Source organism: Rhodohalobacter mucosus (assembly GCF_003150675.1).
GTDB lineage: Bacteria > Bacteroidota > Rhodothermia > Balneolales > Balneolaceae > Rhodohalobacter > Rhodohalobacter mucosus.
The window spans coordinates 1-57,671 of the sequence record NZ_QGGB01000010.1 but is presented as its reverse complement, the minus strand read 5'-3'; the positions used below and the strand labels follow the sequence as shown (position 1 = coordinate 57,671).

Genomic DNA, 57,671 nt, shown 5'->3' with positions numbered 1-57,671 from the left:
TTTTTGTGCTATCTCTGAAAATGCAAAATCATCAGGCGCCAACCACATTCCAGTAACCATTTCCTTCACAGCTCGTCTTACATTCTCCAAATAATGAACGAGAGGAGAGATGTTTTTTATAACAAAAAGAATTAGAAAATCGGGTTCGGTGCTGTTTTATCATCTTTCCGCTTTACTGATGATGGTGATTATAGCCCCGATGAGCACGAAAGCACAGGTCAATTCAGATGCGTCTGAACACGCATTGGAAGCGGGCGTTGATCCTGTTCGTCTGGATCAGCTTGGTGAGCGTGCCGTCCAGAGCGGCATAAGCAGCGAGGAGCTGTTGCGGATTCTGGAACCGGCTACAGCCATGGCGGGTGAGAATCTGCCCTACGAACTCATTTTTGAAAAGGCATTTGAGGGCATGTCCAAAGGTGTACCTGTCTCAAGAATGCAGCCTGTGCTGGCCTCTATTGCCTCCAGTTCTTCGCAGGCGGCCGGGATTACCGACAACTGGGTGCAGAGGCCAGGGGTGCAGCGGATGCTCTCACGCGATGGGAGGATGAGTCAGCAGCGGTTTCGCAATGAAATGATCCGCGCCGGTTCAAAAGGGCTGATGCAGAGCATGGACCGAGAGGTGTTGGTACAAACCCTGGAGGAGGTAGCAGGGGGGCCCGCCCTTGAGCGATCGAGTGCCTCAGGTATTGTAACGGCGATCAGCATTTTGAGTGATCTGCCTACCGCAGCGAGCGAACCTGCAGCGACGGCCCGGATGGTTGTGAGTGCGCTGGAGGGAGGGTTTGAGTCGGAGGATCTGCTGAAACTTCCCGGAGCGATGAACATGGCGCAGCGCCGCAGCAGGTTGCCTGCACAGGCAGTGGCCGAGGGTCTGCGAAGACAGCTGCAGGGAGGCTCCCCTGCGTCTGATATCCTTCAGAATTTGTTTAACGGGGGGCAGTCAACGGGCCCTCAGGGGAATATCCCTGCAGGTTTGAAGGCGTCAAAACCTTTTAAGACGGGTAGTGGAATATTTTGAAAAAATAATTGTAACCCATTTCAGCATCGGTCGTCATACGGCCATAGATAAAGAGAACTGCGCAGTTGTATGGAACCATACAATTACATTTGCGCAGAAAACAATAGAACAAAAAAGTAACGTAACAATGAAAAAAGTCATTTCAGCACTTATTGCCCTGAGCGCCATTCTTTTTGCCGGCTGCTCCATGGATGTGGAAACAGGAACAGGAAGTCTAAAAGTGCTTCTGCATGATGCGCCGGCCGACTATGAAGCCGTAAACATCTTTGTAGAACGTGTAGAGATTAATAATACTGAGGGAGACGAAGGTTGGCAGGTGATCAGTGAACCGAACCAGTCTTATGATATCCTGCAGTTGACCAATGGAAACTTTGAGCTGCTGGCTGATGTAGAACTTGAGCCAGGCTTTTATCCCCAGATCAGGCTTATTGTCAGCCGCGATGAAAATTCTGTTGTGGTAGACGGTGAAACCCGCAGCCTGTTCATCCCAAGCGGAGCACAGACGGGAGTCAAGATCAATGTGGATGCGGAAATCAGGGAAGGTATTGAATACACCATACTGCTCGATTTTGATGCGGAGAGAAGTGTTGTAAAAACCGGTCAGGCCCCGTTTCCCGGATTTCTACTTAAACCGGTAATCAGAGCGTCAAATAGAGCTGAAACCGGAAATATTGCAGGAATAGTGACTCCCTTTGAGGCAAGAGCCGCTGTATTTGCCATCGCTGGCGACGATACGCTCTCTACAACCTATGCCGACGAAGCGAATGGCGAATTTATGCTGGTAGGCTTGGAGGAAGGCTCCTACAAAGTTTCAATAGAGGCTCGCGAGGAAGGATATGAGCCAAAAATATTGGATGATGTAACTGTTGAAGTAGACGAAACTACAGATGTTGACACCGTTGAACTGGATACAACGCCCACTGAGTAGTGGTTGACTGTTTTAATTCGATGTTGAGAGAGAAGTAGAAAAACCTGCCGGTGATTAAATGGCAGGTTTTTTTATACTTTTTCGAACGCAAAAGTATAAGTGTGAAAATAGTTTGCCAATCTATAAAAAAAATGTGCCTTACGCGGGCACGGCTTGCCCGGCATGAAATTCGGCAATGGAGCTTTTCCTGACGGGTTTTGCGAATAGTGTAGCAGAGGTGCTTCCCGTGATTTCAACTTCTACGTAGTCTCCTTTTCCAAAATCGAGACGATCAAAAACCACCATTTTATTGGTATCGGTTCGGCCTGATAGCTGCTGGTCCGATCGCTTGCTTTCACCTTCAACCAGCACCAGATGCCGCCGGCCGGCCTCGGCCTCATTGCTTTTCTGCTGTATATTCATCTGCTGTTTGATGATCTCTGATAATCGCCGTTTTTTCACTTCCTCCGGAACATTGTCCTCATATTTACGGTGAGCGAGGGTCCGTTCGCGTTCGGAATAGGCGAACATGTAGGCCAGATCGTACTCCACAATCTTCATCAGACTCATGGTTGCCTGGTGCTCCTCTTCGGTTTCATCACAAAAGCCGGCGATAATATCCGTTGAGAGTGATACACCCGGAATAATCTCTCTCATGCGATCAATAAGCTTCAAATACTGTTCTCGGGTATAGGGGCGGCGCATTCTCTCAAGCATGGTATCGCTGCCGGCCTGCGCCGGTATATGGATATAATTGCACAGGTTCGGGCGTTCCGCAATGAGATGAAGAAGTGGTTCCGGAAAATCCTTGGGGTGGGGAGATGAGAACCGGAAACGGATTTCGGGATTGGCCCTGCTGGCCTCATCCATCAGCCTTGTAAAATCAATGCCCTCGTAATTGTATGAGTTTACATTCTGGCCAAGAAGGGTTACTTCCTTGTATCCCTGTTCGCGAAGCTGTTCAACTTCCCTGAGTATGCTGCTCATCGGCCGGCTTCGTTCGCGTCCGCGCGTAAAGGGCACCACGCAAAATGCACACATATTGTCGCATCCGCGCATGATAGATACAAACGCCGTAACACCGTTGCCGCTGGTTCGAACCGGAGTGATATCCGCATAGGTTTCTTCAAGTGAGAGCAGCACATTGACCGCCTTCCGGCCGTCGTGTACTTCTTTGAGCAGATTGGGAATGTCACGGTAGGCATCAGGTCCCACGACAATATCCACCAGCTGCTCCTGTTCAATAATTTGTTCCTTGATCCTCTCCGCCATGCAACCCATCACGCCGACCGTCAGCTCACCCTTTTCTTTTTTAAGTGATCTAAACTCCTTCAGCCGGTTCCAGACACGGGTTTCAGCGTTTTCCCGGATAGAACAGGTGTTCACAAAGATGATATCCGCTTCTTCGGCAGACTGAACCGGATCCATGCCATTGTCCATCAGAATGGAGTTTACAACTTCGGTATCGGCGAAGTTCATCTGGCAGCCGTAGGTCTCTATGTAAAATCGTTTGTTATCCATCTATCCGGTTTGCACATCATTTTGGAAGTTCTCGGAATTCAGCGAGCGAAAAGATACAAAATATCACAGCGGTTGTCACCATTCTCCCGGTTAATCGCGATCCCATCAGTCTCCAATCCTCAGTACAGTCGGGCGCGGCTCATCACTCATTCTGAGCCAAAGGCTGTTCAACCGGATAAATCGCGTCGAAGAGGCAAGCTACTCACCGGATTCAGGATCGGGATTGCCAAAAATAAACAGAGCATCGTTATCGGATCCGCTGCGGGAGCTGAAATCCCCGTCTGAGGAGCGGGTAAAGCCTGAAAGTGCAAAGTCACCATTGTCGAGCTCAATCAGTTCAGTAGCTCGTTCATCATTGCTGCCGCCCAGTCGGACACTAAAAAGTGAGGTTCCGTCACCGTCTGCTGTCAGCAGAAAAAGGTCGAAGCCGCCCTTGTTCAGGCCGGCAATATCGCCGTCAGGTGAGGTCGTTTCACCCGCAATCCTGTAGAATCCGTCTGCAGTTTCGGTCAGGCCGGAAGCCCTGTCAATGCCCGATCCTCCATAGGTGCTTACCCACTCAATGGCCCGCGCCGTGTTCAGTTTCATAATGAATGCGTCAAAACCGCCGCGGTTGATTGAGTCGAAATGAAATGTATTGGAGCTGCTGGTACCTGCAATTGCAAATCCGCCGTCTGTGGTGGAAATGATGGAATTGCCTATATCGACACCCGACCCGCCATAGGTCGTAACAGCAAAGAGGGCACCGTTCAGTTCCGACTCAAGTATGAAAAAGCTGGTCTGGCCGGGCTGTACATTACCGAATGTACCGTCTGTTGAGCTGAAGGAGCCGGTAACCGCGATTCTGTTTTGAATGCTGATGGTCAGGTCTGTTCCTTCGTCGTCGGACGTTCCACCATAGGATCTGAACCAGGCCGGCTGCCCGTTGAAATCGGTTAGGATTAAAAAAATATCGGAGCTGGTATTGTTTCGAAATGAAAAGTTACCGTCAATCGACCGGGTATACCCTGTAATGACATACCCTCCCTCAGGACCCTCTGCAACAGCCGTTGCCTCCTCGTCATTGAATCCGCCATATGTTCGGGCCCAGATAAACGTGCCATCTGCTGAAATTTTGACCAGGGCAATATCCCGGTTTCCCCTGCTCAGTCCGCTGAATGTGCCAGTATTGCTGGCCGAATAACCTGCAATTACAAAATTTCCTTCCGTATCCTCAAGCACATCGGTGGCACCGTCCATGTTGTTGCCGCCAAAAGACCTGATCCAGGCTACCTCTCCGTCAGCATTCAGTTTTGCGGCGTACATATCTTGTGACCCGACAGACAACCCCCCAAAATCACCATTTACAGAAGTAAATGATCCTACAACCAGAAAGCCTTCATCAGAGGTTCTGATGACGGAAGCGGCTGTATCGTCAGCCGATCCGCCAATAATTGTTGATGCGACCAGGGTATCCTCATCGTCATCGTCGCCCGGATTGGTGACAGATACTGCATCGCAGCCCCAAAAGAGGATGGCAGCGACAAGAAGAAGGATGAAATTTTTCAGAAAAAGATTCATCTGTAAATATTGTTTGGTTTGTCGCCGGAGTCAGTGTTTGTTATGGCTCCACGATTTCAACAAGTTCAATCTCAAATACAAGAACGGCTCCCGGCAGTATTCCCTGAGGGGGATTTGTACCGTAACCGATATCGGACGGTATAAAAATTTCATAGACTGAACCCGGAGCCATCAGCTGCAGACCCTCTCTGAATCCGGGTATAACGGATGATACGGAGAATTGAACCGGACCATCCTGTGACTCGTCAAATACAAAACCGTTCGTATAACTGCCGGTGTAATTCACGCTAACTGCGTCATCTTCCTGAGGTGCCTCTCCCTGTCCCTCCGTAATAATCCGGTACTGAAGGCCGCTGTTTGTTTCCGTGATGTCCTGATTTTGCGCATTCTGGCTGAGAAACTCATCCGGTTCAATCAGGAAAGAGTCGAGTTCCATATTAAAAGAAAATACCCTGCCGTCGCCCGTGGCAAGGTTGGATGGCAGAACAAATTCGTACTCTGCACCGGCAGACATCAGCTGAATGCCTTCTGCAAGGCCTCTGAATGTGGTCATCTCTTCGGGCAGGAAAATATCAAGTTCTTCGTTAGTGGAAAATGCGACCTCGCCATCTACGGAACTGCCTTCATAACGAACAAAGCTGAACAGGTTCTCATCGGGTGAATCTCCCTCACCCGGCTCAATAATACGGTAAAGCAGGCCGCTGTTGGTTTGCTCTACATCGTCCCGCTGACTGAACTCCTCATAGAAGGCGAGATCAGCCGTATCATCGTACTCCTCAACGGAAGAGTTCAGGCAGCCGGTGGTTATCAAAAGAATCAGTGGGAATAAAAGCTTTTTCATCAGGTTGAATTGAGTCAGATTAAACGGTTTACTTTAAAATTGGTTTTTGTGCCAAATCATTGCGCGCCGGAGCTGCATGCACCTGTCCAAAAGCCTGGGATCATGCAAAATTGAAGACCGGCACTCCTTTTACAGGATTACATAACGGGGTAATTGTTTCAGCAGTACCTCAATTTTTAACATGGCTTCCGGTACATCATTTTCAAGCCGGTCAATCAGGCCGTTTTCATAAAAAAGCTCATCGTCGCATCTTTTCCAGAAAGTACGCTGCCGGTCAATAATCTCTATAGCGTCTGTTATGGAACCGGGTTCAAAAAACAGAAGTTTCCGGTGCAGCTCTTCGAGCCTGTCGCTGATCCGGCCTGCAAGGGCTACAAAAAATGACGGCTTCTTGTCGGCGCTGCACATCATATTGTGAAGGCTGAAGGCGTCCTTACGGATGGAAATACACAGAGAAATCAGGTTATCCCTGCGAATAATGTCGGGTTCAGAAGATCGGTAATAGCGGAAGTTCCTGGCCAGTTTATGCCCGGTAATCAGCGCCAGTGCAGAAGCCGCAGCTGTGAATTCGTAAATCTCGGATTTGTTCAATTCGGCCATTCAGAAGGGTTTTCTCTCCAGGCATTCAGCAGATCAAGATCATTTTCCTCGATTCTGCCCTCATCGACGGCCACTTCAATCAGCGTCTGATAGTCTGTGAGGCAATAAACGGGGATGTTGAGGTTGTTGAACTTTTCCGTGGCTTTTTCAAATCCATACGTAAAGATACTTAGTACACCGCGAACTTCAGCGCCGATAAACTGCAGGGCTTCGATTACGGATACTGCCGAGCCGCCGGTTGAGATAAGGTCTTCGATAACAAGCGTTGACTGTCCCTTGTCTACCCCGCCCTCTATTTGATTGCCGAGTCCGTAGGATTTGGCTTTGGCCCTTACATAGGCCAGAGGTTTATTCAGTGAACCTGCAACCCAGGCGGCATGCGGAATACCCGCTGTGGCTGTGCCGGTTATCACATCCACATCGGAAAAATGCTTTTCGATAATGCGGATGAGTCCTTGTGAAATTTCTTTTCTTATTTCCGGGTAGCGGAGCGTTAACCGGTTATCGCAGTAAATGGGTGAGTTCCATCCGGATGCCCATGTAAACGGTTCGTTGGGACGCAAAACCACTGCATTGATGTCGAGCAGGTGTTTGGCAATTTTTCTTGCAAAGTCCGGGTCGAGAATTATATAGTTTTCTGTTGTATCTGTCATGCCTTGTCTTCTTTATCAGTAAAAAGGGAAACGGCCTTATTTTCTTTTTTTCCGTTATCCGGTATAAGTTACAAAACTGAAATTAAGCGTCTGTTATGGATATATTTATTTAGAAAAGGGTAGCCTTTAGCGTAAGGATCAGTTCCGTACAGATCGTAGCATATAAACCCGCCAAAAGATCATCACCCAATATACCAAATTTTCCCGGTAATTTCTGAAGACGGTCAACTCCGAACGGTTTCAGGATATCAAATACCCTGAAAAAGAAGAAACCTGTAAATAAGTGGAAGAGATCCGGAAAAGATGAGTGAAGAAGCGCAACTGGTACAAATACGAGTGCCTGGCCTGCACATTCATCCATAACAAACTCTGGAGGATCATCCCCAAATTCATGAATATTGTGATCGGCAGCCCATAGCGAAAGAATGATGGCGATGAATGCAAATGCAGGAATTCCCCACATGGGAGATAAAAGCCAGGAAAAATAGAGCAACGGTAGCGTTGCCGCGCTTGCCCAGGTTCCGGGAGCTTTTGGTAGAAATCCAATACCCAATAAGGTACCGGTCAGTATTTTGGGACTGCTAAGCATTCTTTCCCGCAGTAGTAACAAACATTTTTCTGTTAACAGCCAGGTATTCAATGCCGGAATAGACGGTGATTGCTGTAACTGCGATCATACCCCAGTAAAACAGATCCAGTTCGTAAACAGACCGAACCATCTCTCCAAAACCTCCCCCGAAAAGCACAAGAAAACCAAAGAGCAGTGCTGTATATAAATAAATCATCTGTATGGCTGTTTTGACTTTTGCAGAGGAACGGGTCTGCATGGTCAGGTTCCGTCTGTCAGCAAAAATGCGAAGCCCGGTGATGCCCAGATCTCGTATAACAATAAGCACAATAGCCCACCAGGGAAACTGCTCCGGGCTCAGAAAAGGAAGGCAAACAAACCCGGCTATCGTCAGAAATTTGTCTGCGAGAGGATCCAGAAAAATCCCGAACTTGCTTTCAACCCGGTACTTCCGGGCAATATAACCGTCAAAAAAATCGGTGAGTGCGGCAACGGCAAAAATAACCAGACTAATTCCCCTCAGCCAGATGTCATCCTGGATGTAGAGTAGCAAAAAGACAGGGGCCATCGCCATCCGAAAACTGCTCAATATGTTCGGTAAACGTTTCACGCTGAAAGGTAAACATTCTTAACAAACAATTTGAAAGTGAACCCGTTGATTTTCTATCTGGGTCGTTCGCTCTAAAAATTTCATACAAGCATCCGAAACTCCTATTTTCATCTCTTATGAGAAAAGCGTGCATTATTTCTATCGGCAATGAATTATTGATAGGTGATACGGTGAACACAAACGCATCGCGCATTGGGGCGATGCTCACCGAATGGGGTTTTCGCGTGGAACAGGTATTTACGATACCGGACGATTATGAGCTGATCAAGTCAAAGCTGGAAGAAGCGACGTCATATGCAGATCTTACCATCGCCACGGGTGGCCTGGGGCCTACGCATGACGATATCACAAAAAAAGTGGTTGCTGATCTTTTGGGTTCGGATATGGTTGAAGACGACCGGGTTATCAAGCATATCAGGGATATTTTCAAGCGCCGCAACTTCACATTCAGCCGGTCGAACGCAGAACAGGCTATGATACCTGAGGGGTGTGAGGTTCTCTTTAACAATAAGGGTACGGCACCGGGGCTTTGGTTTAAGCATAATGGAAATGCGGCAGCAGTTCTGCCCGGTGTACCGCATGAGATGACTTTTCTGATGGAAAAGCGGGTGCTGGAAAAAGCAGAGGCTGAATTTCCGGGACAGGATGTTTGGGTTACCCGGTATTTTAAAACGTCCGGGGTTCCGGAAAGCAGCCTGAGTGAACAGATCGGCGACCTGGGAAGTTATCTGAATAATGGGGTCAGTGCCGCTTTTTTGCCCGGTGCCGCAGGAGTTACCATCCGGATCAGTGCAAGCGCAGAGGATGAGCTATCGGCGAAAAGGAAGCTGGACAAGCTTGAGTCAAAATTGTACGAGCAGGTTGGTGATCTTATCTGGGGCGAAGGCCGTGACCTTGAACTGGCAGATGTTCTCGGTGAAATGCTTGCCGAACAAAACCTGACCCTCGCGGCGGCTGAAAGCTGTACGGGTGGATTATTGTCAAACAGAATCACCGATATTCCGGGAAGCAGCCGGTATATGAAAGGCGGCATCGTGGCCTACGCAAACGATATCAAAGTAAATCAGCTTGGGGTTAATGAGACGCACCTGGACAATTTCGGAGCTGTAAGTGCACAGGTGGCAATACAGATGGCGGCCGGCGTTTCACGGCATTTCAATGCGGATATCGGGGTCTCAACCACGGGAATTGCAGGCCCGGGCGGCGGTACGCCGGAGAAGCCGGTCGGAACTGTATGGATGGGTTTTCGGATCGGGGATGAACGGTTTGCGCTGAAGGCGGTACTGACCAGCGACCGACTGCTCAACAAAGAGAGAACGGTCACCATTGTTCTTGAAACGGTTCGCCGCAGGCTGCTTGGACTGGATGGTTATCCCTATAATCTGAAACCGGTGACTCTTTGAACCTGATTGCCGTACTCATATCGGTCTTTTTAATCCAGCCGCAGGATACCATACCGCCCGTTCAGCCGGATACCCTGAGCCGGTCGATGCCTGATACCGTTCAGCAGGTACAACCGGCTTTTCCCGATACACTCAATGCGGCTTTTCCTGACACGTTAAACCCTGCCTTTGCAGATACACTGAATGCCGATTCGGAACCCGAGGAAGAGCCGCTGGAGCCCATCATATTCTGGACCTATACGTCACCTCCGGCGTTTCGTACGGCCGAGACCGACAGCACTATCCGCTGGATAAATATGGTCAACTTCTTCGAACGGTATCATGATGAAAAGGGGGTGATAACCTACAGGATGGGAACCACCGGCAGGCTTGATGCGCTTGAACTTCACGCGTTCGAAACACGCCATATGCAGCTGGAAATGGAAGGACTGAGGCTGAACGATCCGCTTACGGGAAACATGAACTGGAACAGGCTGCCCACACAAAAAATTTACATGTTCCGGGAAGATGCCTACGGTACGGCGTACCGATCACGAGTCAGGCTTAAAGACTACTACCTCACAAAGCCCCGCACCTACCTTAATTTCGATGAATCAAAATATAATTACAGAAACCTGGACTTTGTTTTCACACAGAATGTGAGACAGCATACGAACCTGGAGCTCTCTTTTTGGGACAGGCGTGATGGAATTGGTTACCCGCGGTCGGACCTTGAGGGCCGGCAGGCTGCAGCATTGCTTTACCATCAGATCAATCCCTTATGGATGGTTAAAGCAGGTTATCTGAACAATGCAATCGACCGGAGGGAGTCGTTTGGTTATTCGGTTAGTGATCCTGCCTTTTTTGCATTCAACCGCTTTACGGAGACACCCAATCAGCCCGGTGCAGAATCCAATAGTACATCGAGTGATATCTGGTTGCAGGTTCATCACAGGGGCAGGCCCGATGAGGAAGTGTCAACGGAACTGGGTTTGCATTATCAGACGGACAAATGGTCTCTCAGCTATACGGCCGATACAGTTTCCACTGTCTTCAACCGGGCAGAAATTTATGCCCGGAAGCAACTCCGTACGGGTGATTTTCAGCTTGAAGGCACAGGACGGGCTTACTACCTATTTGAAACCGAAAAACAGAATCTTTCAGATAGCTCGTGGCTCGGCTGGCGATTTGACATGGACGCGTCTCAGCGAATTTTCAGCCGGCTGGCACTTTACCTGAATGGAAGCCTGGAGACCCTGGGAGAAGCCGGAAATACGGGGGAATTATCAGGCAGGCTGACACTGACCCCCTTTCGCGGTACCGAACTATCTGTCTACGGCGGTCTGCTGAGCAAAGCACCGGACCTGCAGGCACTCTATTGGCAAGCGGACGATTTTTCAGGTAACTCCGGGCTGAACGATGAAGAATCGATCAGCATTGGAGGTGAGCTTAAAACAGGATTGTTGGGCCGGTTTTCATTTGGACTGCGCGGGGACTGGAGAGAAACAAATTCAGCGGTTTTTGTGGATCCATCAGGACAATTTGTAAATGCGGATCTGTACAGGATGCTGAGTGCAACCGTGTGGGCCGGATTGAATACCCGAATATTTGAGGGTGAAGTCTCTGCCACCCTGAAGCAGTATCTGTCAGACTCGCAGAGCCCCGTGAATACGCTGATTGGCAGTGCGGGTGAAAGATCGTTGCTTAAAGGGCACCTGTACTGGAAGAATTATGTGTTCAACCGGGCCGCATTTGTTACTGCCGGAATTTCAGGCCTGTTTTCACCGAATGCTTATCGCACAGCAGAGTATCTGGTGCCCCTTAACAGGTGGCAGCATGCAACCCATATCAACCGGTTTCAGGGAGGGGGAACAAATACGTTTTTCAACCCTTCCTATTATCGGGCCGACCTGGATGTATCGGCACGTATCCGGTGGTTTATGCTGCTGCTGAAATGGGAAAATATATTTGACCGGATGAATCAGGCAGGCTACTTTGAAACCACCGGTTACCCGATGCCGGAAAGACGGTTTATGCTGGGTTTGCGAATATTATTCACCAATTAATTAATGTTAGAGTAGGAGCCTTAGAGAATGAGCCTTGGATATGTTATCAGGGAAGGTGTTGCAGGCCTTAGCAGGGCAAGGCTGGCAGCTTTCACGTCTGTGTTTTCTCTTTTTGTAGCCGTTTTGCTGATCGGTGTATTAAGCCGTATCGGATTTAATGCATATGAAGTGTCTCAGCTTCTGAGGCAGCAAATTGAGGTGGAAGTATTTCTGGAAGATATTGATGACCAAACGACCCGGGAGCTTCGAAGCCGTATTGAAGGCCGGCCGTTCGTGGAAGAAGTATCCTACATTTCGCGCGACAGCGCCTCAGCGATATTTCAGCAGGATTTTGGGTTGGGTGCTGAGACGCTGGCAGAACTCGACTTCCTGCCCGCAAGCTTCAGAATTCAGGTTAACAGTGATTCGGATGCCGGCCAGGTGTCAGAGCTTGCCGATGAAATAGCAGGCTACAGTGGTGTGGATGAGGTACGGTTTAACCGTGCACTGCTGGAGCTGTTGGAGTCCAGAACCGAGGTGATCCTTTTGACGGGCTCCGTAATCGGTATCTTTGTTCTGTTTGTAGCGATGATCCTGGTATTCAACACCATTCGGCTTACAATTTACGCCAAGAGAGACCTGATTCGGGCTATGAAACTGGTGGGAGCCACAAACGGATTCATCCGCCGCCCTTTCCTGGTGGAAGGCATGTTTCAGGGGCTTATTGCAGGATCGCTTGCGGGATTATTGATCGTTCTCATCTTCAGCCTGGCAGTTCCTGCCTTTGTTCCTCAGCTTGGTGTGCTTTCATGGCCGTTTGGGCGGTGGTATTATCTTGTGGCCGGTGTTGTGCTTTTGGCTGTTCTCATGGGATGGCTTGGAAGCCGCTGGGCTGCACGGCGGTTTATCAGGGAAACCCGGGTCTATACCTGACCGATGAGAGCGGGGTACAGGCCGCAGGCTACAGGGTGCGAGAGGCCTGTCAGCATTTCCTGTGCCTTTCAGGAATTCTGACAGCGCCGGCTACAAGGTATAGGGTACAGTACAGGCCTGCTGCCAGAAGTTTTGGCACAGGACGGGCTCAGGGCACGAGATGCGGATATCGTTTGGCAGTAAATGGATTTCTAACCCTGGCACTGCAGCCGATAATGCTGAATCAGTTACTGCTGCTCAGTGACTTGATTTTATCCCCGGTTTTCTGGCGTTCTTCACAAGCTTTTCTGTCACGGCATTTCCCGAATAGGTGGAGGGAGTGCGCTTCCACATCAAAATCATAGATTTGCTCCATAAGCTTTTGGATTTCGAGGATACGGGGATCACAAAATTCGATGACCACTCCGCAGTCGGTGCAAATCAGATGGTCGTGCTGCTGGTAGGCATAGGAGCGTTCGTAGTAATATTGATTTTTTCCGAACTGCTGCCGCTGTACAAGGCCGCACTCAATCAGCAGGTCGAGGGTGTTGTAAACCGTGGCGCGCGAAACGCGGGTGCCTGCATTTTTCATGTTGAAGAAAATATCATCCGCGTCAAAATGGCCCTCAGCGCGGTAAATTTCCTCAAGAACCATAAATCTTTCCGGGGTCTGCCGTTGATTTCTCTCCTTCAGATAGCTGCGAAATATCTCTTTTACGAGCTGAATTGTATCTTCATGGGCCGGATGTGCCATAAGCTGATTGAACTGTTTATGTCAAAAATTGATTATTGGGTCGATCCTGATTCATTCACGTGTACTGAAAAAACATTAAAATACCGGAAAGGTTTGGGTCATTAAAAGCTATTAAAAATGCGGTAAACTTTTATCTTAAACGATATCTACCATTAACAAATTATATCGATATGCCTACGCTTGTTGCATTTGAAACCCTGACAGAGCTGTATCAAAATCTTGCTGAAAAGTACAAAAATTCTGATAAAACGGCTTTTGCATTTAAGCCGAACCCCAAAGCGGAATATAAAACCGTTACGTGGGATGAGGTAAGGGATGACGTCACTGCAGTTGCATCCTATCTTCTGCAATTTGGCATAGAAAAAGACGACAGGGTAGCCATACTTAGTGAAAACAGGTATGAGTGGGCGGTGGTGGATCTTGCCATTCAGATGGTTGGCGGCATCAATGTATCATTGTACACCACGCTCCCGCCCAAGCAGTGTGAGTATATTCTGAAGGACTCTGAATCAAAGCTCTTTTTTGTGTCCACAGGGATTCAGCTTAAAAAAGCGATTGAGGTGTTTGGAAATTGTCCTGACCTGAAGCATGTGGTTGCTTTTGATGAAGCGAAAGTGAGCTCTTACATGGAACATGATTTTGTCTCTCTTTATGAATCGGCGTGCGAACAGGGTAAAAAGGTTGAAGAGAAAATGGCAGAAACCCTGAAAAAGCGTTCCTCACAAACGGCTCCGGCAGACGTCTCCACGCTTATCTACACCTCCGGCACCACAGGAAGCCCCAAAGGAGCAATGCTTACCCATCACAATATCGTGAGTAATGTAAAAGCTGCACATGATGCGATCGATATCGGAGAGGAAGACCGTTGCCTGTCCTTTTTACCGCTTTGCCATTCATTCGAGAGAACGGGCGGATACTATGCAATGATGGCAGGAGGGGCAGAAATTTACTATGCGGAAAGCGTGGATACCGTAGCAAAAAATATGCTTGAAGTTCATCCTTCAATCGTGGTAAGCGTCCCCCGTCTGTTTGAAAAAATTTACAACCTGATCAACAAAAGCGTTCAGGACGGGAGTGCCATTCAGCAATCCATTTTCAACTGGGCACTTGGTGTAGGCCGCAGGTACTGGCAGGGTGAGCGAGGCCTGATCAGCGTTCAGAAAAAACTGGCCGACAAACTAGTATTCGATAAGCTTAAACAGCGAACCGGCGGTAACATACGCTTTTTTGTTTCAGGTGGTGCTGCCCTGCCGGCCGATATCGGTGCATTCTTTATGGCGGCCGGACTCAATATCCTGGAAGGATACGGCCTTACGGAAACGTCACCGGTAATGTGCTGCAACCGATATGGTGAAGAGGAGATGGGTACGGTCGGAAAAGTGATCAACGGTGTGACGGTCGGTATTCAGAGGCTCAGCGACAGTAAAATTATTGCACAGATAAGCGGTGAGGACTATCCGACGGACCTTACCTCTGAAGAGGGGGAGATCCTGAATCGGGGGCCCAATACCATGAAGGGCTACTGGAAAAATGAGAAAGCCACCAAAGAGATGATTGATGATGATGGATGGCTTCACACGGGAGATGTGGGCAAATTTGAAAACGGCAGGCTGAAAATTACGGATCGCATCAAGCATATGATCGTAAATGCCGGCGGTAAGAACATCTATCCGGGCCCCATAGAAGATCTCTTTAAAACCAGTCCGTGGATCGATCAGCTTGTTGTGGTTGGTGAAAAACAGAGTTTCATGGCAGCACTTATCGTACCCGACTTTGAAGCTATTGAAAAGCATGCCAAAGAGAACAATATTGAATACGGCAGCATGGAGGATCTCATTCAGAATGAAGCGATAAAAAATCTTTATAAAAAAGAGATTCGATCATTTTCGAATGAACTCGCATCCCACGAAAAAATTCGTGATTTCAGGCTTTTAGCTAAAGAGTTTTCTGTTGAAACCGGAGAGCTGACGCCTACTCTGAAGGTGAAGCGCAGGGTGATCCGGGATAAATACGGCCACCTGATCGAAGATATCTTTTCCGGGGATAGCAAATAGAGATGATAGGTGCCGGCATCCGGGCCCTGCCATATGTCCCATGCCTGCGGCATTTGGTATACCTCGCCTAAGAAATGCATGAAGCGAAAATGTCACTGAGTAGGGGAGATATGCTGGCCATGGATCTGCTATGGCATCAGATCTTGTCAAATAACCCGTCTCAAGTGCCGTGAGGCACGGTTCATGTTTTTACCCCGAAATTTCCCGATGGGCATTCCGGGGTAAAACCACTCCTTTATGCTGTCAGGCCGCTTCTCTGCTCTTCCTGGCCGCAATAAAGGACCGAACCCCCGCAATTAAAAAGATAATGCAGATTACAGCCATAACTGCCTGTGCAACGGATGCCTCAAGGCGCTCGGGCATCGTACCGCCAATGGCGCCAATGATGTTGATCAGTCCCCCGAAAGAGCCGCCGAGTCCAAGCAAGGCAAGCAGCAGGGCGCCGTGCATTGAATGTTTGCGCATCGATTCGCTTCTCTTGCCCAGAAGTCCCAGTCCGATAAAGGCAAAACCAAAAAATGAGGGAATCAAAGCGGTAAAGCTGGCTGAGCCGGTGATGAAATAGGATGCGAAACCGAGGATGACAAGCAATATGCCTGTGTTAATAGTGAGCTTTGGCACGATAGTATAATTAATTTAGGGTTTGTTAGAATATGAATTAAGGTGGCTGAGACGCTTGATCAGTTTTTTTACCCTTCTCCTGTTCACGCCCAGATCGGAATATCCTTCCCGGCTTGAACTACGGATAAAAAGTATGCTCAGATCACCTTTTTTACTGATTACTGCTTTCAAATCATCCTTGAATCCAAATAATCTGATCCGAAATACGGAATTTATTTGAAAGCTTTGTGAATCTTTTTCCAGGTCTTCCGGGTTCATCGATTCAAGCGCCGTAAGTGTCTCCTTAAATAGCTTTTCGGGAGTAGTGCGATATTCTACGGCGTGATGTATGCAGTTGGGGGAGTCAGGGCAGGGTTTAAGGGGACTGCTGTATTTATGTTCAGACCCTTTTTTCAGATCCGAAGGTCTGGAGCCCTGAAGAAAAAAATATACACTCATGGTGGATTCATCATCACTGTTTCAGTTTCAATCTTCAGAAGCCTTTTTAACTTATGGCGCCTGTCATAATTGGTCCTGAGGGTTGCATGTGGTTAAATAGCAAACGAATTGAGGCTATCGTTCACAGAACTGAAGGCACTGTTCCAGCGTTTCAGCAACCTGAAGAATGTCCCTGTTTTTTTCTTTAATGAAGCCGGATGTTGCAGCGTGGTCGATCATCCGGATCAGATTATCATAAAACCCATCGATGTTCATGATCGTTACGGGCTTTTTGAGCAGTCCGATCTGGTTCCAGGTGATGATCTCGAATAACTCTTCCATGGTTCCGAAGCCCCCCGGAAAGGCGACAAACGCATCGGCCAGCTCGGCCATGTGAGATTTGCGCTGGTGCATGTCTTTCACCGTGATCAGACGCGTTATTCCGGTATGGGCCACCTCCTTGCTGAACAGGTTTTCGGGAATCACCCCGATCACTTCACCGCCATGAAGCATTACCGAATCGGCAATAACACCCATAATCCCGAGAGAAGACCCTCCATAGACCAGATTGTGACCCTTCTCAGCCATCAACCGTCCGAATTTTTGTGCCTGTTCGGGGATATTCCGGTTTTTACCGGATGAAGAGCCGCAGTAAACGCAAATATTCATGAAACGGTGGTCATCATTCGTTCCAGGATGCCATCCAGTTTTTCGATAAAGTAATTGACCTCTTCAACGGTATTCTGCTTTCCAAAACTAACGCGGATGCTGGCATTGCCAATAGCGTCGGTTTGTCCGATTCCTTTCAGTACATGCGAGGGTTCCATGGCGCCTGAAGTACAGGCGGAACCGTTTGACACGCAGATGCCCTCGATATCCAGGTTCAGCAGCAGCATCTCACCGTCAAGCGGGTCCGATCCGGACGTTACAAAGCCTATATTGAGAATATGCGGCACGCCGTCGTTTTCAGGACCGTTAATTACAAATCTTCCGCCAAATTTTTTGTTGAGCCCGTTCATCACAGCTTTACGAAGCACGTTGAAGTGCCGGGTCATATCGTCCATGTGCGCCATGCTCAGCTCCATTGCTTTTGCAAGGCCCACAACTCCGGGTACATTTGATGTTCCGCCACGCCGTCTGCGTTCCTGAGAACCGCCCTGCAGCCAGGGGATCCACGGCGTGCCGTTCTTTACGTAGAGTACACCGATTCCTTTAGGCCCGTACAACTTATGCGCACTGATGCTGAGGGCGCTCAATCCAAGGTCTTTCACATTCACCGGAATCTTGCCGATGCTCTGAACCGTGTCGGAATGGAAGGGTACCTTATGCTCACTGCAAACAGCAGCAATCTCGCCGATCGGGTTGATGGAACCAATCTCGTTGTTCACATGCATCAGGCTAACTACGGCGGTCTTATCCGAGATCGCATTCTGTACCTGGTCGGCCGAAATCACGCCGTTTGAATCGGGTTGAAGATAAGTAACGGTTGCACCCTGCCGCTTCAGAGCTTCAGCGGGGTGCATTACTGCGTGATGCTCGATGGGTGACGTTATGATTTCCGTTTTTCCGGCCCGGCTAAGCGCTTCAAACACGCCTTTGATAATGGCGTTGTCACTTTCCGTTCCACCGCTTGTGAAGATGATTTCAGAAGGTTCAGCGCCAATCAGCGCAGCAATTTGCTCGCGTGAATCTTCAATGGCCACCTTGCAATCCCTGCCGAACTGATGCGCTGAATTGGCATTTCCGTAATGCTCAGAAAAGTAAGGCATCATTGCGTCCAGAACTTCCTGATCAACAGGTGTTGTGGCAGCATGGTCAAAATAAACTGGATTCATGGGCCGAATGGGTATAGTTATTGATTGACAGAGGACAAAATATTTAAAACCATTCAGAAAAACAGGAGAGATTAAGGTTGCAGGGGATGATGTTGCCCGGGAATGTTTAATAAAAAAGAGAAAGAACAAAGTCAGGATTTAGTACCAAAAAACCGACAGGTTTTCGTACTTTATAAACTTGTCAGAATCGCAAAAATGTTTATCAATTCCATGTCGAAAACCATACTGCAGGAACCTGAAGTAACCCTCGAACTGGCCCTTGATCACGGACTCACCGCAGAAGAGTACGATATGATCAAAAACTATCTTGGACGCACTCCCACGTTTACTGAACTGGGCGTCTACTCGGTGATGTGGAGCGAGCACTGCTCCTACAAAAACTCCATTCTGGAGATCAAAAAGCTGCCCAGAGAGGGGGCACAGCTGTTAGTTGAGGCCGGCGAAGAGAATGCAGGCCTGGTGGATATCGGTGACGGGCTTGCCTGCGCGTTTAAGGTGGAGAGCCACAATCACCCCTCGGCCGTGGAACCCTACCAGGGAGCCGCAACGGGAGTGGGCGGCATTCACCGCGACATTTTCACAATGGGGGCCCGGCCCGTGGCGTCCCTCAATTCGCTCCGGTTCGGATCGATGGATACACCCCGGGTTCGGTATTTGCTGGACGGCGTGGTGCGCGGTATTTCTGACTATGGAAATTCTTTCGGTATCCCGATGATAGGCGGTGATATCTATTTTGATGAAGCATACAAAGGCAACCCGCTTGTAAACGCCATGAGCGTGGGAATCGTGAAAGTGGGCGAAACGGCATCGGCCATTGCAAAGGGGATCGGCAACCCGGTTCTGATTGTGGGTGCCAGCACGGGACGCGACGGTATTCACGGAGCTACATTTGCATCCGAGGAGATCAGTGAAGAGAGCGAGGCGAAGAGGCCCAGCGTGCAGGTGGGAGATCCCTTTACCGAAAAGCTGTTGCTTGAAGCCAGCCTCGAAGCGCTGAAAACCGGCGCAGTTGTCGGTATGCAGGATATGGGGGCTGCCGGGATTGCTTGCTCCACGTCCGAAATGACGGCCAAGGGAGGGCAGGGGATGAAAGTTGATCTCGACAAGGTGCCGGCGCGTGAGGACGGGATGACAGCCTATGAATTGCTTCTGAGCGAGAGTCAGGAGCGTATGCTGGTGGTGGCCGAAAAAGGCCGCGAACAGGAAATTATCGATGTGTATGACAAGTGGGATCTCCATGCCGTAGTCATAGGCGAAGTGGTGGAAGGCGACCGCTGCACGTACTGGAAGGAGGGTGAGGTGAAGGCCGATATACCCGCTGACTCCCTGGTGCTCGGCGGAGGCGCTCCGCAATATGTCCGTGAGGCCATAAGGCCGGCCTATCTCGACGATGTTCAGGGATTTGATGCGCGATCGCTCAAACATCCGGATGACCACAATCAAATTTTATTGAAGCTGATGGGCTCACCGAATATCGCATCCAAACGGTGGGTTCATGAACAGTATGACACCATGGTACGTACCAATACCGTGAACGCTCCGGGCAATTCCGATTCCGGCGTTATTCGAATTAAAGGATCCAAAAAGGGATTGGCCGCTAAAACCGACTGCAACGGCCGCTATGTATATCTGAATCCCAGGAAGGGCGGACAAATTGCAGTGGCTGAATCGGCACGGAACGTAGTGTGCAGCGGTGCGAAACCGGTCGCCGTCACCAACTGTCTCAATTTCGGCAATCCCTATAAGCCCGAAGTGTACTGGACATTCAAAGAGGCTCTCGGGGGCATGGGAGATGCCTGCAGGGCACTCAATACACCGGTTACCGGCGGCAATGTGAGTTTTTATAACGAGAACCCGAACGGAGCCATTTTTCCGACGCCTACAATTGGCATGCTTGGAATCGTGGAAGATGTAGAGAAGCACCGGATGACTCCTGATTTTAAAAAGGAGGGGGATATCATCTACTATCTTGGAGCCGATCGCAAGGGTTTGGGAGGAAGCGAATACCTGAAAACGATTCACGGCCTCACCATCGGCGACGCTCCGGATATCGATCTGGACCTGGAAGTGACGCTACAGGAGCTGGTGCTCACGCTTATTCAGTCAGAGCGTGTGAATGCAGCCCACGATCTGTCCGACGGCGGGCTTGCAGCGGCTCTGGCAGAGATGGCTATACATGCCGGTAAAGGAGCCTCAGTATCTGTTAAGGAACTTGGGAGTGATACCCATGAAGTGCTCTATAGCGAAGCTCAATCGGGAGTACTGGTCACTGTTCCTCCATCCGGACTTCAGAAGTTTGAACAGACCGTGTCCGAATCGGCCGTAAATGCGGTGAAAATTGGCCTTGTAAACGGATCAGAGCTGGTTATTGATACGGCTGTAAAGGTGAAGGTCAGTGACCTGGCTGATGTTTACGAATCGGCCATCCCTAAAGCAATGGGAAGCTGATTTGGCGTTTGTACCAAATTGACGCAATTATTTTCAAATCCATTTCCATTCAGGGAGCTGAGTCCCCAATGCTGTAGGCATGACTCATATCCTAACCGCGGAATTTCCCATTGGGATACCTACGGCGCACTCCGCGGAGAAAGAGCACAAAAATCGGCTGAGTACCATCGGCACGGATCATAAGGTGCCGGGATAGGTTCTGCTTTCTTACTGCCAGGTTGCAACCAGACATGGACCGTGCCTACGGCACTTTCCAGTGGGAGGGTGGGACTCGGTAACCCCGGAATAAATTCCGGGGCAAGGATATATGCCGTGCCAGACGGCACTTGAGATAGGGTTAGATTATGAGTTTTTGTCACTTTCTTATGACTTAACCAACTACCTGCTGCACATGGATATTGATAAGTTTCGCCACCCCCCCAATGCCGTAGGCATGACGCATATTCTAACCGCGGAATTTATTCCGCGGATTGATGGCAGCTAACCACCATGAGTGCCATAGGCACGGTTCATATGAAACCGGGTCGAAATTGATCTTATTAGACTGACGGGAAATAGGGGACATGGACGGTTCTTTGGCAGATTCCGCCAGCCGATCACGCTATAGCAGATGCATTTACGGGCAGCGCGGAGTAGTTTGGCAGTTTAAACCCGCTGCGCAGAAACTCTCCCGGTGTGATGCCGATCACGCTCTTGAAATCCCGGATCATATGGCTTTGGTCATGGTAATCCAGTTCATAAGCCACACTGCTGAACAGTCCGGTTCCGCTTAACAGCTCACGAATAACGAACTGAATTCGTATCAGCCGCGCACAGGTTTTGGGAGTAAGGCCAGTCATTTCACGAACATTCTTTTCGAGCGTGGATTTACACAAGCCCGCCCGGTCGCAAAAATCGGAGATGCGTATGGATCCGCGGTTTTTGATAGCCTCTTCTATAAATCGGCTGGAAAGATTGGAACCGTATATTCTCTCCTGTTCTCCTGAGAGAAATGTATTGATCTCCTTGAGTATCTGTTCAACCTGGGTATTTTTGGATATAGAGTTCATTACAAGGTCTGCCAGGTCGGGCATCACCTCTTCCAGGGGATAAACGGGCTGGCTCAATTCACGTATTGAAATACCTGTAAGCCCCTGAAATCCACCGGGTCGAAAGCGGATGGCAAGACAGCTGGTCCAGGGTTCCTGTGCAACTCGCACAGCTTTATCGAAACCTGGAACCAGGCTGCAGGAATCAATCAGCTGACTCTTTTCCCCAACTCCTCTTTCATAAACTCCGTTTAGCATAAAAATCGCATCTGTGACGCCATCGGGAATGATGTAGTCATAATCGCAGCCAACATCGCCGGGATGAAGCGTGTTGACCCAATAGCACTCGATATGCTCTGAAAGTTCAGCCGGTGGAGGAATCGTGATACATTTCATTTGAGCCGGTTTATTGATTTCCTTTATGAATTGTACTTTAAAAAAACGGATTTTTTACAATCATATGGCCAAAGAATACCGCAACATGGTTATATGAAGCTACATCTGAAAAGTTGTGGTTCAGTTTCTAACGGAAAAATACCGGCCCGGTTTCACCCGGCAGGTGCATAGTGCTAACATGTACGATGTGTAGTCACTGTTTCAATAAAGAGAAAAGACTATGATTATGATGATTGAAAAACGGATTGATTTTACGATGGTTCTGGCTCAATGCTTCATTCTACTTGTACTTAGTTCGCCCGTTCTTTTCGCACAGGTATCAGAAGAATCACCTGAACCGGAAGAGCTTTTTGATTTCTGGGTCGGGGAGTGGAATGTGAGCTGGGATGAAGGGGATGGCAGTAAAGGACGCGGCATCAATATTGTAGAAAAGACGCTGGATGGAACCGTTATACAGGAGAATTTCAGTATAACCGAAGGGCAGCAAAGCGGGTTCAAAGGTACAAGCATATCGGTTTACCAACAGAGATTTGAAAGATGGAAACAGGCGTGGGCCGATAATAACGGAGGCTACTATGATTTTACCGGCGACCTGGATGGCGAAAAGAGAATCTTCCGCACTGAGATGCGTGAACTGCCGGATGGGCGAAGGCTTATGCAGCGGATGGTATTTTATGACATAGCCGAGGATTCTCTGATGTGGGATTGGGAAGCTTCATATGACGGTGGTGAGACCTGGACTCTGAATTGGCGAATCAGGTACAACAGAATAACGGAAACGGATGGCAACTAGAGTCAGAGAGAGTCAAAATGATCAAAATTCAATCCAGTATTATAATAATTGATGACATAAATTAATTGAACCGATCGCGATACTCCGCGTTTATTACCACCAGTGGTACAAGCTATGATTTCACCCTTAATAAATTTTAGCATGATCATGCGATACTAAAAAGGAGTTGAGCCGGTTAAGTTGTTGTAAAGCATTCTCTCGAAATAAGTTAGAGTATGATTATAGATTCATCGGGATTTGGCTGGCTATGTCTTCTCTCATTCATTATTCTCATCTGCCTGGGCAGCTGTGATAGTACGGTGGAACCCGTATCTGATCATGTTGCAAGCTATTCATTATACGGAGTGCTGGATCTTGAGGACTCGCCCAATTATATACGTGTATACGATAATTCATCGCTCCTTACTCCCGAATCGACACAAGGTTTGGATGTACATATTCTGATTACCGATCTGACTACTGATATTACTACTCATCTGCGTGACAGCGTAGTCGTTTTCGACAGTATTTATACCCACAATTTTGTTTACGAATCTCCTGTAACGTTTCAAAACAGATACAAAATCGTTTTGGAAAATAACGATGGCTACCGCGACAGCCTGATATCGGTGACACCCTCTGAAACTGAGCTTACGTTAAGTAGAGCTGCAGTGGAGTGTGATCAAAGGTTTACAGTGGAACTAAAAAATATTGATCTGACTGCTGGAGAACAACTGATTGCAGAAGCCGGCATTGAGTTGTCGAATACATGGTACTGGACCAGCAGGGAGAAAATAAGATCGTATGATGAAGAGAGTAATACCCTGATCGTTGGCTGGAGTCCCGACGATATATCATTCGACATTTTTGCGGGAGGTTTTGAAGGCCGCCCATATCCCGGATGCAATGAATTTACAAGCAACAAAGTCAGATTCCGGTTTACACACATAGGATATATGGAAGGAGGAAAAACCAACGATGAACCGCTCTACGATCCGGAAGAAGGCATTCAATTGCAGCGGAAAATTGTAGTGGGCAAGTATGAAGGCGGAGTTGAAGTAGAGATTGTGCCGGATTCCCCTCTAACCGTCAGAGAGCCTTAAACTCAAAAAAAGACATTCTAACCGTTTAAATGATAAAGCACTTTTCCGGCATCATATTGATTTGCCTTCTCCTTTTTCAGGGTATTGTTTATGCTCAAAATTCATCTGTATTAAGACTGATAGTATTGGAATCAGGCGGACAGCCCGTTGTTGGGGCCAATGTATTGTTGTATGAAAACGGGCAGGACCAATACACCGGATATGGGGTTACAAACCGGGATGGATTTGTTGAATTCAGGAACCTGGAGGCCGGTGAATACCAGATCAGGACCACGTATATCGGGTTTGAGCCGTTTGAAAGGAGTTATGAACTTTCCGGTGAAGAAATCAGGGTAGAGCGCATCACGCTTCGTGATCAGGTTGGGGAACTGGATGAAATTGAAGTAACAGCCCGCGGTGCATTCAGAACCGGTGAAGTTGGCGTAACGAGGATAAGGGGCGAAGAGTTTAGCCGTGTTCCCTCCGCTGGATTAGAGGGCGACCTGATGGCCTACATTCAGACCTTGCCCGGTGTGGTCACCATCGGCGACCAGGGGGGAGATATTTTTATAAGGGGCGGAACTCCTGCTCAAAACCTGGTACTTGTTGACAATATACCGCTGGTAAAACCTTTTCATATATCCAATCTGTTTTCAGCATTTCCGGAACGCGTGGTAAATGATGTATCGGTTATGGCGGGCGGTTTTGATAACCGCTACATGAATTCAGCGTCCTCTGTGATTGAGGTGAATCTCAAACCCGGCAATCTGTATGAAGCTTCGGCGGCAGGTTCGGTTAGCCCATATATGACCTCCCTTTTTGTTGAAACGCCTTTGAAAAAGGGTACTTCATCACTTCTGGTAAATGGTCGTTTTTCAAATATCAATACATTTGAAGAAGTTCTCCCGGGCCGGCAGCAGGAGGCCAGTTTTTATGACCTGATTGCCAGGTATTCCATGCAGGCAGGTGATCTGATCTGCAGCGCAACGGGAGTGCGAACGGGCGATGAGGGGAAAATTAACCCAGGACGCAACGGTATCCTAAGCTGGACCAACACCGCCGCAGGGTTGCGCTGCTTTGGGTTTGACAACTCACTGCAGTTTCCGTTTGAAATTTCACTGGGGGTTTCCGACTTCCGAAACAGTGAGTCATCAGCCGGCTCAGATCAAAGATTCTCAAAGGTTACCCAGGGCTTTCTGCGCCTGGATAGCAGCCAGGAATTTATAAACTCCAGGCTCGATTTCGGCATCAATCTGCTTTTCCAAAATTATCAGGCTTCGGCACAGGAGAGGTTTCAGCCCTTCGAAAACGGTCTGGATGTAACGGATGCAATGATTCAGCTTTATGCGAAGTCCACTTGGGATTTCAGCCGCAATGTAAGCATTGAACCGGGCATAGGTACCCAGATTTCGAGTGGATACGGTGCATCCCTTGAACCACGGTTGCGGATGAATATTCAGCCGTTTGGGAGTACAAAAAGTGAAATAAGCCTGGCTACGGGCTACTACACCCAGGCAATGGACGGGATAACCGACCTTCGGGATGCAGGGTCCGTTTTTACCATATACAGGCCAAGTGACCGGGGCTCCACACTTCCAGGAGCCTGGCATAATATTCTTGAATTCAGTTTCCGGGCAGCTTCATATCTCTCATCAAATATTGAGCTTTTCTATAAGCAACATTACAATATTCCGGTTTCAAAATGGACACCCCAGGCCGGAATTGATACCGACATTGCCCTGGCGAGCGGAACAAGCTATGGGCTTGACCTGAATCTTGAATTCAATCGCTCGCCGTTTTTTATATATGCCGGTTATGGCTACTCAAGTGTGGAATATTCAGCATCGGATGATAATCTGGGATCATGGCTGGGCGGCGAATCGATTACTGGATTCAACCCTGCCCACGACCTGCGCCACAAGTTTAATGTCATTATCAATTACAGTTTTGCAGGGTTCACTGCCGGACTGAGATGGGATGTCAAATCCGGATTGCCTTACACCCGGCTTGCAGGAACCGATCTGGTACTTTCTATTCCAGGTGAAAACCCCATCAACGACCCGGGACAATCTTTTGCATACTTTGAAAAACCATATACTGAAAACCTGCCTGCGTATCACCGGCTCGACGTTTCACTAAAGAGATTTTTTGATATTTCAGAGGGATTTAAATTTGGGGCGGAGATCGGAGCCATCAACGTATACGACCAGGCCAATATCTTCTTCGTCGACATAACAGAGTTTCAGGTAATCAATCAAAACGGCTTCCTTCCCTACCTGTCACTAAGCGCTGAATTATAATAACGGTTCCGGGTATACCTCACCTTATCCCCTGAAAAATTGGTATAAAATGCGAACGATTAGGCCTGTCAATTCCTTTCTACAGTCAAATGGAATAAAAATTTTATCAGACAGAAATGGAAGACAAAGTAGTACTCATCGTAGGCGGAACAGGCGGCATTGGAAGAGCATCATCTGATCTTTTTTCGCGTGCCGGTGCAAAAGTGGTTCTGGCCGCACGTGATAAATCAAAAGCTGAAGAGAAAGCCAAGGAGTTGAATGATAACGGCGGTGAAGCGTACGCAATTGAAGTGGATGTGACCGACCTCGGCTCCGTATCTGACATGGCCCGTGAAGTGCACGATAATCTGGGAGAAATTGACGTATTGGTTAATGCTTTTGGAACCGGCCTGATTCAACCTCTTCTGGATATCAATCCTGAAGACGCCAAAGAAGTGTTCGACGTAAATGTATACGGCACCTTCCTGGTAACGCAAACTGTGGGACGATACATGGCAACCGCCAAAAAAGGACGCGTTATTCTCTTTCCCGGTATTCTTGGCAAAGCCGTAATGAAAAATACCTCCGTTTACTCTGCATCCAAATACGCAGTAACCGGAATGGCCAAGGCTCTGGTCGAAGAGTACCGGCGCGCAGAGATAAAATTTTCTCTGCTCTACCTGGGCGGTGTTGCTACCGAATTCTGGGACAATCCGAAAGTGGAAATGCGCGTGAAAAAAGAAGCCATGCTCACCCCCGAGGAGGTGGCCAAAGCCGTGTACTATGCGGCATCACAGCCGGAACAGTCGGTGCTGAATGAGATCGTGATACAGCCTGAATCGCACCAGATGGTGTAACCTGCTGTAAGCCCGCATACAATTTAGTTTGCGGGGTCGCCGGTGCATTTCAGGGTATAGATTTCAGATAACCCTCGTGCGCCAGCATTCGTCCGGTTTCGTCGTAGGCCTCAGGCTCTTCGGGAGCCCACGTGCCAAGTCCATCCACATACCGGTTATACATGCAAAATGCGGCGGCAATCAAAACTGTGTCGTGTATTTCACGATCTGTTGCTCCCTCATCTCGAGCCGCACGGATGTCATCAGGCTCCACCCGGTTACCAAGAATCTGCACTTTTTTGGCGATATTGAGAAGGGCTTTCATTTTAAGAGACAAGTTTGTCTTTCGAAACCCGTCCTTAATATCGCTCAATAACGACAAATCTCCGTCAAGATGATGTGCTGCAGCCGCGCCATGGCATGAATGACAAAAATGGCACTCATTCTGGTGCGAAACATACGACGCGATCATCTCGCGCTCAGCGCTTGTGAGAGTGGATTCGCCGCGCAGCAAAATTTCAGCCAGTTCGTTCAGCGGTTTGGCGGTTTCGGGGCGATAGTGCATCAGCCCCACGATACCGGGGAATTGGTTGTTCAGATTTATATGTGCCATAATGGTTTAGCCCTTGTCGAGAGTTAGGATTAGCTACCCGAAAAAACGATGATTCGATGCACATTCGCAAACCGTTGAAGGAAATGCTTGGCTCCCGGAGATGGAATAAGTGTGTTTATGAAAGAAATTCCCTTTCAGCCGGGGCTGGAGCCTGCCCCCGCCATCATTTGGCTTGATCCCTTGCTTTTCACTCCAGTGTCTGCATGTAATTCCAGAGCAGATCGAACTCCTCATCCGTAAGCTGGCCAAAAGCCTCCCAGGGCATAAATCTGCCGTCAAGGTGACGTCCATCCGGAGTAGTGCCCTCTTTGAGGCTTTGAATAAACTCTTCTTTGCTCCAGCTGCCGGCTACACCGGTAAGAGTAAGGTCGGGCGCTTCAGGCCAGGTTGGCGGAGCTCCCGGTATGGGGCCACCATCAAGATGATGGCCATGACACCCCACGCACGATGATGCGATGTAGGCTCCTTTTTCAAGCCGGGTCATGGGCTCTTCTTCCTCCGGAAATTCCACAGGACGTTTTATCATACTTGCCGGAAAAAGCGTCAGGTTTCTGTTGATGAAATAGTAAAACCTCATGGGGAGGTTAAGGCTGGTGGAGGGTAGCTCTCGGTTCACCGGTTCAACTGACCGTATGTATGCGATCAGGGATTCAACATCGGTTTTGTGGATAACCTGAAACTTGTGAGAGGGCATCATAATGACTGATCTGCCGGACGGTTTCACCCCTTCGCGAATCACACGAACCAAATCTTCTGAACTGTAGTCATAAATCGGACTTGCCGGCGCAGGGGTAAGGTTTGGAGCCGTTATGATACCGGTCAGCAGCCCGGATTGAATGATTCTGCCTCCTAGGTTGGAACCATGACAGTCCGTGCACCCACGGATGGTGAATATTCGTTCCCCGTGTGCGATCGACATTGAATCACCCGGGATCGATAAATCATAGTCGCTTAAAGGATAGATTCTAAGCCTGTCCGACTCCGTTATAAAAAATACGGCCGCCGTTATCACCGTGACAATCAATAACGGAATAGCTATTGCCTGTACGGGAAACCGGCTCCTTTCTTGCTCACTGCCCAATGCTCAATGCCCAAATCACTTAAAATTTTACTATCCGCCTGACGCTACAGGGCACTTGTCCAGGGCTGTTTTATAGCTCTTTGCCAAAATATCGAGCCCCTGGTCAATGTGTTTTTTCTGTACAGTTAACGGTGGCCTGAAGCGAACGGTTTTAGTTCCGCAACCCAGAATCATCAAGCCGTTTTTGACGCACTCTTTCACAACAGCATCCCTGGAGTGCGTGTCAGGCAGGTCAATTGCGCAAAACAAGCCTTTGCCTCTCGCATTGCTAATGTACTCTTCACGCTCAGCCAGGCCCTTAATCGCGTTCAGTAAATAGTCTCCGGTTATTGCAGCGTGGTGAACCAGATTGTCCTCCTCAATCACTTCAAGAATGCGGTCGAACCGTACCATGTCGACCAGATTGCCGCCCCAGGTTGAGTTAATACGGGATGAAACATGAAAACAGTTGGTATCAATGTCATCTATTCGTTTGCTTGCAAGAATTCCGCATACCTGGGCTTTTTTGCCGAACGCCAGTATATCGGGCTGCACATAATGTTCATGTGCCCAGAATTTGCCGGTAAGACCCACTCCGGTCTGCACTTCATCATGAACGAGCAGCGCATCGTATTCATCAGCCAGCTCCCGGAGGCCTTTATGAAATTCCATCCGGAAATGATTGTCGCCGCCCTCGCCCTGTATGGGTTCAAGCAATATACATGCAATATCGTCTTTGTAGGTTTCAAAATATTGCCGGGCCTGTGCCAGCGCCTGTTTTTCCTCAAGGGCCACTTTATTGATATTCTCCTCTGTGAGAGGATATTGAACGGCGGGATTGTGAATGCGCGGCCAGTCAAATTTTGGGAAATACCGGGTCTTTTTCGGATCCGTGTTGGTTAGTGTAAGGGTATAACCGCTGCGTCCGTGAAATGCTTTGTCAAGATGTAGCACCTTGTGGCCTTTTTCAGTTCGGTATCCCTTTTCAAAATTCTTCTGAACTTTCCAGTCGAACGCTACTTTTAGTGCATTTTCAACGGCCAGTGCCCCGCCTGAAACAAAAAACGTGTAGGGCATGTAGTCCGGAATGCCGACTCGTGAAAATGTTTCCACAAAATGAGCCATCTCTTCCGTGTACACATCTGAGTTGGATGGCTTGTTGATGGCTGTTTGCCCAAGGGTGTGTACAAAGTCAGGATCACCCGCCAGCCTGTCATGGTTCATACCCAATGGATTTGAAGCAAAAAAAGTAAAGAAGTCCAGATAGTCTCTGCCCGAAGAGGAGTCGTGCAGGTAAGCGCCTTTGCTTTTGTGCAGGTCGAGAACCATTTCATATCCATCGGCCAGAATATGCTTTTGAAGGATAGGGCGTACATTTTTTGGTTCTACAATATGAGGCATGGTGATAGCGATTAAGTCCCGTGATTGAAAACGTCTTATAGTGAAGAATAAGAAACTGCGCAATCAAGGTAAAAGGGAAAGTCTGTGTGGATAGTAGTTAGTAGATAGTTGACGGTTGTCAGTTGTGAATAGTTAGTTATTGGGAATTTTATAAGTGCAGGGTGCAGGGTGCTCGTCCCCTCTTGAGAGGGGACATGGTTAGATGAACGTGCAAAGCACGATTCAGATAACCAAGGGGTGTGTCTGACAGGCCTTGGCATCAGGCTTCAGGCTTCAAGCTGCAACGGGCAGTATTGAAAATACTTCTGAGATCGAATATAGCATATGTCCAATCTGAAATCATGCCCGTCTCACGTCTCAACACCACCCACCATCAACCGACCACGAACCACTTACAACTATCCATTCTACCCCCATTCCAGAAACGTTTTCCTGATTATCGAAATACACTCCATTAGCTGTTCTTTCGTCATCACAAGGGGAGGAGCGAAGCGGATAATATTGCCGTGCGTGGGTTTGGCCAGTAACCCGTTTTCCTTCAGTTTCACGCAGAGATCCCAGGCAGTTGAGCTGTCCGGTGAGTCATTGATCTCTACGGCGTTAAGCAGCCCTTTTCCCCGAACGGTAGCTACAAGGGAGCACTCAGACTGAAGTTTCTTCATTTCAGAACGGAAAATTGATCCCAGTTTGCGTGCATTTTGAATCAGATTTTCGTCGCGTACCACTTCCAGTGCCGCAATGGCGACACGTACACCGAGTGGATTTCCTCCGAAAGTGGATCCGTGCTGGCCCGGTTTGATCACATCCATGATCTCCTTGTCGGCGAGAACTGCAGATACAGGATACACCCCACCCGCCAGGGCTTTGCCGAGAATCAGCAGATCGGGACGCACATAGGTATCGGCCCGGCGCTCACACGCACCTTCGCAGGTACAGTTGCCGCATACCGCAAGCATGCTCCCCGTACGCGCTATGCCTGTCTGGATTTCATCAGCTATCAACAGTACATTGTGCCTTCCACAGAGTTCTGCAGCTTTTCTGAGATAGTCATCGTCCGGTACATTCACACCCGCTTCTCCCTGGATCGGTTCAACCAGAAAACCTGCAACTGTTTCATCCTGAAGTGCCTCATTCAGCTTTTGAAGATCATTATAGGGCACTTTGACGAAGCCGGGCGTATACGGGCCGAAATGATCCCTTGCATTGGAATCATCCGAAAAAGAGATAATGGTAGTGGTCCGCCCGTGAAAGTTGTTGCTGCACACAACGATTTTTGCCTCATTTTCCGGTACTCCTTTTTTTTCATACGCCCATTTGCGGCAGATTTTGATAGCGGTCTCAACGCCCTCTGCTCCCGTATTCATGGGCAGTACATTCTCAAACCCGAATGTGTCGCACACCAGTTTTTCAAACTCACCCAGAACATTGTTATAGAATGCACGAGAGGTGAGGGTAAGGGTTTCGGACTGCTGCTTCAGCGCATCGATAATATGCGGGTGGCAATGCCCCTGGTTTACAGCCGAGTAGGCCGACAGAAAATCAAAATACCTGTTTCCCTCCGGATCCCAGACATAAACTCCCTCACCTCGTGCCAGCACGACCGGAAGGGGGTGATAATTATGGGCTCCGTACTGGTTTTCAAGGGCAATGGCGTCTTTTGTGGATAGCATGTCAGGGTTCTTTTTTAACAGCTCTGGTTTTCAAAAAGATATGAATTAACAGGGAGGCGATCGATTGCAAATCAAATAATCTTTACTTGACTTGCGTAACGAAATAATTGTATATTTAGGGTCTCATCGCGGGGTGGAGCAGCTGGTAGCTCGTCGGGCTCATAACCCGAAGGTCGCAGGTTCGAATCCTGTCCCCGCCACTACAGAAAAGGCTCGATTGCTCAAAGCGGTTGAGCCTTTTTTATTTGAGGGAGAAGGTTATGTTCACCGTTTACGTATTGCATTCATCCAAATATGACAAGATATACATTGGCCATACAAGTAATCTCACCGAGCGGATGAAATCTCACAATGAACTGGGGACTAAGGGTTGGACGGTGAAATATCGCCCATGGAAGTTAATTCATACCGAGCAGTACGCCACAAAGTCTGAAGCGATAAAGCGTGAGAAGCAGCTGAAAACGTCAGTAGGCCGTCGCTGGATTCGTGCCAATTTATTGAGTTAAAAGCTTGTCGGGTTCCTATCCGTCGGTAGACGGACAGGCGAATCCTGTCCCCGCCACTACGAAAAGGCCGCTCTTAGCGGCCTTTTTTATTTTGGGTACAACTCAGGTTATGCTTTACTCTTCATTTTCCACTGTCAACTCTCTCAGCATCAACGTCTATTCTTGTGCTCCTATCTGATACCATCTACAGTTAACTACTTTCATAAATGAACATATGTTGTCATAAAAGACAACCTAAGACTTTAACATGTTGTTATAAATAGCAACGAAACGTATATTATGTTGTTATAAATATCAACAATTCGGTTTAAATCAGTGAGAAGGTACAACTATGAACTATTGGGATAAAAAGCTTATACGCAAACAGCTTGATAAGAAATTGAAGAAGCTTAAACCTCTTCTGAGAATGACAATGCCTTCAGGTGGATGGATAAATGCTATCCGAGAAGGATTGGGTATGACATTAGAAGAATTAGGTAGTCGTGTTGACCTTGACCGGGCAAGGGTTTACCGGATTGAGCAAGCTGAAGCCAATGGTGATGTAAAGCTCTCAACTTTAAAGAAAATGGCTGAGGGCTTAGGGGTGAAGTTTGTCTATGCTTTTGTGCCGGAACAAGACCTTGAGGAAATGGTGCGTCAACAGGCTTTGAAAATTGCCAAAAAACGATTGAATCGTATTGATCATTCAATGAAGTTGGAGCTTCAGGGAATCTCTGATGATGAGCATGAAGAAGCACTGAAAGATCTGGTGGATAAAATTCTTTTTGAAGAACCAAAAAACTTTTGGGATCAGTAGATGTTTGATTATCCGGATGGAGCAACGCCGATTGATGAGAATGAGAAGGAAGGGCTTCTCATTCCCTATATAAGTACTCTGGAAGAGCTTAATGAATGGGAGCAAAGGAATATTACCGATGCTTACAGTTGGCTGGATCGTACTCGCCGAAAAGATTATCTGAGTGAGGAATTTATTCGAAAACTTCATGAGGCGATGTTCGGAAAGGTATGGGTTTGGGCAGGAGAATATCGTCGGACGGATAAAAATATCGGTGTAGATTGGGCACAAATCCCAGTACATTTCAGACAACTGTTGGGTGATGTTCGCTACTGGATAGATTATGAAACTTACTCCCCGGATGAAATCGCAGCACGTTTTCATCACAGAATGGTTCAAATTCATTTGTTTCCAAATGGCAACGGCCGACATGCAAGAGTGATGACGGATGTACTGCTTCAGAAGGTGCTCGATCAGGAACCTTTCACCTGGGGATCAGGCAATTTGATTGAAAAAGGAGATGTTAGGGCAGCTTACATTAAGGCACTAAGGTCTGCCGATGTACATAATTATCAGCCCCTGCTGGATTTTGTTCGAAGCTAGGAGCTAGCACTTCGTTTAAATCCATCACTTACATAAATACCAATCCCCGCCACGGCATAACACAACGGACCCAATTCCGGGAAAATCGTCAGCCGACTCAATTCAATAAAACCTCCCTTAACTTTTCCCAAAGTTGTCAGAAGATTACCAACCCCAATCAAATTTGAAGCTACCCGCTTATCCCCTTACCTTTAAGCACCTTAAAAACATAACAAGACCTCAGGGCCATCTGCAGACAAACATCCTGCTCGACGATTAAAGCATCCTTGACAGCGCAACCCTTCAAAGCCAAACGGTGATCCATGCATCCCGTTGACCTGACCATTTTTGTTGCATACATCATCGGTCTGCTTGCGTTCGGCTACTTCTTCTTTCGGAAGAACAAAAGCGGCGACGATTACTATGTAGGCGGGCGGAGTATGAAAGACTACCATGTGGGACTCTCCGTTGTGGCTACAGACGTAGGCGGCGGTTTTTCCATCGGGCTGGGCGGACTCGGTTTTGTGATGGGTATTTCCGGTTCCTGGATGCTCTTTACGGGATTGATCGGAGCGTGGCTGGCAGCCGTTTTTCTGATTCCCAAGGTTAAGCGCAACAAGGCATTCGACAACGCCTACACCTTCCCGCAGCTTTTTGAATATTACTACAGCCCGAACGTGGCATTGGTGGCTGCCGTAATCTCCGCCATAGGATATGCCGGTTTCACAAGTTCTCAGATGCTTGCAGGTGCAAAACTTGCAAGCGGTACGTTTGCAGACCTGGACCAGCAGACTGCACTTTACATTATGGGTGCAGTGGCTGTGATTTACACGGTTATGGGCGGGCTTAAGGCCGTAATCTATACCGATACCGTTCAGTGGGCCCTTTTGATGTTCGGTCTGGTATTTATCGGATTACCCATAGCGTACCTTGAGATCGGGGGACTGGATGCGATCCGGGCTACACTTCCCCCTGAAATGCTCTCGCTGTCCAACATCTCCTGGCAGGATATGGTCTATTGGGCGGTGACTATTATTCCGATCTGGTTTGTGGGAATGACATTGTATCAGCGGATCTATGCATGCAAGGATGAACAGACAGCCAAGCGCGCCTGGTACCTGGCTGGTCTTTTTGAGTGGCCCGTGATGGCATTTCTCGGAGTATTGCTGGGACTTTTTGCACGCGTGGCCGCCGACCAGGGTATGTTTGAGTACCTTGGAGCTGCTGATATTTCCGATACAGATCCTGAAACCGGATTGCCAATGCTTCTCAGAACCGTTTTACCGGTAGGTTTGATGGGAATTATGATGTCTGCCTATTTCTCCGCTATCCTCTCAACTGCCGACAGCTGTTTGATGGCCTCATCCGGAAACGTTGTAACGGATATCATCGGCAGAATAAAACCGTTCGATCCGGATAGCAGCCGCTTTGTTACAATTTCACAGGTGGCCACGCTGGTGATCGGTGTTCTGGCGTTACTGCTTGCATCGGCCATGACCAACGTGCTGAACCTGATGCTCGACTCCTATGCTTTTATGGTTTCAGGACTCTTTGTGCCCGTTATCGGTGCACTATTCTGGAAAAGGAGCACCCCGGCAGGCGCAATGACTGCAATGCTTGCAGGAGGAACAACAACAATCGCTTTGCGATATTCGGGAGTGGAGTTACCTTATGAGTTGGATCCCAATGTTTTCGGAATTACTGCGTCTGCACTTTCGTTTGCTGCAGTCAGCCTGGCAACCGGATCAGGCGGTAAATCAAAGAAGGATAATTTATAACAAATAACAGGTGTTAAGCTGCTATCTGAAGACTGAATGCAGATTAAAAATCAAAAAAAAATGACGATCTCTTATACAATCATTGATAGCGACAAAGATGGTACCCCACGCTTTTCCAGAGACCGGATTGCCGATTTTCTCCACGAACATCTGGACCAATACGGTGATGCCCGGGAAGCAATTTTAAAGTGTATCGGGTACGCCTATGGAGATGGCCCGGGACAGGATGGATTTGTTCTTGTTGCACATGAAGGCAATGAAATTCTGGGCGCTGTAATTATCAACGACACAAACATGGGAGACTACATCCCTGAACATATTCTGGTCTATATCGCCGTGCATTCCAAAACCCGCGGCCAGGGGGTAGGGAAACAATTGATGAAAAAGGTTATTGAAGCAACCGGAGGCGACATAGCGCTTCACGTTGAACCGGATAATCCGGCCAGGTTTCTTTACGAAAAATTCGGTTTCACAAACAAATATCTTGAAATGAGGCTGCATAAATAACAGTGATCAGTATGTCAGTGCCAACAGTATGACAGTGAATCATGAAAAAGATTTTAAAACATTAACAATCCAATACTTTAACACTCTAACACACTGTAGCCCTGACACACTGATCACCTGACACACTGAAGAAATATGGCTTACGTAAAACTTTATCGCAGCGAACTTCGTCACAATTACGAGTTTCTTGACGGGCTGTTCAAACAACATGGCGTGAAGTGGGGTATTACCACAAAACTGCTGTGCGGAAACCGTGCGTTTTTGAATGAGGTGATAGAACTCGGTATCGGTGAAGTACATGACTCCCGGATCAGTAACCTTCGTACCATCAAGGAGATCGATCCCGATACACTTACTATCTACATCAAACCTCCTCCGAAAGATGCCGTGCCGGATGTAGTACGGTACGCTGATATCAGTCTCAATACGGAGCTTTCCACGCTTCACGAGCTGTCTGATGAAGCTGTAAAACAGGAGCGGGTCCACAAGGTTATCATCATGATTGAAATGGGCGACCTGCGGGAGGGAGTGATGCGTGAGGATCTGATTCAATTCTATGAAAAGGTATTTCGTCTGCCCGGCATTGAAGTAGTAGGACTGGGAACCAACCTGAATTGTCTTCACGGAGTGATGCCGGATGGCGACAAGCTGATTCAGCTCGCTCTCTACAAGCAGATCATTGAACTGCGGTTTAAAAAGAAGATTCCGCTGGTTTCGGGGGGTACAACAGTTACCATTCCACTGCTTCTGCGCAATCAGCTTCCCACGGGCGTAAATCACTTTCGTGTGGGAGAGGCACTCTTTTTTGGGAAAAACCTGTTTACAGACGGCGTGATTGAAGGGATGAGTGACCAGGTTATGGAACTCTATTCACAGATTATTGAGATTTCGGAAAAGCCCATGGTCCCGACTGGCGACCTGGGGGTAAACCCACAGGGTAAAACAACACAAATTGCGGAGGACGACTATGGAAAAACGTCCTACCGGGCAATCATCGACATCGGTGTTCTCGACATTCAGCCCGATTATCTGATTCCCGTTGATGAAAACATAAAGATACAGGATGCCAGCTCAGATATGCTAATTCTGGATGTCGGGACGAATGAGAATGACTACAAGGTAGGCGATATGATCCGGTTCAAACTCAAGTATATGGGTGCACTCGGCCTGATGAGCTCAGACTACATTGAAAAGAGGATAGAAGAGTGATGAATGTGCGGGAACCCTTGGTAATTCTAAAAACGAAGGATAGAAACGAAGGATAGAAAGGTCCCTTTTCCCGTAAGAATCCCAATGGGAGAAGGGTCGAGGGGATGGCCCGTCATGTAGGGGATTCCTTTGGGGCTGAGCGTTGATTTGACTCAAATACTTAAAATTTGCCGTTAGTTTCACCACGATTCATTCCCCATTGCCCTCCGTCAGCCGACGGAAGGACACTCTTCAATAAACTCATATGTCGCCCCAAGAGGAATCACGCCAGAAAAAAAGAACAAACTTGTCAATACAATCATACGTTGAACGAAAGGTATTTTTACGGGATCTTTATTGAGTACACGCATATCTTTTCTGAGTAATGGATTTCATAAAAAAAACGTCAATTCATCCGGTCATTGCCCATCATCAAGAGTGTGAAGCCCTTGACCTGTCGAAGGGGTATGACCCGGTGCAAATCACCTCGTTTATTGAGCTGGGTGGACGAGCTGCAGGCGGATACAACGAAAAGCGGCCCGGCATGTATGTGGCAGCGCATTTTGGTAACCTGCGGAATATCCACATGGGCATTGATTTTTGGGCTCCTGCGGGAGAAACGGTATTTGCTATAGCCGAGGGGCAGGTTGTGTATACTGCAAATCATGCGTCCGAGGGCAATTATGGCGGAACCGTGGTACTGAAGCATAGGATTCAGGAGAAGGAAATCTTTGCCCTCTACGGCCACCTGTCATATCAAAGCCTGGAAAAATCGGTTCCCGGCAAGGCCTTATTAGCCGGCGACACGGTTGGCTGGCTGGGTGAACCGGCCGAGAATGGAAACTGGCCACCCCATCTTCATTTTCAGCTCAGTTACCAGGATCCGGGTGAAGCGGATATGCCGGGTGTTGTGTCTGAGGATGACAGGCAGCGTGCACTTAAAATATATCCGGACCCCAGAATTTTTCTCGGCCCGGTCTACTGACCGTCTGTAAAAAAAACGGGATCCCGAATAGCATGAGCGTAGGAATTTCGCCATAATTGGCATCTGGATTCAAAACTCAGTTACTTTGCCATCATGAAATACGCAATAGGAAAGTATGACTGAACCGGAACTTATTGACCTTCGAAAGCACCTCCATCAGCATCCTGAACTTTCCGGAAATGAAGAACAAACGGCAGCATTCATCAAACAGCGGCTGAAGGATCTGAATCCGGATGAACTTCTGACAGGATTGGGAGGTGCCGGCATAATGGCGAGATTTAATGCAACGGGCTCTGCACGGAAAACACTGATGTTCAGAGCGGAACTTGACGCTATAGCTGTAGAGGAAAGATCGGATCATCCGCACAGGTCAGTCGTTAATGGGGTGATGCACGGGTGCGGCCACGACGGACACATGATGATTCTGCTGGGTTTTGCACGTTGGCTTGCCGAAAACCGCCCCTCCCGGATCAATACCCTAATCCTCTTCCAGCCTGCAGAGGAAACGGGACGGGGCGCAGGCCGGGTTCTCTCAGACTCACGGTTTAGCAGCCTGAAAATCAGCCACGCATTTGCGCTGCACAACCTCCCTGGATATCCGGAAAAATGCGTCGTCCTCAGGGAAGGAGTATTTGCATCGGCATCGACGGGAGTGGAGGTTGGATTCCGAGGGCAATCCAGCCATGCGGGCTATCCTGAGCAGGGTATCAATCCGGCAGGGCATATCGCTGAACTTATTGAGGAAGCGGAGGCGCTGTTCCGCAGCTTCAGAAATAAAAACAGCCTAAATAAAGCCGTTTGCACCTACATCCGGATGGGTGCGCGCGCATTTGGTATTAGTCCGGGAAATGCGAAAATCGGATTTACCCTCAGATCGCCGCATGATGATGCGTTGAATGAGGCACTTGAAGATCTCGGGGAGCTCATTAACCGGGTTTCGGAATCGTTTGACGGCAAGACTGAAGTAAATCACAGAGAGCCGTTCAGCTCTACTATAAATGATTCCGCGGGTGTGGAGTGGGTTCGAAAAGCCGCATCCCAGGCAGGGTTGAAAGTGCAGGAAATCGAGGAACCTTTTCCATGGAGTGAGGATTTTGGAGCATTCCGGGAGCATTGCCCTGTTACCTTGTTCGGGGTGGGCTCCGGACTAAATCATCCGCCGCTGCACTCCGAAAACTACGATTTCAACGATCGGCTGATAGACCCGGGAGTAGAACTTTTTTCACAGATTATTAAGTTGTATGATCGGGATATAAAAAATGACAGAAAAGAGATCCGTACATGACTGATAATTTATCCGACTCCCTTGAACCATCCTATATTGAACTCAGCGAAGAGGCGCTTCTTCAGAACATTCAGTTTTTAAAAAGCTGCCTCAAGCCGGGCGTCAAGTTATCAGCCGTGGTGAAGGGAAATGCGTATGGTCACGGCATCTCCACGTTCATGCCTATTGCAGAGCGGGCGGGCATCAGCCACTTTTCCGTTTTCAGCGCACAAGAGGCAAGAGTGGTGCTTACTCACCGGGAAAATCACGATACCGGGATTATGATTATGGGAATGATCCGTGACAGGGAGGTGAAATGGGCTATTCAGAATGGTGTTGAGTTTTATCTCTTTGAAACTGAACGCCTGAAAGCGGCAATTGGTCAGGCAAGAGAACTGGATATAAAAGCCCGCATCCATCTTCAACTTGAAACCGGAATGAACAGAACCGGTTTTGAGGAATCTGAGTGGGAAGAGGTATTCACCATGGTCAGGGAGAATGCGGATGCACTGGAACTTCGGGGTATCTGTACTCATTTTGCGGGCGCGGAAAGCATGGCGAACTACTACCGTATTTTGAATCAGAACAGGGAATTTGAAGAGGCCCTTGTGCTGGCTGAAAAGGTATTTGGCAGCAAGCCGTTGGCACATGCTTCAAGTTCTGCCGCATTGATGACATTTCCTGACTTTCAGTACGATATGGTGCGCGCCGGTATTGCACTTTACGGATTCTGGCCCAGCCGCGAAACCTTCATGAACTACGCAAAATCTAACGGACTCGAAACTCAGAACGACCCTCTTCACAGGGTGATCTCCTGGAAAAGTGAGGTGATGAGCACCAAATGGGTGGAGGAGGGAGAGTTTATCGGGTATGGAAATGTCTATCTCGCCGGCCGTCAGATGAAAATTGCAACAGTACCCATAGGCTACACCCATGGGTTTGGACGGAACCTTACCAATACCGGATTTGTATTGATTCGGGGTGAACGCGCTGCTGTGGTTGGACTTGTAAACATGAACATGATCACGGTTGACGTAACCGATATCGAAGGTACCACGAAAGGTGATGAAGTTGTCCTGATCGGGTACCAGGGCGACGATGAAATTTCAGTGGCTTCCTTCGGAGAAATGACAAACAACCTGAACTATGAAGTATTGACGCGGCTCCCGTCATCCATACCCAGATTCTGGGTCTGAACCGAGTTTTGTTCTTTTTTACAATTTTGGGAGATGCGTGTTCCGTTAATTAAAAAAAGAGCGAGTTTTACGCGGGAATCCCTTAAAGGATGAGGTAGGAGTTAATAAATAAGCCTGCCCTTCTTTGCTCAGAGGGCTTGGGTTTGTTTGTTTTACTTTGCTATGTACAGGTTTGTGAGCTAAAACGTATCAATCTTTGAGCCTTGCTGACAGCCAGAGAAAATCTGCGTTACACACAGCGAAACTAAACGTACGTCTCGCACTGTTTTTCAATAGCAGAGTTAAGCCCTTCTGAAAATTTTAGATGAAGATTCAGTAAAGGGAAATTTCAACACAGCTGTCTATGCATAAAATTGTAAAATCAAATTATCCGGCGGAACGCTTCGAATGAATCCTGATTTTACATAAAATGTATATGGATTTTTGTCGTTTATAAATATAATTGCCGTAAAGGGCTCCAAATCACTCAGCCCGGAGCCAACAGTTTGAATGCACACATGAAGGTATTCTTATCAACTTTCTATTTTATCCTGTTTTTTTGGATATCTGTAGTACCTCTGTACGCAGATGGAATTCAAAACAATACGGACAGCTACCTGGTGGGAAAAAAAGCCGCGGCAGACGGAAACTACAGGGAAGCCGCTGAAAACTGGATATCCTATGCTGATTCCCTCTCATCCCCTGAGTACAGGGTAGGCCATGAGCTGATACTGATGGTCACCGGTCACCGCCTCACAGATTACTACGAGCGCACATCACAGATCTACTTGAAAGGTCTCGAAGATCCGGATATTAACGACGAAGAACGCAAGCTGCTGCTGAATGATCTCTATTATATAAAGTCTATGCTGGGACGTCGCGAGGAGAATACCGTTCGCGATCAGATCGAGGCTCGCAATCCGGATATTTACCGATTTTTTCAAAATTTCTGGAGAAACAAGTCCCTTACCCCTTCCGATCCGTACAACGAGCGGTTGATGGAACACTGGGAAAGGGTTAATTTCGCCCTGGAAAACTATAGTACGGTGGCACGTGCGCCCTACGATGACCGCGGTGACATCTATGTCCGCTTCGGGGAGCCTCAGCGAAAGCGTGACGGTATCTTTATGTACAACCCCGGTTTTGCAAACTACCTGGTTGCAACCCGTATGGACGACGGCAGGGGATATGGAAGTGCATTGGACAATGCCGTAAACACAACCGCATATCTGAACACGCTCTACCGTGTCGTTGATTATCACCAGTATCCTGCCTTTGAAGTGTGGGTGTACTATGGTCTTTCAAATACTCCCGATAACTCCGTGTTCCTATTCGGGAATCTATATGGTGGTGCACAAATGTCTCTCAAGCAGTCAGTCGATGATTTTATCCCTTCGGCAGCCTACAGCACCACGGAGCGGAATAACACAGTTTCCATGAATATGATCGAAGAGGAAACGGAAACAACCACCTCATCCAACGGGGGAGATGATGATACGGAGACTGATGTTCTGTTTGAATCGGCGGAAACAGGAGTTGGTAATCCTGAACAAATTCCGCCTGCACTGATTCTCCAGATGATGTACTACAGGCAGCTGGCCAGCCTCGACCCGTTCTTCAGCGGCAGATATGAAGAGATGCTTAATCGCTACGAAAATACATCAATGCGTCTTTCCAGGTCTATTGCAAGACAGTTTCAGCAGACAAATGCCGCGCAAACCCTCATCACAAAGCGGGGAATGCCGGAAGAAAAAAGTTCTACTGGTAATTTTATTTATGAGCTGGATACCAGCATACACGCCTACAGGTTTGCCGACGAAAACCTGAACCCTGTTCTAAGGCTGTATGCAGAAGAGGACATGGATGAAGTGATCACGTTTGAGGAGCTCAAAAAGAGAAACGACATGGGAGATATCCGCTACGGTGACTATCGCCTTGTACGTACTGTGCGCCTGATGGATGATAATACTACTGCCGTATCAGAGCACAGCTTCAGTTCCGGGTTTGACTCAACGGGCGTTAACGCTTTGACTGAAGAGATTGTTGAGATTCCCTATGAAGAGGAATCTTCATCCGTGGAGCTTATAACCGAGCTCTATGATGAGACTGAAGGAGGCCGCAGCGAGATTCTGGAAAATTCTACGGTGAGGAAAAACCTGAAAGGTGTCGGACGTAGTAATACACCGGTAGCAGAATTTACACGAAAGGACGGCTTTTTTATATCTGATGTAATCATCGGGTATGTAAGTAATGATGAAGAAGAGCGATTCTCCATAGCTCACGACAGGATTATTCCGGAGGATTCAATTCTGCGAATCTATTACGAAGCCTACAATCTGCCGGTGGATGAAAGCGGTCTTTATACATACGCCCTTACCTACCGCCTGAAGCGGGATCGCAGTTTAATGGGGCGCATTATTCGTTTCGGGGGCGGAAGCGAGACATCTATGACGGTCGACAATACCACAGACACATCTCGGTTCGACCAATATCTGGAGATCGTTAGCGATCAGCTCAAAAACGGGAGCTACACGCTCGAATTATACTTCACCAATCCCTCTTCGGGAGAAGAGCTTTACAGTGTAACACTTCCCGTTGAGGTTGATTGACCCGGGGTTTGATATGTGATGGGAGATGGACGATGAGTGATGTATGAAGTTGTGCCAATCCATGGATAAAGTGTGTTTTTTATATATCAAACCTGCAGCATGAACCATGATGATATCCGATCGGAGATTGGAGATCTTTGATTCAGGTTATGCCCAGCACCCGGATACATGTCGAGGGGTTGTGGGAAGGTTGTTCCAAATGAAACGTGTGGAGCTCCCTCCATGCGCTCGCTCGGCTTGCTTAGTCGGGATGACTGGGCGGCAGGGGTAACAGCGGCGGCGCACCGGAACCCAAAACATATGAACAGATCTTTCCCGCGCCGCCAATGCCATGCGAATGCCTCACGCGCTGAAAGCGCAAAATCATCAGCCCCGTGCGAAGCGCGGGGAGATGATGCACCATCGACCCAACCCCGAGGCTGGATTTTAATCAACGTCGGGGTTTTTATCGAGAGGTTGTGGGAAGGTTGTTCCAAATGAAACGTGTGGAGATCCCTCCAAACGCTCGCTCCGCTTGCTTAGTCGGGATTACAGGCGGCAGGGGTAACAGCGGCGGCGAACCGGAACCCCAAATATATGAAGAGATCTTTCCTGCGCCGCCAATGCCATGCAAATGCCTCACGCGCTGAAAGCGCAAAATCGTCAGCCCCGTGCGAAGCGCGGGGAGATGATACGCCTCCGACCCAACCGCGAGGCTGGATTTTAATCAACGCCCGGATATTTTTCGAGGGGTTTATGGAATGAATTCGTAATGGATGCATGCTATTTATTTCAATGATCTTTACCTGCTACTTTTGAGTGATCAAAAGTAGCCAACGCCATAGGCATCCCTGCGGGGAAATCACCGACGGGCAGATCCTCCGGCGGCAGCTCCCTCTGTTGCGCTAAAGAAAATCAATGGTCCATATGGTTCGTCTCCTTTGACCAGATCTCACCGGTATGATTTTCTTCTTAACGCTTCACTTTGGGATCTGCTGATCACCGGATGATCTGCAGGCGGAAAAAGAATGGATGTGAGATGAGCGATGAGTGTTTTAGAAGTTTCCGGAATTGTACCGCCCCCCTCTAAACTGGACAAATCTGAATATTGTAGCCTAATTCCAACGCCGGAGGCGTTAAATATCAATAGCCCCGGGTGAAACCCGGGGTAGGATGGTGCACCCATTCTGGTCCCGAGGCCGGTTATTGATCAACGCCCGGATTCTTATCGAGGGGTTACGGGTATGACCTGATAACTGGTTCCCAATCCCGAAGAACCATTCACCCGGCACCCTGCACCCGTATGATCTCTGATTGGAGGGTAGTGATTGGAGATCTCTGTTCTATCTACACTTTGTAGCCTGCTGCGTGTAGTTCGCAGTCCCGAGATTTCGGGATAGCAGCCAGTCTTGTCTTTTTTTCATCAATGAGGCAATCTGTCGCACTAAGTCACATAAACCCTATAGCTGAGCTTTGTACCTGTTCCATATCGGAAAGCGTTTCCATTCGTCATAGATGAAAAGAATTAATGACTTATGATTTGATATTATGTCACACCGTTACAGATGAAGTGCCCTCTGTGGCTCTCAGTAATTATTGTGTTTGCTCTCAATTTTTACATCTTTTTTTTAAACACCGATAGCTTTTTGCAATCAAAATAAATCAATTCAACAATTAAACATTAAATATAGTAAATACATGTATATGTATTAAATACAACAGATTGCTTAATACGGCTGATCTTTTGTAAGAGAAGTTATTATAACGTTTTAGGGAAAATCAGGTTATCAAACAGAGTTTACAATATCGTCACATGCAAAAAATGAGGGCTTAACATTTATTTTCAGTCAGATTTTTCCTTAATTGTAACTTGTTCGTGTTGGGATATATGCTCACGCGCTCATCTTAATTAGACCAAAACATAAATTAAACTGAGGTTACGTATGTTAAAAAAGTTACTGACCGTATGTATTATGGTCTTGCTTTCTGCTCAGATTGCCTTTGCGCAAACGGGTAGGATCGCGGGACAGGTAACAGATGCTGAAACCGGGGAGACGATACCCGGTGCCAACATTCTTGTCACAGAACTGGAAAGGGGTACTGCCAGTGATGCGGACGGGAATTATGAAATTGCAAATATCCGGCCGGGTACATACACGATTACCGCAACATTTGTTGGGTATCGTGCATTTCGCCAGGCTATAGAGGTAAATGCGAATCAGACAACCACACTGAATATCGAGCTTGAGATGGGTGCCATCGGTCTCGATGAGCTGGTTGTTTCCGGTTACGCAGTTACCACCAAGCGTGAGCTAACCGGTTCGATATCATCTGTGCGATCGCAGGATATCGAAGACGTGACGCTGCAGAACACGGAAGGCCTTCTACAGGGCCGTGCTGCCGGTGTTACGGTAACCACCACATCGGGTAATCCCGGCGGAGCGTTTCGCGTGAATATTCGCGGTAACGGTTCGGTAAACGCTGCCAGCCAGCCCTTATATATTGTGGATGGTGTGCAAATCTCTTTTGCACAGCAGTCGGGTCTTACCAGTACCAGTCCACTGAACTCACTGAACCCCAACGACATTGAGTCGATCGAGGTTCTTAAGGATGCCTCCTCAGCCGCTATTTACGGCGCTGAAGCAGCTTCCGGTGTAGTCATTATCACTACCAAGCGAGGCCAGCAGGGCCGCACGCAGGTAACGGCACGAGCCGAAACCGGTGTCCGCCGACTGGCAAGCAACGTAGACTATATTAATCCGGATCAATATGTAACCTACATGGCCGAAGGTCTTGGATACCGACAGGGCTTTACCCAGGTAGCTGATATGGATGTACCAGCTCTTGAAGATATTTATAGAAACTTCTTCCTCGGCTTCTTCGGTGAAGATCCCAACAGCCCGGAGGGCAGCGGACAGCTTGCCAATACCGACTGGCAGGACTTTATCTTCAGCGATGGTGTAACCCAGCGTTACAACATTTCGCTTTCAGGCGGGGATGATGCTACCACATTCTTCCTGTCAGGTGGATTTGAGGATACGGAGGGTACCGCCTTCAATACCGACTTTACCCGCCTCAATATCCGGACCAACATTGACCACCAGGTGAGCGAGCGGTTCCGTACGTCTCTGAACCTGAACGCTTCGCGAAGCACGCAGTTTGGTGTGTGCCAGGATGGTAACTTTATCAACTGTCCGCCTTCCCAGGCGATGTTTGAAGCTCCGATGAGCTTCCCGTTCAACAGAGACGGAAGCTACAGCGGTAACACACGTTTCGGCCGACCATTCAACCCGGCTGTAGTTCGTGACGAAGTAGACAGAAACGTATCGGTTATTCAGATTATTTCTAACCTGAACCTTACCTACCGAGCCGCCGACTGGCTTACGGTAAATGGCCTTGTTGCCGTGGATTACAGGAACACCGAAGACGAGCAGTGGAGATCTGCGATTGCAGCTCCCGGTCAGGGCGGATGGACATCGTTTGCCAATCGTGGCGTACGTAACTTCAACACCAACCTGGTTGCTAACATGCGTCAGACGTTTGACGGCGTTCACAATGTATCCGGTATTATCGGTACCGAGTATCGTCGTGACTACTCTGAAAGCCAGCTGACACGCGGTGAAGGTTTCCCCGGCCCGTTCTTTAAAGTGCTGAGCGCTACGGCGACTCCTGTACAGGCCGCCGGTGTTCAGAACGAATGGAGACGCGGAAGCTACTTTGCCAACGCCAAGTATAACTACAATGAGAAATACTTTGTGAATCTGGTTGCCCGCTATGACGGTCACTCACGATTTGGTAATGAAACACGCTGGGGTTTCTTCCCCGCCGGTTCGGTTGCATGGAGAGTTTCTGAAGAGGACTTCTTCAATGTAGATGCAATTGACGAGCTGAAACTGCGTGTTGGTTACGGTATCACCGGTAACTCCAACATCGGTAACTTCGCCTCCAGGGGCCTCTACTCAGCGGTTGGGTCCTATCAGGGACAAACCGGCCTGCGTCCAACGCAGCTTGCCAATGCGAACCTGAGCTGGGAGGAAGCCAGTGAGCTGAACATCGGGCTTGACTACGAACTTCTGGAAGGGCGAATCTTCGGTTCTATTGATGTATACCAGAAAGACAACAACGAACTGCTTTTTGCACGGCCTCTGCCAAGCGACAGTGGTTTTGGATCGATTACGGAAAACATCGGTAAGACACGAAACGAAGGAATCGAATTTGAAATTAATACGGTAAACGTAAGCACCTCCGACTTTACCTGGAGTACACGGTTCAACGTGGCCTTCTCGGATAACGAAATCCTTGAACTGCCTGACGGAACCGACATCAACGAAGACAGCGTATTCGGCTCTCTGAAAATCGGTAAGCCGATCGGACTGATTCAGGTGCCCCGATGGGCGGGTGTAAACCCTGCTGACGGACGGCCTATGTGGTATGACGGTGACGGCAACATCACCTACAACCCGGTTCAGACTGAAGATGCGATCGAGTACAAGGATGGTGTGGCCAACACCGTGGGTGGATTTGGCAACACTCTGAACTACAAAGGCATCACACTGGATGCATTCTTCCAGTTCAGCTTCGGCCAGTGGGCATTTGCCAACACCGATTACTACTTCACGCTGACTCCTGACTTCCTGATGCAGCTTTCAGAAAATGTATTGGATCGCTGGAAAGCACCTGGTGATATCACATACTATCCGAGAGCGATGAACGCAGGACCGGATTTTGCGGAAACATCGAATTTCCGAACTACACTCAGTACCAACTCAATCGACAACGCAAGTTACATCCGGTTGAAGAACATTTCACTGAGCTACAATATCCCCGCGCGCCTCACACAGCAGATCGGCCTGAACAATGTTCGGGTATACGCATCGGCTATCAACCTGGTTACCTGGACAGGCTGGAGATGGTACGATCCTGAAGTAGCAGGCTCGCAGACCGACATATTCAATAACCTGGTTGCAGCGTCGTATCCGACCGAGCGACAGGTGAATGCGGGTATTGAAATTCGATTTTAATCCAAATCAGAAATTAGGTACACAAAATGAATAAACTTAAACTTATAACGTTCACAGTCATCGGAGGTCTTCTGATCGCCGTTGCGGGCTGTAACGACATACTGGAAGATGTGGAACCCTCCACTTCGGTTTCGGGTGAAGTAGTTCTCACCTCTGAAGAAGGAGTAAATGCGCTTCGTACATCAATGTATAACAGGGTGATAGGTCAATTCGACTATTACACAGAGTACTTTGTGGCACCCAGCGCATTTACCGACGAAACACGTAACCGTCCCGGTTCAACCCGATACCAGGGATTGAATACTGCGGAAGGTACATTTGGAACCACGCACATTGCCAGCTGGGGTTCGCACTATGAAGTGATACAGGACGCGAACCTGCTGATTGGCGCCATCCCCGATGGTGTTCTGGATGCTGCCACGCTGAACCGTTTTCGCGGTGAAGCCCTGGCCATGCGCGCATTCGCCATGCACAACCTTGTAAAAGTATACGGCTATGAGCCGGGCAACTTTGACCAGGGTGAACTGGAAGGTAACTGGGATGCCGGCGTGATTATCCGTACCGAGCCGACCATTGACCTGTCGGATGCGGATCTTCGTCCGCGCTCATCGGTTACCGATGTGTATGCCCAGATTCTACAGGATCTGAGCGATGCCAAAGGTCTGCTTGCGGGCGTAAACGCCAATAACACGTTTGTAACCGAAGCGTTTGTGGATGCACTCAGCGCACGCGTAAATCTTTACGCTGGAAACTGGGGCGCGGCCGTTACATCGGCACAGGCTGCCATCACCAACAGCGGACGTTCACTGGCGAGCACAGCCGGTGATGTTGCCGATATGTTTGACGAAAACATCGGCGGCCATCCGGAAGCGATCTTTAAAGGGGTTGTTAACCCGGATACAGAAGGCGGCGGCTGGGGTAACAGCGGACCCGGTACTTATACATCCACCGGATTCCTGGCACAGCTTCCAACACAGTTTGTCGTTGACAAATATGAAGCCGGTGATTTCCGTCTTGGCTGGTACCGCGATTGTGCCGCAGCGCAACGCATTGCATTGAATCAGCCTACAGGCTGCGCAGATATAAATACCGGTGGCTTCTCGCTTGTGAAATTTAACGGCGATAAAGGAAACCACGTGGATGATCTTCCCTTTATCAGGATCTCCGAGATGTACCTGATCTGGGCGGAAGCAGCTGCCAAGGATGCCAACGATCCGAACGCGGCGGCCGGCCCGCTTACCACACTTCGGGATGCACGTAACGCCGGTGCTGTACCTGCGTTTGCCAGCATCACGGAAATGGAAGACTTCGTTCTGGATGAAAGAATAAGAGAACTTGCTCTCGAAGGGCACCGTTTCTACGACTTGAAGCGTCTTCAGCGCGACATTCGTAACCCGGACGGTACAATCAAGATGTTTGCTGACTCGTATCGTATCCTTCCGCAGATTGGTTCTGGCCTGATAAACGTCAACCCCGAGCTGGTTGAGAATCCGGGCTACGAATAAGAATTACATCATCTAAAAATCTCTAAATCATTTATCCGATGAAGAAAAAAATAATCATACTAGCATTATTGCCGCTTATGCTGATGGGCTGCGACAGCCTGTTCGATGTAGGCGATACAGATAAGGTTTATGACGGCCCGCCACTGCTTGGATTTTTTCCACTCCAGCAGGAAGTAAGCCAGGCTGACGGTACGATCACGGTTGAAGTACAGCTTATAGCTGAACAGCGAACCTCCGATCTACCTGTAACATTTTCCGTAAATGGCAGCTCTACTGCCGTAGCGGGAACGCACTTCAACATCACAACACCTTCTCCGGTAACACTTGCTGCCGGAACAAGTACAGTAGACATTGAAATCGAACTCATTGACGGCAGCCTGAATGCCGGCGATGATTCAGTGACACTGATACTCGATATGGAAGGAACCGCAGATGTACAGGCAGATCCGAACCTGGATCAGTCACGAACATTCATTGCTCCGTAATGGGGTAAATGTTCAGATAATTGAAAGCCGCGCCTCCAAAAGGCGCGGCTTTTTTTATGAAATGAGGTAAATTGCCTTTTTTAAAAAATGAATTGTTATTTGTTAACGTTACCCTGTACAATGAATAATGACATTGTCTCCAATCATTTAAAAACACATGTTGAAATACAGTTTACTTTTTACACTCTTGGCTGCTGTTTTAATCAGTTCATGCATATCCTCCGCCAATATCACGGACGAAAAACGATTTGGTATTCTTTTTGAGGCCGATAAGGTTGGCGAAGACCTGACCATAGGTGATCAGGCAGTTAACATCTCCGAGTTCAAGTTTGCACTTGGTAGCCTCACCCTCACAACTGAGGATGACATAGCTTTTGAAACGGTAGAGCGAATTACGGCCCTTATCTTTGCCTATACGGAAGAGCTGATTCAGGAACGACTTATTATCGAAGTGGGCCTCGGAATCAACAACGACCTGGCATTTAACAGGTACACCATGTTTCTGGAACCCGTAGAGGATCGATCGTCCATATTTGACGATGATTTTTTTGGCGCAGATGAGAATTATTCAGTGATTATCAAAGGTACGATCGGGGAAGAGGAGTTTGAGTTTAAGTCCAGCGCAGTATTTGATAAAGAATTTTCCTTCAACCGGGTAGAGGTGGATGCGATGAACGAAACGCTGGTACTGAGAAAAACCATTGATCTTGAAGATCTCTTTACCGATTCCAACGGCGATTTTATTGACCCTCGGGTTTCTCAGAATGAAGTTCCGTTGATCAACAGCGTGCAGGAGAATTTGCAGCTGAGCGTTACTGCTGAAGATTTGTATTGATCTCGGGGGGGATTGATTTGAGATGGACGATGAGTGATGAGTGATCCAAGAAGTTTTCTGAAATAAAGAATGTTGTCAAATGAAACGTGTGGACCCTCCATGCTTTCGCTCCGTTTGCTTAGTCGGGATTACAAGCAGCGGAGTGTAATAGCGACGGCGCACCAGAATCCCAATTAAATGAACAGATCTTTCCCGCGCTACCAGTGCCATGGGAACAACACAGGCACTGAATCTGCACTAATCAATAGACCCGTGCTGAGCGCGGATCAGAATGAACTCCCATCCCAAAAACCTGCCCAATCTGTGGACCGGTCATTTCACGCCTCAGCTGTGTCAATTAAACGTTAAATACGGGCCGGAAAGGGCTTACCCTGATAATCTGGTTGAATGCATCAAGGATCAGATTGTTGTATGTACGATTCTGATTCTGCAGGGAAAGTGTCGCTGTAGAGTTGATTTTACCCCAGGCAATTGCATCTCCTTTCTCATTGTCCCAAATGAGATAGTTGGTGTCAAAACGAAGACGCCGCTCCATGGTTCCCTCATGACCCGCATAGGACCCACCGCCTAGCTGAACCTGAAAGGGAGTAAAATAGAACTGATCAAGAATGATCGTAAACCGGCTTTGCGTCTGAGAATCCGATAGTGAAGTTCCTTCAGCCGGGCTCAATATGGAGAGATTTCCTTCTTCGATATTGTAATTGCGAACTTCGAAAGGATGATCAAGCAGCGTGAGCCCATTCAACCTGCCTGTAACAGGTGTGGCTGTGCTGGCAGATAACAGGTTGAGCAAATTTCGTTCGAAAACACTTTTCTCTTTGGGACGCAGTGCTCCAAAGGAGTGGTCCGGGAAATCGTCATACAGATAATCAAGTTCAATTGTAAGCAGTGATATCGAAGCATTATCCATTGACAGGTCTGAATCTTCGATCAGAACCTGATTGCCATTTCCTGAACAACCTGCAATGAACAGGACAGTGGTTAGAATCGAAATTTGTATAAACCTAAGCAGCATTGTGTAATTGATGAATTCTTTAATTGAATATTGTTATTTAGCAGAGAGCGGCCAGACAACGTTATTTCGGGGTTTTAGTGCATTGTCAGGCTGGAGCCCATTGAAACCGGTGCAGAATTTAACATTTTCAAAGGATGTTAAACTATTGAAGTTTCTGATTTAACAAAATTTAAAAATAAATAATGCGTTCGCGGAAAGAAAAGTTCATGACAAATAAAAAAACAATCCGGCATGAACAACCGGATTGTTTACTATCATAAATAGGTATATCGGCAGGTCGGCTTAACCGGCAAGCTGATTATAGTGGTTGAAGAATCGCCGCAGATCCTGAGGTGAATCAGGATTCAGGTTTTGACTTTCAAAGAAGCTGCGCATCTCATCCTGATGAGAATTTAGCGCCCGGATAAGGTTACGCTCATTAACACGTCTCATTCTGTCCGTCTCGCCGTTTGAATGGGTATAAAAACGGGTATTGTCGATATATTCATCCCGCTGAACGGCTGTACCGTACGTTGCAACGGCCTCCTGAAAGTTTTTCTCATATTTGTACAGAGCAGTAACATCGCCTTCAGAAAGTACGAGCACAAATTCGTCGGGATCAAGCCCGCTGGCTGAGAATCCCTTTTTAAATGTTAAACTTTCCCCGTTGGAGGTGAAGGTAAACTGTTGAATACCCTCCGAAGGTATAGCCAGGATTGTGGAGTTGTCGGCGTATTCCACCCTGTTTTCATAAATGTTGAAATTCATGGATAATTCTTCGGTCTGCCGTCCATTGTGCAGTGTTACCCTGCCTGTACGAAAGCCTTCATAAAGATAGGGCGAGCCAATGGTTTCCGTTTCCTGTTGCACCACGATCAACGACCTGTTTTCCATCATTTCCTGAATCTCTTCCTGGGTCACATCGGTAGTTTGTGCGTGAACAGATGAACCGTATAAAACTATGCCTGAAACAATTAAAAGTATCGCGGTTATCTTTTTCATATAAGGTTTTGATAATGTATTCATAGTGAAACCGATGAAACGGCGTTGGTTTAAATTTGAAAACTATGGTAATAGGATTTGAGGTTAGATACAAGCAATAAACGAAGCGAATGAATTTTTATTACTGATACATCTATAATGATAGCAAACGTTTATCTGATCTCGGTTATCTTTCCATTGAAAGATTTTAGTCCACAGTTTAAGCGCATAAATCGATAGGTGCGATAGTTCATATTTTCATTTTATATGGATTGGTATTAACTCGTACTGTCCGCACTGCAGACATTTTTTATTGTATAAAGCATCTTTCTACTGAGATGTATTATCATGAAACCGAGAAGGGATAAGTCTGCACAAGTCACTTCTGATCGTCATGATCGGTTGGGCATGGCCAAAAATTTACCGGGCCAGAGCAACAATATTCCCGGTGTTGATCCTTATTTTAGCTTAATGTTCAAAATCGTTACCTCTTATAAAAGATGAGTGTGACGAAGAGCTGCTTATGCTTGATGAAGTACAGCAATTTGGCTTTTTTCTCATCCATCATCTACGGTTCTGCAAGGATATATCAATTCACCATACCGCATAAATGGTGCGCACGAAGGCACGAGCGGGCTCTTCTCAACAATCTGATAAAAAGCATCCGAGAGCAGATTCGAATACATATCCGTAGGGTTTTGTGTGGGATACATCAATCGATCAGATGTAACTTTACCCCATGCAGCAGCCTCACCTTCTGTATTGTCCCAAATCAGATATCTGGTTTCAAAATACATAAAGGTCCGGTTTTCGCTCTCATGGCCTGCATAGGAGCTGCCTCCGCCCTCAACCTGAACGGGTTTAAAGTGAAACTGATCGAGAATCAACACAAACCTTGAAACCATACTGCTGTTTGAGAGAGTGGTTCCGTATATCGGAGAGACAATTAAAAGGCTATCTTTTTTTAGTGGATAGTGTCTGAGTTCAAATTGTGCGGATTGAAAAACCGAACTGTCTGCGACCCCTTTCACTTCTGCTCGTGTCTGTTTTATTAATATGGTCGCAAGCCGGCTGTCGAAAAGCACCTGCTGTTCGGGCAAAAGCGAACCAAAACGATGGTCTGGGAATGTATCGTAAAGGTCTTCCCGGTCGATGGTGAGAATGGAGACGGTGGCATTTGCTATTGGCTTACGGTACTCCTGATCCAGAAACTGATGATGTGTGCCAGATACACATGACCCAAACAGAAATACTGCAAAAATGAGCAGCAAATATCTTTTCATATGATTCATCACATTGTTAGCGGACAATCGTCAACCCCGATTTAAAAAAGGGAAAAACCGGATCATTTGGGGCTTTTGCAATCTAACCAATGGACGCTGGATATTCTACTGTCCATCGGAGAGCATTTCAAACCATTATCTGGCACTCAACCGGCGTGGGTAATTCTACCGATAAGATTCAGTTAATACCTCTTCAACAATCCGCCTGGATGTATTCGTTTGTACCACTGAGCCCAGTTTCATAAGGAAATGATAGAGTCCCAGATGGACCCGGGTACTGTAGATAAAGTGCTTGTTGCCCCTTGGCTCATTCGCCAGCGGAGCATTCTTCGTATAACCGCGTATGAGGTCTCTGTATTCTGTATCCCCGAAATCGAACGTATCACCACGGTAGGGCATAGCAAATGCATAGCCGTAGTGGATGCAGAAATCATAAAAACGCTTCTCTTTCGGGTTTGTCTCAGGATCGTCCAGGATCACATCGAGCCGGTAATAGAGCTCCCTGATGGCCTCTTCATCCTGTGCAAGATGAGTGGGAAGCAGGCACAGATAGTCCATCAGAAAATCGTTTGGAAATGATTTCACGCACCCATAATCGATCACCCCAAGCTTTCCGTCGGGTGTAAAAAGAAAATTGCCGGGATGTGTATCGGCGTGTATTTCATCCAGGTCGCGTATCTGGTTATGGAAGAAGTCCCAGAGTAGCTGACCGAAGTGGTCTTTTTCCTCCTGTGACGGATTGCCTTGCAGAAACTCATTCAGGTGTTGCCCTTCAATGAAGCTCATGGTAAGCACGCGTTCGGATGAGAATTCAGGAAGCCACTCGGGCGTTATCACATTTCCGTTTGAAAACCGTTTGTGAAAGCGATTTATGGATTCGCCCTCTGCAATATAATCAGTCTCATTCAGAAGCGTCTCTTTCACCTCCTGGATGTATTCATCCAATTTGGCTCCGTCGGATACCAGCCGTTTAAAAATAGATCCGGCCAGTGCAATGTCGGATGAAATGGTATCCCTGACTCCCGGATACTGAACCTTCACCGCCACGGGTGTTCCGTCTTTTAGTATTGCCTTGTGAACCTGACCGATCGAGGCCGCGGCCACAGCTTCCGAGTCGAACGACTGAAACAGCTTTTCCGGGTAGGATCCGAGCTCCCGCTTAATAATTGATCGTACCAGCGACCGGTTGATTGGTGGCACCTTATATTGTGCCTGAGTCATTACATCCGAAAACTCTTCAGGAAGAAAACCCTGGTCCACGCTGAAGGATTGTGCAATTTTTAATGCTGTTCCACGCAGTTTGGTAAACTCCCCAAACACCTCCCGGGCTGTCTTGCGATGAAGTTCGGTGCGGTCGTTCTGTTTGCCGTTTCCGGTAAGGTTTTTCAAGTAATGGCTTGCATAATTCGAGCCTACCTTGATGCCTGTTTTGGCAAATATGCGGCCTCTCTGAAATTTTGAGGATGGAAAATCACTCATGTGCAGGTTCTCTTTTATTGTTTGTTGATGAAGAAGTCATGCATTCGGACAGCGGGGACTGATAGTAGAGAAATTTTGCCAGATCAAATCCTTTTTCGGCAATTTGCGAGTAGAAAATTTCTTCTGTCAGGGCACTCCATTTATCAATAAGCGCCATGGTATTTTCATAATTTCGGCTCTCGTCCCGTTTCCAGAAACTGATCAGGCCTGTAAATTGATAGTAGAGAGATTGGTAAAGAAAACGATTTATAAACGGGGCCGCAGTTGCGGGAATCCTGTGATCATTTTCGAAAATGTTTTGGAGTTCCTGTCTGTACTCCTTTGCAAATGCAGATGTACGAAAATATGAGTATTTGCTTCGTTTGAATGTCTGCAGTACGAATTCACGCTGTTCCTGAAATTGGTCAGCCAGCGAAAGGTGCAGTGCCGACAGTTTTTCACCCAATGTATAAGAGGAATAGTCGTCGAGGGATCCGGTTTCATCCCTGAAGCGCAGCATTCTTGACGAGTAGTAGTACCTGAGTATAGAGCTGCGGTTTGGAAACAGGTCAAAAATATCTGCTGATTCCATATCCAGTTCCTTTGCCAGCGACCGTATTGTAAAGCGCGGATTCTCCACGAAGCGTTTGGTTGCCGCTTCTGCAATGGTTATTCTCTTTTCTGTTTCTTTATCCATGATGCACTGTTTTCAAATTATTTTGAACGCCCCGCCGTTCGGTCAGGTTGCTATGGGGTAGAACAAAGTTTATAACCGATAAGGTTCAGATGAACAATATAACGTCGGCCGTGCGTGTTCAGCATAAGCGCGACATACTTTTTTTAAGTCTTGTTGGAATTTTCCTGACATCGCTGGTGCTCGGGAATATTGTTGGAACAACAAAATTCATTACGCTGTTCACCCTTGATCTTCCGCCGTGGCTGCGCGAGATAACGCCCTCACTTGTTCGCGACGGCAGTATATATGTGATGAGTGTTCCCGTGGGATTGCTGGCATATCCCTTTACATTTCTGGCGACCGATCTGATTTCTGAACTGTTTGGCAGGAAGAAAGCGCAGCTTGTGGTATGGATTGGGTTTTTCGCCAATTTGTATATGATATTCATCATATCGGTGGGCCATTGGTTTCCTGACACCTATGGAGTGAGCGGCGGATTAAATTTGTTTGAGGGTGTATATGAATTTGTGATAGCCAACACCGTATCGAGCATGATAGCCTATCTGATTGCGCAGTCCGTTGATGTGAGGCTGTTCCATTTCTGGAAGCGGCTTACACGCGGCAAGTATTTGTGGTTGAGGAACAACGGTTCTACCATGTTCAGCCAGCTGATAGACAGTACAACCATATTGAGCATTCTCTATTTGTCGGGGAACCTGGGTGAGAACATTACCACGATTGGCGCTTTGGTGATATTGATTTTGAACTCATACATATTCAAATTTTTCTTTGCGCTCTTTGATACCCCGCTGGCTTATCTGGGTGTGTGGTTGTTCAGGGATTTTGAGGAGGATCCGGACGGGTATCGGCTCTATGAGAGCGAAAAAGTTGTTGCAGATTGAAGGGGAATCGCGGTTTAAATCGAACCGGCTGAATGTGGAAAACTTTTCAGAAAAAAGTAGGTGAAACAGGTTGACATGTATCGGGTATAGCCCCTATATTTATGATCCTTTCGAAAAAACGAAATGCTTGGTTCAAGATAAGATTTGAGGCGGTAGGTTCGTTATAAGAAAGATGTTCTTTTGACATACTGTAAGAGATAACCAGATTGTTTGATGGGTTTTTGGGTTGAGCTGTTTATTGGATATTTAGGATATATACAATGGAGAGTTTGATCCTGGCTCAGGACGAACGCTGGCGGC

At 47.9% G+C, this 57,671-nt stretch carries 48 protein-coding genes and 1 tRNA gene; 27 read left to right on the top strand and 22 right to left on the bottom strand.

Annotated elements, in window-relative coordinates; genetic code table 11:
- Nucleotides 1-109: 109 nt before the first annotated feature.
- Nucleotides 110-1,018, top strand: a complete 909-nt coding sequence (locus DDZ15_RS14475; RefSeq protein ID WP_109647837.1) for a hypothetical protein — start codon at nt 110-112, stop codon at nt 1,016-1,018.
- Between the two features lie 127 nt (nt 1,019-1,145).
- On the top strand, nt 1,146-1,946 hold the full coding sequence (locus DDZ15_RS14470) for a DUF4382 domain-containing protein (protein WP_146198605.1): 801 nt from the start codon (nt 1,146-1,148) through the stop codon (nt 1,944-1,946).
- A 138-nt stretch (nt 1,947-2,084) separates the two neighbouring features.
- Here DDZ15_RS14470 and miaB read toward each other — a convergent pair whose 3' ends face one another.
- The 7 genes from miaB to pgsA all read right to left on the bottom strand — a co-directional run bounded on the left by miaB (nt 2,085) and on the right by pgsA (nt 8,278).
- Entirely contained in the window at nt 2,085-3,446 is a 1,362-nt protein-coding gene (gene miaB / locus DDZ15_RS14465) for a tRNA (N6-isopentenyl adenosine(37)-C2)-methylthiotransferase MiaB (protein ID WP_109647835.1), read from the bottom strand.
- 198 nt (nt 3,447-3,644) lie between these two features.
- Complete coding sequence (locus DDZ15_RS14460) at nt 3,645-5,006, bottom strand: hypothetical protein (protein ID WP_109647834.1); 1,362 nt, start codon at nt 5,004-5,006, stop codon at nt 3,645-3,647.
- A gap of 40 nt (nt 5,007-5,046) precedes the next feature.
- Entirely contained in the window at nt 5,047-5,847 is an 801-nt protein-coding gene (locus DDZ15_RS14455; RefSeq protein ID WP_109647833.1) for an FKBP-type peptidyl-prolyl cis-trans isomerase, read from the bottom strand.
- Nucleotides 5,848-5,976: 129 nt separating this feature from the next.
- Nucleotides 5,977-6,447, bottom strand: coding sequence for a hypothetical protein (locus DDZ15_RS14450; protein ID WP_109647832.1), 471 nt, complete (start codon nt 6,445-6,447; stop codon nt 5,977-5,979).
- Nucleotides 6,435-7,100 (bottom strand): orotate phosphoribosyltransferase, encoded by a 666-nt coding sequence (pyrE, locus tag DDZ15_RS14445; protein ID WP_109647831.1) that lies wholly within the window; start codon nt 7,098-7,100, stop codon nt 6,435-6,437. Before pyrE ends, DDZ15_RS14450 begins: the two co-directional genes overlap by 13 nt.
- 109 nt (nt 7,101-7,209) lie before the next feature.
- On the bottom strand, nt 7,210-7,689 hold the full coding sequence (locus DDZ15_RS14440; protein ID WP_109647830.1) for a phosphatidylglycerophosphatase A family protein: 480 nt from the start codon (nt 7,687-7,689) through the stop codon (nt 7,210-7,212).
- On the bottom strand, nt 7,682-8,278 hold the full coding sequence (gene pgsA, locus DDZ15_RS14435; protein ID WP_278336133.1) for a CDP-diacylglycerol--glycerol-3-phosphate 3-phosphatidyltransferase: 597 nt from the start codon (nt 8,276-8,278) through the stop codon (nt 7,682-7,684). Before pgsA ends, DDZ15_RS14440 begins: the two co-directional genes overlap by 8 nt.
- A 116-nt stretch (nt 8,279-8,394) precedes the next feature.
- Between pgsA and DDZ15_RS14430 the strand changes: the two genes are divergently transcribed.
- The 3 genes from DDZ15_RS14430 to DDZ15_RS14420 are packed head-to-tail and all read left to right on the top strand — an operon-like array spanning nt 8,395 to nt 12,638.
- Entirely contained in the window at nt 8,395-9,681 is a 1,287-nt protein-coding gene (locus DDZ15_RS14430; RefSeq protein ID WP_109647828.1) for a competence/damage-inducible protein A, read from the top strand.
- Nucleotides 9,678-11,726, top strand: a complete 2,049-nt coding sequence (locus DDZ15_RS14425) for a hypothetical protein (RefSeq protein WP_109647827.1) — start codon at nt 9,678-9,680, stop codon at nt 11,724-11,726. Before DDZ15_RS14430 ends, DDZ15_RS14425 begins: the two co-directional genes overlap by 4 nt.
- Nucleotides 11,727-11,753: 27 nt before the next feature.
- Nucleotides 11,754-12,638 carry a cell division protein FtsX gene (locus DDZ15_RS14420; protein WP_109647826.1) on the top strand — a complete coding sequence of 295 codons (885 nt, stop codon included), beginning with the start codon at nt 11,754-11,756 and terminating at the stop codon, nt 12,636-12,638.
- Nucleotides 12,639-12,861: 223 nt separating this feature from the next.
- Here DDZ15_RS14420 and DDZ15_RS14415 read toward each other — a convergent pair whose 3' ends face one another.
- The gene (locus DDZ15_RS14415) at nt 12,862-13,371 is read right to left on the bottom strand and encodes a Fur family transcriptional regulator (protein WP_109647825.1); all 510 of its coding nucleotides are present in this window, start codon (nt 13,369-13,371) and stop codon (nt 12,862-12,864) included.
- 170 nt (nt 13,372-13,541) lie between these two features.
- On the opposite strand from DDZ15_RS14415, the gene DDZ15_RS14410 reads away from it, so the two are divergent.
- Nucleotides 13,542-15,425, top strand: a complete 1,884-nt coding sequence (locus tag DDZ15_RS14410) for an AMP-dependent synthetase/ligase (RefSeq protein WP_109647824.1) — start codon at nt 13,542-13,544, stop codon at nt 15,423-15,425.
- A 243-nt stretch (nt 15,426-15,668) separates the two neighbouring features.
- Here DDZ15_RS14410 and DDZ15_RS14405 read toward each other — a convergent pair whose 3' ends face one another.
- The 4 genes from DDZ15_RS14405 to DDZ15_RS14390 form a co-directional block, all read right to left on the bottom strand.
- Nucleotides 15,669-16,046, bottom strand: coding sequence for a hypothetical protein (locus DDZ15_RS14405; RefSeq protein WP_146198604.1), 378 nt, complete (start codon nt 16,044-16,046; stop codon nt 15,669-15,671).
- A 15-nt stretch (nt 16,047-16,061) separates the two neighbouring features.
- Nucleotides 16,062-16,484 carry a DUF1499 domain-containing protein gene (locus tag DDZ15_RS14400; protein WP_109647822.1) on the bottom strand — a complete coding sequence of 141 codons (423 nt, stop codon included), beginning with the start codon at nt 16,482-16,484 and terminating at the stop codon, nt 16,062-16,064.
- A 114-nt stretch (nt 16,485-16,598) separates the two neighbouring features.
- Nucleotides 16,599-17,132: an LOG family protein gene (locus DDZ15_RS14395; RefSeq protein WP_109647821.1), complete on the bottom strand. Its 534-nt coding sequence runs from the start codon at nt 17,130-17,132 to the stop codon at nt 16,599-16,601.
- Nucleotides 17,129-18,298 carry a cysteine desulfurase family protein gene (locus DDZ15_RS14390; RefSeq protein WP_109647820.1) on the bottom strand — a complete coding sequence of 390 codons (1,170 nt, stop codon included), beginning with the start codon at nt 18,296-18,298 and terminating at the stop codon, nt 17,129-17,131. Before DDZ15_RS14390 ends, DDZ15_RS14395 begins: the two co-directional genes overlap by 4 nt.
- Before the next feature lie 210 nt (nt 18,299-18,508).
- Here DDZ15_RS14390 and purL point away from each other — a divergent pair, with 210 nt between their 5' ends.
- Complete coding sequence (gene purL / locus DDZ15_RS14385) at nt 18,509-20,746, top strand: phosphoribosylformylglycinamidine synthase subunit PurL (protein WP_109648025.1); 2,238 nt, start codon at nt 18,509-18,511, stop codon at nt 20,744-20,746.
- A gap of 596 nt (nt 20,747-21,342) precedes the next feature.
- On the opposite strand, the gene DDZ15_RS14380 is transcribed toward purL, so the two are convergent.
- Nucleotides 21,343-22,170: a helix-turn-helix domain-containing protein gene (locus tag DDZ15_RS14380; protein ID WP_109647819.1), complete on the bottom strand. Its 828-nt coding sequence runs from the start codon at nt 22,168-22,170 to the stop codon at nt 21,343-21,345.
- A 220-nt stretch (nt 22,171-22,390) separates the two neighbouring features.
- On the opposite strand from DDZ15_RS14380, the gene DDZ15_RS14375 reads away from it, so the two are divergent.
- The 4 genes from DDZ15_RS14375 to DDZ15_RS14360 all read left to right on the top strand — a co-directional run bounded on the left by DDZ15_RS14375 (nt 22,391) and on the right by DDZ15_RS14360 (nt 27,160).
- A complete protein-coding gene (locus DDZ15_RS14375; protein WP_242979057.1) occupies nt 22,391-22,963 on the top strand; it encodes a hypothetical protein in 573 nt (190 codons plus the stop codon).
- A 215-nt stretch (nt 22,964-23,178) separates the two neighbouring features.
- Complete coding sequence (locus DDZ15_RS14370) at nt 23,179-24,045, top strand: hypothetical protein (protein ID WP_109647818.1); 867 nt, start codon at nt 23,179-23,181, stop codon at nt 24,043-24,045.
- Between the two features lie 29 nt (nt 24,046-24,074).
- Complete coding sequence (locus DDZ15_RS14365) at nt 24,075-26,324, top strand: TonB-dependent receptor (RefSeq protein WP_109647817.1); 2,250 nt, start codon at nt 24,075-24,077, stop codon at nt 26,322-26,324.
- Nucleotides 26,325-26,440: 116 nt separating this feature from the next.
- Complete coding sequence (locus DDZ15_RS14360; protein ID WP_109647816.1) at nt 26,441-27,160, top strand: SDR family oxidoreductase; 720 nt, start codon at nt 26,441-26,443, stop codon at nt 27,158-27,160.
- A gap of 49 nt (nt 27,161-27,209) precedes the next feature.
- Here the strand turns inward: DDZ15_RS14360 and DDZ15_RS14355 are convergent, their stop codons facing one another.
- The 4 genes from DDZ15_RS14355 to rocD form a co-directional block, all read right to left on the bottom strand.
- Nucleotides 27,210-27,752, bottom strand: a complete 543-nt coding sequence (locus tag DDZ15_RS14355; RefSeq protein ID WP_109647815.1) for a carboxymuconolactone decarboxylase family protein — start codon at nt 27,750-27,752, stop codon at nt 27,210-27,212.
- Between the two features lie 187 nt (nt 27,753-27,939).
- On the bottom strand, nt 27,940-28,833 hold the full coding sequence (locus DDZ15_RS14350; protein ID WP_109647814.1) for a cytochrome c: 894 nt from the start codon (nt 28,831-28,833) through the stop codon (nt 27,940-27,942).
- Between the two features lie 30 nt (nt 28,834-28,863).
- A complete protein-coding gene (lat, locus tag DDZ15_RS14345; protein ID WP_109647813.1) occupies nt 28,864-30,213 on the bottom strand; it encodes an L-lysine 6-transaminase in 1,350 nt (449 codons plus the stop codon).
- A gap of 407 nt (nt 30,214-30,620) precedes the next feature.
- Nucleotides 30,621-31,883: an ornithine--oxo-acid transaminase gene (rocD, locus tag DDZ15_RS14340; RefSeq protein ID WP_109647812.1), complete on the bottom strand. Its 1,263-nt coding sequence runs from the start codon at nt 31,881-31,883 to the stop codon at nt 30,621-30,623.
- Between the two features lie 127 nt (nt 31,884-32,010).
- On the opposite strand from rocD, the gene DDZ15_RS14335 reads away from it, so the two are divergent.
- From DDZ15_RS14335 to DDZ15_RS14265, 15 genes are all read left to right on the top strand, one after another.
- Nucleotides 32,011-32,083: transfer RNA gene (locus DDZ15_RS14335), tRNA-Met, on the top strand.
- A 60-nt stretch (nt 32,084-32,143) separates the two neighbouring features.
- Entirely contained in the window at nt 32,144-32,389 is a 246-nt protein-coding gene (locus DDZ15_RS14330; protein ID WP_109648023.1) for a GIY-YIG nuclease family protein, read from the top strand.
- Between the two features lie 331 nt (nt 32,390-32,720).
- Nucleotides 32,721-33,185 (top strand): mobile mystery protein A, encoded by a 465-nt coding sequence (locus DDZ15_RS14325; RefSeq protein ID WP_109647811.1) that lies wholly within the window; start codon nt 32,721-32,723, stop codon nt 33,183-33,185.
- Nucleotides 33,186-33,767, top strand: coding sequence for a mobile mystery protein B (locus DDZ15_RS14320; RefSeq protein ID WP_109647810.1), 582 nt, complete (start codon nt 33,186-33,188; stop codon nt 33,765-33,767).
- Between the two features lie 302 nt (nt 33,768-34,069).
- Nucleotides 34,070-35,524 (top strand): sodium:solute symporter family protein, encoded by a 1,455-nt coding sequence (locus tag DDZ15_RS14315; RefSeq protein WP_109647809.1) that lies wholly within the window; start codon nt 34,070-34,072, stop codon nt 35,522-35,524.
- A gap of 60 nt (nt 35,525-35,584) precedes the next feature.
- On the top strand, nt 35,585-36,031 hold the full coding sequence (locus DDZ15_RS14310; RefSeq protein WP_109648022.1) for a GNAT family N-acetyltransferase: 447 nt from the start codon (nt 35,585-35,587) through the stop codon (nt 36,029-36,031).
- Between the two features lie 135 nt (nt 36,032-36,166).
- Nucleotides 36,167-37,240 (top strand): alanine racemase, encoded by a 1,074-nt coding sequence (locus DDZ15_RS14305; RefSeq protein WP_109647808.1) that lies wholly within the window; start codon nt 36,167-36,169, stop codon nt 37,238-37,240.
- Nucleotides 37,241-37,604: 364 nt separating this feature from the next.
- Nucleotides 37,605-38,204 carry a peptidoglycan DD-metalloendopeptidase family protein gene (locus tag DDZ15_RS14300; protein ID WP_109647807.1) on the top strand — a complete coding sequence of 200 codons (600 nt, stop codon included), beginning with the start codon at nt 37,605-37,607 and terminating at the stop codon, nt 38,202-38,204.
- Between the two features lie 115 nt (nt 38,205-38,319).
- Nucleotides 38,320-39,489, top strand: a complete 1,170-nt coding sequence (locus tag DDZ15_RS14295) for an amidohydrolase (RefSeq protein WP_109647806.1) — start codon at nt 38,320-38,322, stop codon at nt 39,487-39,489.
- A complete protein-coding gene (gene alr / locus DDZ15_RS14290) occupies nt 39,486-40,664 on the top strand; it encodes an alanine racemase (protein WP_109647805.1) in 1,179 nt (392 codons plus the stop codon). The genes DDZ15_RS14295 and alr overlap by 4 nt, the downstream gene beginning before the upstream one ends.
- A gap of 497 nt (nt 40,665-41,161) precedes the next feature.
- Entirely contained in the window at nt 41,162-43,252 is a 2,091-nt protein-coding gene (locus DDZ15_RS14285; protein WP_109647804.1) for a GWxTD domain-containing protein, read from the top strand.
- A gap of 1,922 nt (nt 43,253-45,174) precedes the next feature.
- Nucleotides 45,175-48,252: a SusC/RagA family TonB-linked outer membrane protein gene (locus DDZ15_RS14280; RefSeq protein WP_109647803.1), complete on the top strand. Its 3,078-nt coding sequence runs from the start codon at nt 45,175-45,177 to the stop codon at nt 48,250-48,252.
- Nucleotides 48,253-48,278: 26 nt separating this feature from the next.
- Nucleotides 48,279-49,757, top strand: a complete 1,479-nt coding sequence (locus DDZ15_RS14275; RefSeq protein ID WP_109647802.1) for a RagB/SusD family nutrient uptake outer membrane protein — start codon at nt 48,279-48,281, stop codon at nt 49,755-49,757.
- A 38-nt stretch (nt 49,758-49,795) separates the two neighbouring features.
- A complete protein-coding gene (locus tag DDZ15_RS14270; protein ID WP_109647801.1) occupies nt 49,796-50,242 on the top strand; it encodes a Calx-beta domain-containing protein in 447 nt (148 codons plus the stop codon).
- A gap of 157 nt (nt 50,243-50,399) precedes the next feature.
- Nucleotides 50,400-51,077, top strand: a complete 678-nt coding sequence (locus DDZ15_RS14265) for a hypothetical protein (protein ID WP_109647800.1) — start codon at nt 50,400-50,402, stop codon at nt 51,075-51,077.
- Between the two features lie 337 nt (nt 51,078-51,414).
- Here the strand turns inward: DDZ15_RS14265 and DDZ15_RS14260 are convergent, their stop codons facing one another.
- The 5 genes from DDZ15_RS14260 to DDZ15_RS14240 all read right to left on the bottom strand — a co-directional run bounded on the left by DDZ15_RS14260 (nt 51,415) and on the right by DDZ15_RS14240 (nt 56,490).
- Complete coding sequence (locus DDZ15_RS14260) at nt 51,415-52,092, bottom strand: hypothetical protein (protein ID WP_109647799.1); 678 nt, start codon at nt 52,090-52,092, stop codon at nt 51,415-51,417.
- A 282-nt stretch (nt 52,093-52,374) separates the two neighbouring features.
- On the bottom strand, nt 52,375-53,073 hold the full coding sequence (locus DDZ15_RS14255; protein WP_146198603.1) for a hypothetical protein: 699 nt from the start codon (nt 53,071-53,073) through the stop codon (nt 52,375-52,377).
- Between the two features lie 536 nt (nt 53,074-53,609).
- A complete protein-coding gene (locus DDZ15_RS14250) occupies nt 53,610-54,335 on the bottom strand; it encodes a hypothetical protein (RefSeq protein WP_146198602.1) in 726 nt (241 codons plus the stop codon).
- 165 nt (nt 54,336-54,500) lie between these two features.
- Nucleotides 54,501-55,814, bottom strand: a complete 1,314-nt coding sequence (locus DDZ15_RS14245; RefSeq protein ID WP_109647796.1) for an ABC1 kinase family protein — start codon at nt 55,812-55,814, stop codon at nt 54,501-54,503.
- Nucleotides 55,807-56,490 carry a hypothetical protein gene (locus tag DDZ15_RS14240; protein WP_109647795.1) on the bottom strand — a complete coding sequence of 228 codons (684 nt, stop codon included), beginning with the start codon at nt 56,488-56,490 and terminating at the stop codon, nt 55,807-55,809. Before DDZ15_RS14240 ends, DDZ15_RS14245 begins: the two co-directional genes overlap by 8 nt.
- A gap of 89 nt (nt 56,491-56,579) precedes the next feature.
- Here DDZ15_RS14240 and DDZ15_RS14235 point away from each other — a divergent pair, with 89 nt between their 5' ends.
- Entirely contained in the window at nt 56,580-57,371 is a 792-nt protein-coding gene (locus tag DDZ15_RS14235) for a queuosine precursor transporter (RefSeq protein WP_109647794.1), read from the top strand.
- The last annotated feature ends 300 nt before the right edge of the window (nt 57,372-57,671 follow it).

Excerpts from the sequence above, each read along its gene's own strand:
- DDZ15_RS14315 (WP_109647809.1), top strand. The coding sequence starts at position 34,070 with ATGCATCCCGTTGACCTGACCATTTTTGTTGCATACATCATCGGTCTG.
- DDZ15_RS14310 (WP_109648022.1), top strand. The coding sequence starts at position 35,585 with ATGACGATCTCTTATACAATCATTGATAGCGACAAAGATGGTACCCCA.
- DDZ15_RS14300 (WP_109647807.1), top strand. The coding sequence starts at position 37,605 with ATGGATTTCATAAAAAAAACGTCAATTCATCCGGTCATTGCCCATCAT.
- DDZ15_RS14375 (WP_242979057.1), top strand. The coding sequence starts at position 22,391 with ATGATTATGATGATTGAAAAACGGATTGATTTTACGATGGTTCTGGCT.
- lat (WP_109647813.1), bottom strand. The coding sequence starts at position 30,213 with ATGCCTCATATTGTAGAACCAAAAAATGTACGCCCTATCCTTCAAAAG.
- DDZ15_RS14250 (WP_146198602.1), bottom strand. The coding sequence starts at position 54,335 with ATGAAAAGATATTTGCTGCTCATTTTTGCAGTATTTCTGTTTGGGTCA.
- rocD (WP_109647812.1), bottom strand. The coding sequence starts at position 31,883 with ATGCTATCCACAAAAGACGCCATTGCCCTTGAAAACCAGTACGGAGCC.
- DDZ15_RS14365 (WP_109647817.1), top strand. The coding sequence starts at position 24,075 with ATGATAAAGCACTTTTCCGGCATCATATTGATTTGCCTTCTCCTTTTT.
- DDZ15_RS14325 (WP_109647811.1), top strand. The coding sequence starts at position 32,721 with ATGAACTATTGGGATAAAAAGCTTATACGCAAACAGCTTGATAAGAAA.
- DDZ15_RS14285 (WP_109647804.1), top strand. The coding sequence starts at position 41,162 with ATGAAGGTATTCTTATCAACTTTCTATTTTATCCTGTTTTTTTGGATA.
- DDZ15_RS14240 (WP_109647795.1), bottom strand. The coding sequence starts at position 56,490 with ATGGATAAAGAAACAGAAAAGAGAATAACCATTGCAGAAGCGGCAACC.
- DDZ15_RS14275 (WP_109647802.1), top strand. The coding sequence starts at position 48,279 with ATGAATAAACTTAAACTTATAACGTTCACAGTCATCGGAGGTCTTCTG.
- DDZ15_RS14455 (WP_109647833.1), bottom strand. The coding sequence starts at position 5,847 with ATGAAAAAGCTTTTATTCCCACTGATTCTTTTGATAACCACCGGCTGC.
- DDZ15_RS14370 (WP_109647818.1), top strand. The coding sequence starts at position 23,179 with ATGATTATAGATTCATCGGGATTTGGCTGGCTATGTCTTCTCTCATTC.
- DDZ15_RS14395 (WP_109647821.1), bottom strand. The coding sequence starts at position 17,132 with ATGAATATTTGCGTTTACTGCGGCTCTTCATCCGGTAAAAACCGGAAT.
- DDZ15_RS14450 (WP_109647832.1), bottom strand. The coding sequence starts at position 6,447 with ATGGCCGAATTGAACAAATCCGAGATTTACGAATTCACAGCTGCGGCT.
- miaB (WP_109647835.1), bottom strand. The coding sequence starts at position 3,446 with ATGGATAACAAACGATTTTACATAGAGACCTACGGCTGCCAGATGAAC.
- DDZ15_RS14320 (WP_109647810.1), top strand. The coding sequence starts at position 33,186 with ATGTTTGATTATCCGGATGGAGCAACGCCGATTGATGAGAATGAGAAG.
- DDZ15_RS14380 (WP_109647819.1), bottom strand. The coding sequence starts at position 22,170 with ATGAAATGTATCACGATTCCTCCACCGGCTGAACTTTCAGAGCATATC.
- DDZ15_RS14355 (WP_109647815.1), bottom strand. The coding sequence starts at position 27,752 with ATGGCACATATAAATCTGAACAACCAATTCCCCGGTATCGTGGGGCTG.
- DDZ15_RS14235 (WP_109647794.1), top strand. The coding sequence starts at position 56,580 with ATGAACAATATAACGTCGGCCGTGCGTGTTCAGCATAAGCGCGACATA.
- DDZ15_RS14440 (WP_109647830.1), bottom strand. The coding sequence starts at position 7,689 with ATGCTTAGCAGTCCCAAAATACTGACCGGTACCTTATTGGGTATTGGA.
- DDZ15_RS14420 (WP_109647826.1), top strand. The coding sequence starts at position 11,754 with ATGAGCCTTGGATATGTTATCAGGGAAGGTGTTGCAGGCCTTAGCAGG.
- DDZ15_RS14270 (WP_109647801.1), top strand. The coding sequence starts at position 49,796 with ATGAAGAAAAAAATAATCATACTAGCATTATTGCCGCTTATGCTGATG.
- DDZ15_RS14410 (WP_109647824.1), top strand. The coding sequence starts at position 13,542 with ATGCCTACGCTTGTTGCATTTGAAACCCTGACAGAGCTGTATCAAAAT.
- DDZ15_RS14415 (WP_109647825.1), bottom strand. The coding sequence starts at position 13,371 with ATGGCACATCCGGCCCATGAAGATACAATTCAGCTCGTAAAAGAGATA.
- DDZ15_RS14265 (WP_109647800.1), top strand. The coding sequence starts at position 50,400 with ATGTTGAAATACAGTTTACTTTTTACACTCTTGGCTGCTGTTTTAATC.
- DDZ15_RS14460 (WP_109647834.1), bottom strand. The coding sequence starts at position 5,006 with ATGAATCTTTTTCTGAAAAATTTCATCCTTCTTCTTGTCGCTGCCATC.
- DDZ15_RS14390 (WP_109647820.1), bottom strand. The coding sequence starts at position 18,298 with ATGAATCCAGTTTATTTTGACCATGCTGCCACAACACCTGTTGATCAG.
- DDZ15_RS14360 (WP_109647816.1), top strand. The coding sequence starts at position 26,441 with ATGGAAGACAAAGTAGTACTCATCGTAGGCGGAACAGGCGGCATTGGA.
- DDZ15_RS14400 (WP_109647822.1), bottom strand. The coding sequence starts at position 16,484 with ATGAGTGTATATTTTTTTCTTCAGGGCTCCAGACCTTCGGATCTGAAA.
- DDZ15_RS14295 (WP_109647806.1), top strand. The coding sequence starts at position 38,320 with ATGACTGAACCGGAACTTATTGACCTTCGAAAGCACCTCCATCAGCAT.
- DDZ15_RS14260 (WP_109647799.1), bottom strand. The coding sequence starts at position 52,092 with ATGCTGCTTAGGTTTATACAAATTTCGATTCTAACCACTGTCCTGTTC.
- alr (WP_109647805.1), top strand. The coding sequence starts at position 39,486 with ATGACTGATAATTTATCCGACTCCCTTGAACCATCCTATATTGAACTC.
- DDZ15_RS14305 (WP_109647808.1), top strand. The coding sequence starts at position 36,167 with ATGGCTTACGTAAAACTTTATCGCAGCGAACTTCGTCACAATTACGAG.
- DDZ15_RS14245 (WP_109647796.1), bottom strand. The coding sequence starts at position 55,814 with ATGAGTGATTTTCCATCCTCAAAATTTCAGAGAGGCCGCATATTTGCC.
- pyrE (WP_109647831.1), bottom strand. The coding sequence starts at position 7,100 with ATGACAGATACAACAGAAAACTATATAATTCTCGACCCGGACTTTGCA.
- DDZ15_RS14430 (WP_109647828.1), top strand. The coding sequence starts at position 8,395 with ATGAGAAAAGCGTGCATTATTTCTATCGGCAATGAATTATTGATAGGT.
- DDZ15_RS14255 (WP_146198603.1), bottom strand. The coding sequence starts at position 53,073 with ATGAAAAAGATAACCGCGATACTTTTAATTGTTTCAGGCATAGTTTTA.
- DDZ15_RS14280 (WP_109647803.1), top strand. The coding sequence starts at position 45,175 with ATGTTAAAAAAGTTACTGACCGTATGTATTATGGTCTTGCTTTCTGCT.
- DDZ15_RS14470 (WP_146198605.1), top strand. The coding sequence starts at position 1,146 with ATGAAAAAAGTCATTTCAGCACTTATTGCCCTGAGCGCCATTCTTTTT.
- DDZ15_RS14330 (WP_109648023.1), top strand. The coding sequence starts at position 32,144 with ATGTTCACCGTTTACGTATTGCATTCATCCAAATATGACAAGATATAC.
- purL (WP_109648025.1), top strand. The coding sequence starts at position 18,509 with ATGTCGAAAACCATACTGCAGGAACCTGAAGTAACCCTCGAACTGGCC.
- DDZ15_RS14475 (WP_109647837.1), top strand. The coding sequence starts at position 110 with ATGTTTTTTATAACAAAAAGAATTAGAAAATCGGGTTCGGTGCTGTTT.